Origin of the sequence: Klebsiella sp. HMSC25G12, from assembly GCF_001807705.1 — a bacterium.
In the GTDB taxonomy this organism is placed as follows: domain Bacteria; phylum Pseudomonadota; class Gammaproteobacteria; order Enterobacterales; family Enterobacteriaceae; genus Klebsiella; species Klebsiella variicola.
On record NZ_KV789897.1, the window covers coordinates 1 to 55,963 of the forward strand.

56 protein-coding genes (1 of these 56 cut by a window edge) are annotated in these 55,963 nt (G+C 57.7%); 39 read left to right on the top strand and 17 right to left on the bottom strand.

All coding sequences use genetic code 11. From position 1 onward, the window contains the following. Nucleotides 1-248, bottom strand: a 248-nt coding sequence (locus HMPREF3096_RS31210; protein ID WP_070544523.1) for a hypothetical protein, incomplete at its 3' end; no start/stop codon positions are given. A gap of 203 nt (nt 249-451) precedes the next feature. On the opposite strand from HMPREF3096_RS31210, the gene HMPREF3096_RS15750 reads away from it, so the two are divergent. Beyond that, nucleotides 452-1,750: an MFS transporter gene (locus HMPREF3096_RS15750; protein WP_012540846.1), complete on the top strand. Its 1,299-nt coding sequence runs from the start codon at nt 452-454 to the stop codon at nt 1,748-1,750. A gap of 3 nt (nt 1,751-1,753) precedes the next feature. Here the strand turns inward: HMPREF3096_RS15750 and HMPREF3096_RS15755 are convergent, their stop codons facing one another. From HMPREF3096_RS15755 to trxC, 5 genes are all read right to left on the bottom strand, one after another. Then, on the bottom strand, nt 1,754-2,077 hold the full coding sequence (locus tag HMPREF3096_RS15755; RefSeq protein ID WP_008803753.1) for a YfiM family lipoprotein: 324 nt from the start codon (nt 2,075-2,077) through the stop codon (nt 1,754-1,756). A 41-nt stretch (nt 2,078-2,118) separates the two neighbouring features. Then, complete coding sequence (pssA, locus tag HMPREF3096_RS15760; RefSeq protein ID WP_008803754.1) at nt 2,119-3,474, bottom strand: CDP-diacylglycerol--serine O-phosphatidyltransferase; 1,356 nt, start codon at nt 3,472-3,474, stop codon at nt 2,119-2,121. A 120-nt stretch (nt 3,475-3,594) separates the two neighbouring features. Further along, a complete protein-coding gene (locus HMPREF3096_RS15765; protein WP_070544524.1) occupies nt 3,595-6,246 on the bottom strand; it encodes a bifunctional acetate--CoA ligase family protein/GNAT family N-acetyltransferase in 2,652 nt (883 codons plus the stop codon). 34 nt (nt 6,247-6,280) lie between these two features. Beyond that, nucleotides 6,281-6,979, bottom strand: coding sequence for a tRNA-uridine aminocarboxypropyltransferase (gene tapT / locus HMPREF3096_RS15770; RefSeq protein WP_012540848.1), 699 nt, complete (start codon nt 6,977-6,979; stop codon nt 6,281-6,283). A 69-nt stretch (nt 6,980-7,048) separates the two neighbouring features. Beyond that, nucleotides 7,049-7,474 (bottom strand): thioredoxin TrxC, encoded by a 426-nt coding sequence (gene trxC, locus HMPREF3096_RS15775; RefSeq protein ID WP_002914091.1) that lies wholly within the window; start codon nt 7,472-7,474, stop codon nt 7,049-7,051. A gap of 203 nt (nt 7,475-7,677) precedes the next feature. Between trxC and HMPREF3096_RS15780 the strand changes: the two genes are divergently transcribed. Beyond that, nucleotides 7,678-8,763 (top strand): tRNA/rRNA methyltransferase, encoded by a 1,086-nt coding sequence (locus HMPREF3096_RS15780; RefSeq protein WP_023298082.1) that lies wholly within the window; start codon nt 7,678-7,680, stop codon nt 8,761-8,763. A gap of 56 nt (nt 8,764-8,819) precedes the next feature. On the opposite strand, the gene ung is transcribed toward HMPREF3096_RS15780, so the two are convergent. Beyond that, on the bottom strand, nt 8,820-9,509 hold the full coding sequence (gene ung / locus HMPREF3096_RS15785) for a uracil-DNA glycosylase (protein ID WP_012540850.1): 690 nt from the start codon (nt 9,507-9,509) through the stop codon (nt 8,820-8,822). A gap of 311 nt (nt 9,510-9,820) precedes the next feature. Here ung and grcA point away from each other — a divergent pair, with 311 nt between their 5' ends. Beyond that, nucleotides 9,821-10,204 carry an autonomous glycyl radical cofactor GrcA gene (gene grcA, locus HMPREF3096_RS15790; protein ID WP_002914084.1) on the top strand — a complete coding sequence of 128 codons (384 nt, stop codon included), beginning with the start codon at nt 9,821-9,823 and terminating at the stop codon, nt 10,202-10,204. A gap of 45 nt (nt 10,205-10,249) precedes the next feature. Here the strand turns inward: grcA and srmB are convergent, their stop codons facing one another. Then, a complete protein-coding gene (gene srmB / locus HMPREF3096_RS15795) occupies nt 10,250-11,581 on the bottom strand; it encodes an ATP-dependent RNA helicase SrmB (protein ID WP_012540851.1) in 1,332 nt (443 codons plus the stop codon). Between the two features lie 130 nt (nt 11,582-11,711). Between srmB and trmN the strand changes: the two genes are divergently transcribed. Next, nucleotides 11,712-12,449, top strand: coding sequence for a tRNA(1)(Val) (adenine(37)-N(6))-methyltransferase TrmN (trmN, locus tag HMPREF3096_RS15800; protein WP_012540852.1), 738 nt, complete (start codon nt 11,712-11,714; stop codon nt 12,447-12,449). On the opposite strand, the gene nadB is transcribed toward trmN, so the two are convergent. Further along, nucleotides 12,434-14,053 carry an L-aspartate oxidase gene (gene nadB / locus HMPREF3096_RS15805; protein ID WP_008803761.1) on the bottom strand — a complete coding sequence of 540 codons (1,620 nt, stop codon included), beginning with the start codon at nt 14,051-14,053 and terminating at the stop codon, nt 12,434-12,436. The two genes, trmN and nadB, sit on opposite strands and share 16 nt — an antisense overlap. A 327-nt stretch (nt 14,054-14,380) precedes the next feature. On the opposite strand from nadB, the gene rseD reads away from it, so the two are divergent. From rseD to acpS, 12 genes are all read left to right on the top strand, one after another. Continuing rightward, complete coding sequence (gene rseD, locus HMPREF3096_RS31900) at nt 14,381-14,476, top strand: rpoE leader peptide RseD (RefSeq protein WP_121980491.1); 96 nt, start codon at nt 14,381-14,383, stop codon at nt 14,474-14,476. After that, nucleotides 14,473-15,048: an RNA polymerase sigma factor RpoE gene (gene rpoE, locus HMPREF3096_RS15810; RefSeq protein WP_002914074.1), complete on the top strand. Its 576-nt coding sequence runs from the start codon at nt 14,473-14,475 to the stop codon at nt 15,046-15,048. Before rseD ends, rpoE begins: the two co-directional genes overlap by 4 nt. A gap of 32 nt (nt 15,049-15,080) precedes the next feature. After that, the gene (gene rseA / locus HMPREF3096_RS15815; RefSeq protein WP_008803762.1) at nt 15,081-15,731 is read left to right on the top strand and encodes an anti-sigma-E factor RseA; all 651 of its coding nucleotides are present in this window, start codon (nt 15,081-15,083) and stop codon (nt 15,729-15,731) included. Beyond that, the gene (gene rseB, locus HMPREF3096_RS15820; protein ID WP_012540854.1) at nt 15,731-16,687 is read left to right on the top strand and encodes a sigma-E factor regulatory protein RseB; all 957 of its coding nucleotides are present in this window, start codon (nt 15,731-15,733) and stop codon (nt 16,685-16,687) included. Before rseA ends, rseB begins: the two co-directional genes overlap by 1 nt. Continuing rightward, entirely contained in the window at nt 16,684-17,163 is a 480-nt protein-coding gene (gene rseC, locus HMPREF3096_RS15825; RefSeq protein WP_008803764.1) for a SoxR-reducing system protein RseC, read from the top strand. The genes rseB and rseC overlap by 4 nt, the downstream gene beginning before the upstream one ends. Nucleotides 17,164-17,348: 185 nt before the next feature. Then, nucleotides 17,349-19,148: a translation elongation factor 4 gene (gene lepA / locus HMPREF3096_RS15830; protein WP_032730955.1), complete on the top strand. Its 1,800-nt coding sequence runs from the start codon at nt 17,349-17,351 to the stop codon at nt 19,146-19,148. 13 nt (nt 19,149-19,161) lie between these two features. Next, on the top strand, nt 19,162-20,136 hold the full coding sequence (gene lepB / locus HMPREF3096_RS15835) for a signal peptidase I (RefSeq protein WP_008803766.1): 975 nt from the start codon (nt 19,162-19,164) through the stop codon (nt 20,134-20,136). A 249-nt stretch (nt 20,137-20,385) separates the two neighbouring features. After that, complete coding sequence (gene rnc, locus HMPREF3096_RS15840; protein ID WP_002914065.1) at nt 20,386-21,066, top strand: ribonuclease III; 681 nt, start codon at nt 20,386-20,388, stop codon at nt 21,064-21,066. Next, nucleotides 21,063-21,968, top strand: coding sequence for a GTPase Era (gene era / locus HMPREF3096_RS15845; protein WP_008803768.1), 906 nt, complete (start codon nt 21,063-21,065; stop codon nt 21,966-21,968). The genes rnc and era overlap by 4 nt, the downstream gene beginning before the upstream one ends. A gap of 11 nt (nt 21,969-21,979) precedes the next feature. Then, entirely contained in the window at nt 21,980-22,717 is a 738-nt protein-coding gene (gene recO, locus HMPREF3096_RS15850) for a DNA repair protein RecO (RefSeq protein WP_032730954.1), read from the top strand. 11 nt (nt 22,718-22,728) lie between these two features. Further along, the gene (gene pdxJ / locus HMPREF3096_RS15855) at nt 22,729-23,460 is read left to right on the top strand and encodes a pyridoxine 5'-phosphate synthase (protein WP_008803770.1); all 732 of its coding nucleotides are present in this window, start codon (nt 22,729-22,731) and stop codon (nt 23,458-23,460) included. After that, nucleotides 23,460-23,840: a holo-ACP synthase gene (gene acpS / locus HMPREF3096_RS15860; RefSeq protein ID WP_008803771.1), complete on the top strand. Its 381-nt coding sequence runs from the start codon at nt 23,460-23,462 to the stop codon at nt 23,838-23,840. The genes pdxJ and acpS overlap by 1 nt, the downstream gene beginning before the upstream one ends. A gap of 12 nt (nt 23,841-23,852) precedes the next feature. Here the strand turns inward: acpS and HMPREF3096_RS15865 are convergent, their stop codons facing one another. After that, on the bottom strand, nt 23,853-24,113 hold the full coding sequence (locus HMPREF3096_RS15865) for a YfhL family 4Fe-4S dicluster ferredoxin (protein WP_004144350.1): 261 nt from the start codon (nt 24,111-24,113) through the stop codon (nt 23,853-23,855). Between the two features lie 56 nt (nt 24,114-24,169). Beyond that, nucleotides 24,170-25,018, bottom strand: coding sequence for a MurR/RpiR family transcriptional regulator (locus HMPREF3096_RS15870; protein ID WP_004144349.1), 849 nt, complete (start codon nt 25,016-25,018; stop codon nt 24,170-24,172). 212 nt (nt 25,019-25,230) lie between these two features. Here HMPREF3096_RS15870 and yfhb point away from each other — a divergent pair, with 212 nt between their 5' ends. Both yfhb and tadA read left to right on the top strand, forming a co-directional pair. After that, nucleotides 25,231-25,866 carry a phosphatidylglycerophosphatase C gene (yfhb, locus tag HMPREF3096_RS15875; RefSeq protein WP_008803773.1) on the top strand — a complete coding sequence of 212 codons (636 nt, stop codon included), beginning with the start codon at nt 25,231-25,233 and terminating at the stop codon, nt 25,864-25,866. A gap of 62 nt (nt 25,867-25,928) precedes the next feature. After that, a complete protein-coding gene (gene tadA / locus HMPREF3096_RS15880; protein ID WP_032700879.1) occupies nt 25,929-26,438 on the top strand; it encodes a tRNA adenosine(34) deaminase TadA in 510 nt (169 codons plus the stop codon). On the opposite strand, the gene mltF is transcribed toward tadA, so the two are convergent. After that, nucleotides 26,435-28,051: a membrane-bound lytic murein transglycosylase MltF gene (gene mltF / locus HMPREF3096_RS15885; protein ID WP_032730953.1), complete on the bottom strand. Its 1,617-nt coding sequence runs from the start codon at nt 28,049-28,051 to the stop codon at nt 26,435-26,437. The genes tadA and mltF overlap by 4 nt on opposite strands. 175 nt (nt 28,052-28,226) lie before the next feature. Between mltF and purL the strand changes: the two genes are divergently transcribed. The 5 genes from purL (at nt 28,227) to glnB (ending at nt 36,571) form a co-directional block, all read left to right on the top strand. Beyond that, nucleotides 28,227-32,114, top strand: a complete 3,888-nt coding sequence (gene purL / locus HMPREF3096_RS15890) for a phosphoribosylformylglycinamidine synthase (protein ID WP_032730952.1) — start codon at nt 28,227-28,229, stop codon at nt 32,112-32,114. 591 nt (nt 32,115-32,705) lie between these two features. Then, a complete protein-coding gene (locus tag HMPREF3096_RS15895; RefSeq protein ID WP_072122902.1) occupies nt 32,706-34,127 on the top strand; it encodes a sensor histidine kinase in 1,422 nt (473 codons plus the stop codon). 29 nt (nt 34,128-34,156) lie between these two features. Then, a complete protein-coding gene (qseG, locus tag HMPREF3096_RS15900) occupies nt 34,157-34,843 on the top strand; it encodes a two-component system QseEF-associated lipoprotein QseG (protein WP_012540858.1) in 687 nt (228 codons plus the stop codon). Continuing rightward, entirely contained in the window at nt 34,830-36,167 is a 1,338-nt protein-coding gene (glrR, locus tag HMPREF3096_RS15905; protein ID WP_032730950.1) for a two-component system response regulator GlrR, read from the top strand. Before qseG ends, glrR begins: the two co-directional genes overlap by 14 nt. A 65-nt stretch (nt 36,168-36,232) precedes the next feature. Next, a complete protein-coding gene (gene glnB / locus HMPREF3096_RS15910; protein ID WP_002914032.1) occupies nt 36,233-36,571 on the top strand; it encodes a nitrogen regulatory protein P-II in 339 nt (112 codons plus the stop codon). 74 nt (nt 36,572-36,645) lie between these two features. On the opposite strand, the gene hmpA is transcribed toward glnB, so the two are convergent. Continuing rightward, nucleotides 36,646-37,836 (bottom strand): NO-inducible flavohemoprotein, encoded by a 1,191-nt coding sequence (gene hmpA, locus HMPREF3096_RS15915; protein WP_032730949.1) that lies wholly within the window; start codon nt 37,834-37,836, stop codon nt 36,646-36,648. 325 nt (nt 37,837-38,161) lie between these two features. On the opposite strand from hmpA, the gene glyA reads away from it, so the two are divergent. Further along, entirely contained in the window at nt 38,162-39,415 is a 1,254-nt protein-coding gene (gene glyA, locus HMPREF3096_RS15920; protein WP_008803781.1) for a serine hydroxymethyltransferase, read from the top strand. A gap of 55 nt (nt 39,416-39,470) precedes the next feature. On the opposite strand, the gene HMPREF3096_RS15925 is transcribed toward glyA, so the two are convergent. Continuing rightward, complete coding sequence (locus HMPREF3096_RS15925) at nt 39,471-39,893, bottom strand: DoxX family protein (RefSeq protein WP_012540860.1); 423 nt, start codon at nt 39,891-39,893, stop codon at nt 39,471-39,473. A gap of 300 nt (nt 39,894-40,193) precedes the next feature. On the opposite strand from HMPREF3096_RS15925, the gene HMPREF3096_RS15930 reads away from it, so the two are divergent. Then, nucleotides 40,194-41,330: a 3-phenylpropionate MFS transporter gene (locus HMPREF3096_RS15930; protein WP_008803783.1), complete on the top strand. Its 1,137-nt coding sequence runs from the start codon at nt 40,194-40,196 to the stop codon at nt 41,328-41,330. Here HMPREF3096_RS15930 and csiE read toward each other — a convergent pair. Continuing rightward, on the bottom strand, nt 41,327-42,604 hold the full coding sequence (csiE, locus tag HMPREF3096_RS15935) for a stationary phase inducible protein CsiE (protein ID WP_012967436.1): 1,278 nt from the start codon (nt 42,602-42,604) through the stop codon (nt 41,327-41,329). The two genes, HMPREF3096_RS15930 and csiE, sit on opposite strands and share 4 nt — an antisense overlap. A gap of 124 nt (nt 42,605-42,728) precedes the next feature. On the opposite strand from csiE, the gene HMPREF3096_RS15940 reads away from it, so the two are divergent. From HMPREF3096_RS15940 to HMPREF3096_RS15950, 3 genes are all read left to right on the top strand, one after another. After that, nucleotides 42,729-43,367 carry a DUF1007 family protein gene (locus tag HMPREF3096_RS15940; protein WP_012967437.1) on the top strand — a complete coding sequence of 213 codons (639 nt, stop codon included), beginning with the start codon at nt 42,729-42,731 and terminating at the stop codon, nt 43,365-43,367. Next, nucleotides 43,358-44,338: a nickel/cobalt transporter gene (locus HMPREF3096_RS15945; protein ID WP_023298076.1), complete on the top strand. Its 981-nt coding sequence runs from the start codon at nt 43,358-43,360 to the stop codon at nt 44,336-44,338. The genes HMPREF3096_RS15940 and HMPREF3096_RS15945 overlap by 10 nt, the downstream gene beginning before the upstream one ends. A 99-nt stretch (nt 44,339-44,437) precedes the next feature. Beyond that, nucleotides 44,438-45,274, top strand: coding sequence for a hypothetical protein (locus HMPREF3096_RS15950; protein ID WP_032730948.1), 837 nt, complete (start codon nt 44,438-44,440; stop codon nt 45,272-45,274). A 46-nt stretch (nt 45,275-45,320) separates the two neighbouring features. Here the strand turns inward: HMPREF3096_RS15950 and suhB are convergent, their stop codons facing one another. Next, entirely contained in the window at nt 45,321-46,124 is an 804-nt protein-coding gene (suhB, locus tag HMPREF3096_RS15955; RefSeq protein ID WP_008803788.1) for an inositol-1-monophosphatase, read from the bottom strand. A 120-nt stretch (nt 46,125-46,244) separates the two neighbouring features. Between suhB and trmJ the strand changes: the two genes are divergently transcribed. The 11 genes from trmJ (at nt 46,245) to sseB (ending at nt 55,134) form a co-directional block, all read left to right on the top strand. Continuing rightward, on the top strand, nt 46,245-46,979 hold the full coding sequence (gene trmJ, locus HMPREF3096_RS15960; RefSeq protein ID WP_008803789.1) for a tRNA (cytosine(32)/uridine(32)-2'-O)-methyltransferase TrmJ: 735 nt from the start codon (nt 46,245-46,247) through the stop codon (nt 46,977-46,979). Nucleotides 46,980-47,231: 252 nt separating this feature from the next. After that, a complete protein-coding gene (iscR, locus tag HMPREF3096_RS15965; RefSeq protein WP_008803790.1) occupies nt 47,232-47,723 on the top strand; it encodes a Fe-S cluster assembly transcriptional regulator IscR in 492 nt (163 codons plus the stop codon). Between the two features lie 179 nt (nt 47,724-47,902). Then, nucleotides 47,903-49,117, top strand: a complete 1,215-nt coding sequence (iscS, locus tag HMPREF3096_RS15970) for a cysteine desulfurase (protein WP_008803791.1) — start codon at nt 47,903-47,905, stop codon at nt 49,115-49,117. 26 nt (nt 49,118-49,143) lie between these two features. Beyond that, a complete protein-coding gene (iscU, locus tag HMPREF3096_RS15975; RefSeq protein WP_002913991.1) occupies nt 49,144-49,530 on the top strand; it encodes a Fe-S cluster assembly scaffold IscU in 387 nt (128 codons plus the stop codon). A gap of 17 nt (nt 49,531-49,547) precedes the next feature. Continuing rightward, nucleotides 49,548-49,871, top strand: coding sequence for an iron-sulfur cluster assembly protein IscA (gene iscA / locus HMPREF3096_RS15980; protein ID WP_002913979.1), 324 nt, complete (start codon nt 49,548-49,550; stop codon nt 49,869-49,871). Between the two features lie 74 nt (nt 49,872-49,945). Next, nucleotides 49,946-50,461, top strand: a complete 516-nt coding sequence (gene hscB / locus HMPREF3096_RS15985; RefSeq protein ID WP_008803792.1) for a co-chaperone HscB — start codon at nt 49,946-49,948, stop codon at nt 50,459-50,461. Nucleotides 50,462-50,476: 15 nt separating this feature from the next. Beyond that, complete coding sequence (gene hscA, locus HMPREF3096_RS15990; RefSeq protein ID WP_032730946.1) at nt 50,477-52,327, top strand: Fe-S protein assembly chaperone HscA; 1,851 nt, start codon at nt 50,477-50,479, stop codon at nt 52,325-52,327. A 1-nt stretch (nt 52,328) separates the two neighbouring features. Further along, nucleotides 52,329-52,664, top strand: a complete 336-nt coding sequence (gene fdx / locus HMPREF3096_RS15995) for an ISC system 2Fe-2S type ferredoxin (protein WP_004201872.1) — start codon at nt 52,329-52,331, stop codon at nt 52,662-52,664. A gap of 1 nt (nt 52,665) precedes the next feature. After that, nucleotides 52,666-52,866 carry a Fe-S cluster assembly protein IscX gene (gene iscX / locus HMPREF3096_RS16000; protein WP_032730945.1) on the top strand — a complete coding sequence of 67 codons (201 nt, stop codon included), beginning with the start codon at nt 52,666-52,668 and terminating at the stop codon, nt 52,864-52,866. 107 nt (nt 52,867-52,973) lie between these two features. Beyond that, nucleotides 52,974-54,260, top strand: a complete 1,287-nt coding sequence (gene pepB / locus HMPREF3096_RS16005; protein WP_012967441.1) for an aminopeptidase PepB — start codon at nt 52,974-52,976, stop codon at nt 54,258-54,260. A 97-nt stretch (nt 54,261-54,357) separates the two neighbouring features. Then, entirely contained in the window at nt 54,358-55,134 is a 777-nt protein-coding gene (sseB, locus tag HMPREF3096_RS16010; RefSeq protein ID WP_032730944.1) for an enhanced serine sensitivity protein SseB, read from the top strand. A gap of 70 nt (nt 55,135-55,204) precedes the next feature. Here the strand turns inward: sseB and HMPREF3096_RS16015 are convergent, their stop codons facing one another. Next, on the bottom strand, nt 55,205-55,963 hold the 3' portion of the coding sequence (locus HMPREF3096_RS16015) for a hypothetical protein (RefSeq protein WP_008803796.1). It continues 84 nt past the right edge of the window; only the last 759 of its 843 coding nucleotides appear in the window; its start codon lies off the right edge, out of view — the gene reads right to left on this strand; it ends in the stop codon at nt 55,205-55,207.

A 55,963-nucleotide genomic window follows, 5' to 3' on the forward strand; every position in this document is an offset into this window, starting at 1 on the left:
GAGAGTAGGGAACTGCCAGGCATCAAACAAGTAAAAAGCCCATCCTGCCGGATGGGCTTTTTGCGTTTCAGTGGTCCGGCAACCGTGCCGGTATGTCTCCCCGGTGGCGCTGCGCTTACCGGGGCTACGGATTCGCACCCGCCCTGCACGACCTGTAGCCCGGACAAGGTGCGCAGCACCGCCTCCGGGGAAAACCCTGCCATACCCGCCCCATTATCTTCATTCAAAGCAACATAAAACCCCGTCATGGTAATCCCTTCATCATAATCTACTTTTTCCTTGCCCCTGCGCTGGCGTTAATCGCGAAAACCACTCTTACGAAAAAAAATGTGAATACAGTCACATATAAAGATATAACAATTATATAACATTTAGTTCACTAACTAATTTGTCTACGTGACGTGGTACGCCCGACAAGACAGATTGCAGTCTTTGCTGGAGCAATATAACAATGACAGAAAGTAGCATTACCGAACGGGGCGCGCCGGATCAGGCCGATACCCGTCGTCGTATTTGGGCAATAGTTGGCGCTTCCTCGGGGAATCTGGTTGAGTGGTTTGATTTTTACGTTTATTCATTCTGCTCGCTCTATTTCGCCCATATCTTTTTTCCATCTGGCAATACCACCACCCAACTGCTGCAGACGGCAGGCGTATTTGCCGCCGGATTCCTGATGCGTCCCATCGGCGGATGGCTGTTTGGTCGAATCGCCGACCGCCGCGGACGTAAAGCCTCTATGCTTATCTCGGTGTGCATGATGTGCTTTGGCTCACTGGTGATTGCCTGTCTGCCGGGTTATGCGGTCATCGGCACCTGGGCCCCGGCGCTGCTGCTGCTGGCGCGTCTGTTCCAGGGGCTGTCTGTTGGCGGAGAATACGGCACCAGTGCGACCTATATGAGTGAAGTCGCGGTGGAAGGTAAGAAAGGCTTCTATGCCTCCTTCCAGTACGTTACGCTGATTGGCGGTCAACTGCTGGCGGTATTAGTGGTTGTCGCGCTCCAGCAGGTGCTCAGCGATGAAGATCTCCATGCCTGGGGATGGCGTATTCCTTTTGCTCTTGGGGCGGTACTGGCTATCGTCGCGCTGTGGCTGCGTCGCCAGCTGGACGAAACCTCAAAGCAGGAGACCCGGGCGCTGAAAGAGGCTGGATCATTTAAAGGGTTGTGGCGCAATCGCCGGGCCTTCGTGATGGTGTTGGGCTTTACCGCCGCCGGATCGCTGACCTTCTACACCTTTACTACCTATATGCAAAAGTATCTGGTCAACACGGCGGGCATGACGGCTAGCACCGCCAGCGTGATCATGACCGCGGCACTATTCGTTTATATGCTGGTTCAGCCGCTGTTCGGCGCCTTTTCGGATAAAGTTGGCCGTCGCACCTCCATGCTGTGCTTTGGCGTGCTGGCGACGTTATTTACCGTGCCTATTCTCAGTGCTCTGCAGAAGGTGAGCTCACCGTATGCCGCCTTCGGACTGGTGATCTGCGCCTTGCTGATCGTCAGTTTCTATACCTCTATCAGCGGCATCCTGAAAGCAGAGATGTTCCCGGCTCAGGTCCGCGCGCTTGGGGTAGGGCTTTCCTATGCCGTCGCGAACGCGCTGTTCGGCGGCTCTGCGGAGTATGTCGCGCTGTCGCTTAAGTCGGCGGGGATAGAGCACGCGTTCTACTGGTATGTGACGGTGATGGCGGCCATCGCCTTCCTGGTTTCCCTGATGCTGCATCGCAAGGGAAAAGGCCTGCGCCTGTGACGCTTACTGGTGCGCCAGTTGCCACACAGCATAGCCGGTGGTCGCACCGGCGACATCCCAGGCGAAATCTTTCCAGCTCCAGCCGCTCCCTGCCGGGCGGCTGTCCCAAAGCTCTTTTGATGCGCCAAGACTGATGGAAAACATCAGGCCAATGGCGGCGCTGCGGTCCCGGCTGTAACCCTGATGTTGCGCATACTCATTGCCGGCGGCAGACAGCATCGCCGAGGCCAGAAAATGCTGGGCTTTGTCCTGACCGGACCATGCATCATTTGCCATGTGGCTGCAGCCCGTTAACAGCAGCGATGTCATCACTATTATCGAACGCATAGCGCTTCCAGAAAAAAGCCCCGTCGACGCGGGGCTGATAGTCAGAGAATACGGCTGATCAACCGGTCAATGCGGATCCGTCGCAGGCGGCGGATCAGTTTTCGCACTTTCACCGGATAGTCGGCGATACTTTGCAGATCCCGATAATGTTTCACTACCGTGGTGTGGGTGCGGATGAGCTTCAGCTCTTTTTCCCGCATGGCCCCCAGCTGCCGCTTTGGATCGTGGATCAGAATGGCGTTTTCCAGATCGAGCCGCCAGGCGCGTGGGTTAAGGTTGTTGCCAGTGAGCAGCATCCACTCATCGTCAACCCACATGCCTTTCAGATGGTAGCTGTTATCGTCATCCTTCCACAGGCGAACGATCAGCTGATCGGTATTGACATAATATTGCAGTCGGCTGAGGAAACGCCGCAGGTTGATCTCATACAGATAGGGAAGCGCACCGATAATTTTAAACGGTTGATCTTCCGGAATGTAGAAATCGTTAGCGGTTTTATCGCCGACAATAATCTCCACCTGTTTACCGTCCCGCAGCAGCTGGATGATATTTCTCACCAGTACGGCAGGGAGGTTGAAGTAGGGGGTACAGATCGTCAGCTTGTGCTCGGCACAAGGCATCAGGTGAAAAATAGTTTTGTTCAGCAGGCTGGATTTCCCCAGTCCTACCAGCGGGGTGACGGAGAGTTCTTCGTCACCAGCGGTGCCGACAAAATGGTAGCTGCGGTCGCGGAGCTCCTGACGGTACTGGCGAATGTCGTTTTTGATTTCCGGGCTTTTTGGCCGATCCGGTCTGTCGAGACGATTAACGCCGCGCCCCTGAACCAGATTATTGTCGACCCAGTCGAACATGACGTCCGCCATTTTGCCGTTACGGATGCACTGATAGCGGTCATAACGGTACTTGTCGTGCTGATGCAGATAAACATCGTTCAGGCTGGCGCCACTGTAGAGGACGCTGTCATCGATAATAAAGCCTTTGAAATGGAGAACGCCGAGCGCCTCCCGGGTATTAATCGGCACGCCGTAAACGGGGATATCCACACCTGGGTTTTCATCGGCCATCCGGCAATACCAGTCGGCATTGGTGTTGGAGGCGGCGGCGCCGATACGACCACGTTGAGCACGGTGCCAGTCTACCAGAACGCGGACATCCAGTTCCGGACGCTGGCGTTTGGCGTCGTAGAGAGCCTGCAAAATTCCTTTTCCGCCATCATCTTGCTCCAGGTAGAGCGCAATAATGCATATACGCTGAGTGGCGTGGGCAATCCGGGTCAGTAACGCTTCCCTGAAATCCGCAGGGGCGTAAAAGAACTCTACATCATCAACTGACTGAGAAAGCTTAGGGAGTTGGGCAAGGTGTTGTTGATGTTTATTACGCTTAAATTTTGACAACATCACAGTGCGTTTCTTCTCTGTTTATTGAAGGGTCTTCTGTACCATGCAGACGACGTAAGCGGGCAATAATACCATTACTACCCGCTAATGTGGTCAACAATTGCGGTCAGCGTGGCGCGATTATCCCTGATTCAGGGGCAGCGATAGACTGACAATCCCATCTTCCAGCTGAATATCAACGGTGAATCCCAGCTTTCTGGCCAGGCCGATCATGCCTCTGTTATTCGGCATCGTAATGCCATTAAGGCGTTGCAAGCCATGGCTTTGCGTATAGGCGATCAGCTTTTCCAGCAGCCTTCGCCCCAGGCCTAACCCTTTTAAATCTGAACGGACCAGAACGGCAAACTCGGCGTCAATATTGTCGGGATCGGAGATCGCCCGCGTCACGCCGAGAATTTCGCTCTTCTCTGCGGTGGTCCTGACGGCAACAAACGCCATTTCACGATCGTAGTCGATCTGCGTCATATTGGCTAAATCGTCATGGGTAAATTCGTTGATCTCACTAAAATAGCGATAATAGAGATCTTCTTTGGTGACCTGAGCGATAAACGCGAGCAGCTGCGGCTCATCTTCCGGAAGGATCGGCCGAAACAGGCAGCGATCGCCATTTTTCATCACCACCCACTCCTCCTGCTGGTGCGGATAGGGACGAATCGCAAGGCGGCTTTCACTGTCGCCGTCAAAGGGGGCCAGGCCTAGCGTGACGTCCAGCGCCGTAAACTCGTTGCCGGAGGCGAGCAGGGGATGAATGTCCAGGCGCTGAATCTCCGGGCAGTCGACGATCAGATTCGATACCTGAACCAGCAGCTGGCTCAGGCCCGCGATATCCAGCGGGCGCAATGCGCTGCGACCGCGGATCTTTTTATTTTTGATCGCCTGGATCACCAGATAACGCGCCAGGTTCATATTCAACGGCGGCAGCGCCACCGCGGCCTGATCCTCGGCCCGCCACTCCACGCCGCCTTCGCCCAGCATAATCAACGGGCCGAAGACGGGATCGTGTTCAACCACCACTCTCAGCTCCTGGGCGCCGGCGCGATTAGCCATACTCTGCACCAGCAGACCATGGATGCGCGCCTGGGGCCAGGCCAGTCTGACGCGATCGATCATCGCATCTGCCGCCTGCTGCACCTCGGCGGCGGTACGCAGATAGAGCATGACCCCCTGTACTTCCGATTTGTGCGGGATATCCGGAGAACGCAGCTTCAGCGCGACCGGATAGCCTATCTGCTCAGCGATATGCACTGCTTCTGCGCTGCCAGCGGCAATCCATGTCGGCAGAGTATGGATGCCATAGGCCCGGAGCACCGGGCTGACCTCATGGGTATCCAGCGTGGTGGCGCCGTCATCTATCGCTTGCTGCAGCAGAGCATGTGCTTCGCTGGTATTGGCGGTTAACGAATCCGGTAGCACCGGCGTCTCGCGCAGTTGTTTCTGGTTGCGACGGTATTCCACCATATGCATAAAAGCGGTGATCGTGCCCTCTGGCGTACGGTAGGTTGGGAGGCCGGCATCGCTGAATAAACGTCGCGCTTCCTGCGAGGAAAATTCGCCGCACCAGTTGGTCAGCACGGTGACATATTTACCGCGCGGATGATGCTTCAGAGCGTCAATCAGGGCCAGCGCACTCTCCGTGCCCGGCGCGGCCGCGCTGGGCGAGTGGATCACCAGCAGCGCGTCATAGTCCTGACTGTTGAGCAAAATATTCACGGCCTGCTGATAATGTTCGCTGCTGGCATCATCCCGCAGATCTAATGGGTTGGCGATCTCGACGCCAACCGGCAACGCCTGGTGCAGGGCGTCGCGGGTCTCCTCGCTGAGGACCGCCAGTTTGCCATTCCGCAGCCAGAGTTCATCCAGCGCCAGCGCCGCCGGAGCCGCGCCATTGCTGACGATCATCAGCTTTTCACCGCGTAGCGGGCGCATATGGCTGAGCGTTTCCACGGCGGAGAACAGCTCATGGGTGTCCTGCACCCGCAGCAGGCCAGCACGCTGTATGGCTGCATCCCATGCCGGATCCATCCCGGAGTTGACGTGCAACAGCTTTTGCGCCGCGGGGCTACGGCCGCTTTTAATCACCAGGATAGGCTTGTTTCGCGAAGCGCTGCGCGCAGCGGAGACAAATCGGCGCGCATCGCTTAGATGCTCGAGGTAAAGCAAAATGGCGCTGGTCTTGCTGTCGCGGGCCAGAAAGTCCAGCAGGTCATCGACATCAATGTCCAGGCTATCGCCCAGCGCGATGAAGTAGGAAAACCCCATCTCGCGCTGCTGCGCCCAGTCAAGGATGGTATTAGAGACGGCGGCCGACTGCGAGATAAAGGCCAGTTTACCGCGATGGATCGCGACCGGCGAGAAGCTGGCGTTCAGGCCTTGCCACGGCGCCAGCAGTCCCAGGCTGTTCGGGCCGAGCAGGCGCATCTGATAGCGCGCGGCGCATTCGAGCAGCGCCGGATACTGTTCCGGCTGCGAAGAGAGAATGATGCAGGTTTTACACCCTTTCTGCCCTAAGGCTTCGAGCAATTCGATATTACGCCGGGCGTTAGTACAGAGCACCGCCAGATCCGGCGTAAACGGCAGGCTCTCAATCGTGGGCCATGCCAGCACCCCGAGCACCGCCTTCCAGGCGGGGGTCACCGGCAGTACCGGGCCATTGAAACCGCCGGCTAACAGGTTGCGCATCATGAGATAGCCAGCGCGCTGCGGCTTCATTGATGCGCCAATAACGGCGATGGACTTTGGTCGCAGCAGTGCTTCCAGGCCTCGTTGGCTCATACCGGTCTCCTTTCATCCCAGTGACCGAATGATTTTAAACGTTTTCCACCTGGTCCGCTGTGATACTGCCCTTATGCTGGGTTTTTCCCGCCAGATAGCGGGTCCGGAAGCGGGTGAAGTGCTCGCCAAGCGCAGCGGCGGCCGGGGCATCGCCCGCCAGATCCAGCAGGGCGATGGCTACTTCCGCGGTACAGTATTGTCCGTCGGCGTGCGCCTCGCGCAGATGATAGGCAGAGATGCGTGACAGATCGACGGAGATTATCGGTAGCGCGTCAAGATAAGGGCTCTTGCGGAACATTTTGCGCGCTTCGGTCCAGGTGCCGTCGAGCATAATAAATAGCGGCGGCTTGCCGGACGGCGGCGCGCTCAGGATCTGGCGCTCCGGCCCGGCATAGGAGGCAGGGAAAACCACCATCGGTTGATAATCAGGATGCGCGACCAGATCGAGCAGCGCCTGCGGCGGCTCGGTTCTCGACCATTGAAAAGCCTCGGTATCAGGCAGAATATCGGCGATGAGCCGGCCGGTGTTGCTGGGCTTCATCGGTTCTGTATCAAACATCACCAGGCAGAAGCGGCTGGTGGCCTGCGCTGGCACTAATGTTGCGCACAGGCACTGCTTGAGCGGCAGCAGGCAGCGCTGACAGCGGCGGATGCGGTTGCCGCGAGCAAGGAAAGGCCGGGTAGCACGCGCGAGGCGTTCAGCGCGCAGGCGAAGGACTGCGTTTTCAATCATGGGAGTCGCTAGAGAAAAACGCTATTGTCGCAGAGGTGAAAACGGGGCACAAGCGGTGCCCCGGAAGGATTACTGTTGGCCGGCTTCGTTCAGCCAGCTATCAAATGGCGCTTTTGGCACCGCGCCATTGAGCATGTCGATCACTTCGCCATTTTTGAACATCATAATGGTCGGGATGCTGCGGATACGAAACCGGGCGCTAAGCTCACGTTCCGCTTCGGTGTTGACTTTCACAAAACGCATCTTCCCGCTACGCTCTTCCGCGACATCTTCAAAGATCGGCGCGAAGCTACGGCAGGGGCCGCACCATGGCGCCCAGAAATCGACAACGACCGGCAGATCGTCCTTTAAGAGTTTATCCAGCGTTGCCCCGGTCGCGTTGATGACGTCGCCGTCAAAAAGATCGTGACCGCAGCGTCCGCACTTTGCGCCATCCGCGCTACGATCGTCCGGGAGGCGGTTCAGAGCCTGACAACTGGCACAAACGGTATTCATAACTAACCTCTGGTTATGGGTTGCAACGTGGCACGTGGCCGATATGTTTCTGTGATGTTACATATTATCGATTAAGTGTTATTTAAGGACAATGCGTTTTGTTCGATGAGTGCAATAGAGGCCGGCTTTTAAACGAAATCATGGCGAAGCGATGACACATCGGGTAATCTGCGCGCTTCGCGCAGCGCAGGTGGAGAAAATTGATGAGCGACGAACTGAAAAATAAAAGCGGCAAGGTCAAAGTGATGTATGTCCGCAGTGATGATGATTCTGACAAACGCACCCATAACCCACGTACCGGGAAAGGGGGAGGTCGTCCAGGAAAATCTCGTGTTGACGGCCGCAGCCGCCCTGCGCGTGACGAACGAAACAGCCGCGGCGACGATCGCAAACGTGACGACCGTAAGCGTGACGATCGCAAGCGCGATGATTTTCATCGTGACGATGCGTCTCCGTGGCGTACCGTTTCCCGTGCTCCTGGCGATGAGACGCCGGTAAAAGAAGATCACGGCGGGATCAGCGGGAAGAGCTTTATCGATCCGGAAGTGCTGCGTCGTCAGCGTGCGGAAGAGACCCGCGTGTATGGCGAAAACGCCTGCCAGGCGCTGTTCCAGAGCCGTCCGGAAGCTATCGTTCGCGCCTGGTTTATTCAGAGCGTCACGCCCCGCTTTAAAGAGGCGCTGCGCTGGATGGCGGCCAACCGTAAAGCCTATCATGTGGTGGACGAAGCCGAGCTGGCGAAAGCTTCCGGCACCGAGCACCACGGCGGGGTCTGCTTCCTGATCAAAAAACGCCACGGCACTTCTGTTGCCCAGTGGGTCGCGAAGGCGGCAGAAGACGATTGCGTTCTGGCGCTGGAAGACGTGGGTAACCCGCACAACCTCGGGGCGATCATGCGCAGCTGCGCGCACTTCGGCGTGAAGGGCGTGGTGGTTCAGGATGCTGGCGTGCTGGAGTCCGGGGCGGCGATCCGTACGGCGGAGGGCGGGGCGGAGCATGTTGAACCGATCACCGGCGACAGCTTTATCGATACCCTGGATCAGTTCCGCAAAGCGGGCTACGCGATTGTCTCAACGTCCAGCCATAATGGTACGCCGCTGTTTAAAGCCGAGCTGCCGAAGAAAATGGTGCTGGTGTTAGGCCAGGAGCGTGATGGTCTGTCCGATGCGGCGATTTCCAGCTCCGATCTCAGCGTTGCCATCGACGGTACCGGCAATGTCGAAAGCCTGAACGTCTCTGTGGCGACCGGCGTCCTGCTGGCAGAATGGTGGCGTCAGAACAAGGCGTAATTCGCCTGCCTGAATGCGAAAAAGCCAGCTGATGCTGGCTTTTTTATGGCTGTCGATCACTCGCTTTCGGCGGGGAGGACCGGCATCCAGTCGATCGGCGCTTCGCCGCGGTCAGCCAGCCACTGGTTGGTCTGTACGAAATGGTTGCTGCCAAAGAAGCCGCGATGCGCAGAGAGCGGCGATGGGTGCGGCGCCTTCAGCACGCAGTGGCGCTGACGATCGATAATCGCGCCTTTCTTCTGCGCATGAGAACCCCACAGCAGGAATACCACCCCCTCGCAATGCTCATTGATTAATGCGATAACCTTATCGGTAAAGGTCTCCCAGCCGAGGCTGGCGTGCGAGTGCGCCTGCCCGGCGCGGACGGTCAGGACCGTATTAAGCAGAAGTACGCCCTGACGCGCCCAGCTTTCGAGATAACCGTGAGTGGGGCGAGTAAAGCCGGGGATCGTGGCCTCCAGCTCTTTGTACATGTTCAAGAGCGAGGGCGGGATCGCGACGCCCGGGCGAACCGAGAATGCCAGACCGTGGGCCTGACCCGGGCCGTGATAGGGATCCTGGCCGAGAATGACGACTTTGACGTCGCCCAGCTCGGTAAAGCGAAACGCATTGAAGACGTCTTTTTGCGGTGGGTAGATGGTGATCCCGGACTGGCGCTCTTCGGCGACGGTCTTCAGTGTATTGAGAAAATAGGGTTGTTGCTTTTCATCCGCCAGCACGTCATGCCAGGTTAAAGAGGTGGTCATCTTGCTCTCCTGCAAAGGGTCATCGCTACAGCTTAACGGCTTCTTTCTACAGAACAAAATCGGCACGGCTTGATGTGGGCTTTTATGCAAAAAAAATTGAAAATTTACAAAATTATTTATGAGACCCCATGGCCTAACTTGATGTAAAACAATAAAATCCCCCTATACCCACTTTGTGTGAGTGGTTTTTATTGATTTATATCAAGGAATGCCGAGGGTGCGGCTGATATATATACACTCATACAACAATGGTTTTACCAATTGGCCGCGAAGAGGCCAAAATCGAATAAACACTGCCTGGGAGGCATCAAATGATTACTGGTATCCAAATTACTAAAGCGGCAAACGACGACCTGCTGAACTCTTTCTGGCTGCTGGACAGCGAAAAAGGCGAAGCGCGCTGCCTGTGTGCCAAAGGTGGTTTTGCGGAAGACGACGTGGTGGCGGTGAGCAAACTGGGTGAAATCGAATACCGTGAAATTCCGGTAGACGTGAAACCAGAAGTTCGCGTGGAAGGCGGTCAGCACCTGAACGTGAACGTGCTGCGTCGCGAAACTCTGCTGGACGCGGTTGAGCACCCGGAAAAATACCCGCAGCTGACCATTCGTGTTTCCGGCTATGCGGTACGCTTCAACTCCCTGACTCCGGAACAGCAGCGCGACGTTATCGCCCGTACCTTTACCGAAAGCCTGTAAGGCTGAAGCCAGATGTGAAAACGCCGGGATGTCCCGGCGTTTTTTTTACTCTTCAGTGGACGTTGATGGCGTCCCGGCCGCGCTTGGCTTACGGCGCTTACCGATATTTTTGGTGTCGCGGTGGCGTTTCTTCACCCGCGGTTTCTCTTTTTCTTTCTCTTTTTTCTCGGCGCGCTTCGCCAATACTTTCTTCGACGGTTTACCGGTTAACTTCTCGCTCGGCGCGCGGGTTTTCGGTCGCAATTCATCAATCACGCGGGCTTTCAGCGGTTCTTCAACGTAGCGGCCGATCTTGCCCAGCAGCAGGTGGTCATGCGCTTCAACCAGCGAAATGGCGATGCCTTTTTTACCGGCGCGGCCGGTACGACCGATACGGTGCAAATAGATATCGGCGGTGCGCGGCATGTCGAAGTTAAACACGTGGCTGACATCCGGGATATCAATACCGCGTGCGGCGACGTCGGTGGCGATCAGCACGTTCACGCGACCATCGGTCAGGCGTTTAATCGCTTCGTTGCGCTTAATCTGCACCATCTCGCCCTCCAGCCAGCAGGTGTTAATCCCTGCTTCGTGCAGCTTAGCGGCGAGTTCGTGAACGCGCTCGCGCTTACGCACGAAGACGATGGAGCGGGTTGCTTCCGGCTGCTTCAGCAAATGAATCAGCAGCGCGGTTTTATGCTCGATATCGTCGGCGCGATAGTACCACTGATGAATTTTTTTACGTTCGCGGGTCGATGGGGTAGCGGAGACTTCAACCGGCTCTTCCAGCAGGCGTTCGGCAAAATCTTTGATCGCATCGCCTTCCAGCGTGGCGGAGAACAGCATGGTCTGCTTGCGCCAGCGGGTTTCACCGGCGATGGTTTCGATATCCTGAGCAAAGCCCATGTCCAGCATGCGGTCGGCTTCATCGAGGATCAGGGTCTCGACGGCGCGGCAGTCAAAGTTCTCTTCTTTAATATACTGCAGCAGGCGACCGGTGGTAGCGACCACGATATCCTGGTTTTCGCTGAACACTTCCGCGTGGTTCATGTACGCTACGCCGCCGGTAATGGTGGCGATATCCAGATGGGTATGCTTCGCCAGCTCGCGGGCGTGGTCAGCCACCTGCATCGCCAGCTCGCGGGTCGGCGTCAGGATAAGAATGCGCGGCGGCCCGGATTTCTTACGCGGGAAATCGAGCAGGTGCTGCAACGCTGGCAGCAGATACGCCGCCGTTTTACCGGTGCCGGTCGGCGCTGAACCGAGAATGTCACGGCCATCGAGCGCAGGCGGAATAGCGGCGGCCTGAATGGCTGTCGGGCGAGTGAAACCTTTATCCTGGAGGGCTTCCAGCAGGTTTTCGTCGAGTTCAAGTTCGGAAAAAGTCGTTACAGTCATGTTCTACCTCTGAGTGGGCCGCCGATTATAGACGTTACTGACGTAATGTTCATCTGTTTGTAAGGCTATCTGTTCTCCGGTATTGTGCATAGCCTTACGTTCAGGAGTTTTGTCGGCAAGGTTATTGAGGATGTCTCAGTCGAAGTTTGCGCTGCCGCGCAATGGTTTTACCTTCAAACAGTTCTTTGTCGCCCACGATCGTTGCGCGATGAAGGTGGGCACTGATGGCATTTTGCTTGGCGCCTGGGCGCCGATTGCCGGGGTGAAGCATGTGCTGGATATTGGCGCGGGCAGCGGCCTGCTGGCGCTAATGCTCGCCCAGCGTACCGATCACGATGTGCAAGTCGATGCGGTCGAACTGGACGAGGAGGCAGCCGCTCAGGCGCGGGAAAATGCCCTCGCGTCACCGTGGTCTTCGCGCATAGAAGTCTGCCAGGCCGATATCCATCAGTGGCAGCCGTCGCAAACCCGACGCTATGAACTGATAATCAGTAACCCGCCTTTTTTTGCCGAAGGCGTGCCATGCGCTACCTCGCAGCGGGAGCAGGCGCGGTATACCACGACGCTCGATCACGCCTCCCTGCTGACCTGTGCCGCAGAGCATATCACCGAAGAAGGTTTTTTTTGCGTGGTGCTGCCGGTGGATATCGGTAATGCGTTTATCGAGCGGGCAACGGCGATGGGGTGGCATTTGCGACTGCGCACTGACGTGGCGGAGACCGAACTGCGGCCGCCGCACCGGGTGCTGCTGGCGTTCTCCCCGACGGCAGGAGAGTGTTTCTGCGACAGACTGGCGATCCGCGGGCCAGAGCAGCAGTACTCTGAAGGGTTTACTGCTCTGACCGGGGATTTTTATCTCTTTATGTGAGCCAGGGGCGACAGTATCGACGGGCCGCTGTTCGGCAGCGGCTGCGGATAGTCGAGGGTATAGTGCAGCCCGCGGCTCTCCTTACGTAACATCGCGCAGCGTACGATAAGCTCCGCCACCTGCACCAGATTGCGCAGCTCCAGCAGATTATTCGAGACGCGGAAGCGGGCGTAATACTCATCCAGCTCCTGCTGGAGCATGGTAATGCGCCGCAGGGCGCGCTCCAGTCTGCGCGTCGTGCGCACAATGCCGACATAATCCCACATCAGCAGGCGCAGTTCGTGCCAGTTATGCTGGATAACCACCAGTTCATCCGGGATCTCCACCTGACTTTCATCCCACGCCGGCAGGGTGGTGACCTTCTGGGCCAGCGGCAGGCGCCGGGCGATATCCTCCGCGGCGGACCAGCCGTAGACCAGACACTCCAGCAGCGAGTTCGAGGCCATGCGGTTGGCGCCGTGCAGCCCGGTATAGCTGACTTCGCCGATGGCGTATAAGCCATCGACGTCAGTACGGCCATTATCATCCACCATCACGCCGCCGCAGGTGTAATGCGCGGCGGGGACGACCGGCACCGGATCTTTGGTTAAATCAATTCCCAGACCGAGCAGCTTTTCGTAAATCATCGGGAAGTGCTGGCGAACAAACGCCTCGGGTTTATGGCTGATATCAAGGAACATACAGTCAACGCCCAGGCGCTTCATTTCATGGTCGATGGCGCGGGCGACGATATCGCGCGGGGCCAGCTCGCCGCGCTCGTCAAAGTCCGGCATAAAGCGGGTGCCGTCCGGGCGTTTAAGGTGGGCGCCTTCGCCGCGCAGCGCTTCAGTAAGCAGGAAATTGCGCGCCTGTGGATGATACAGCGCGGTGGGGTGGAACTGGTTGAATTCGAGATTCGCTACCCGGCAGCCCGCCCGCCAGGCCATCGCAATGCCGTCTCCGGAAGAGACGTCAGGGTTAGTGGTATATTGATAAACCTTGGCGGCCCCGCCAGTCGCAAGCACCACCGCCTTCGCGCTGCAGGTTTCTACCCGCTCTTTATTGCGGTTCCAGATCCAGGCCCCGACCACCCGGCGCGTGCCCGGCAGGCCAATCTTGTCCGAGACAATCAAATCAACGGCATTGCTGCGCTCAATGATGCGGATATTCGGATGAGCAAGGGCTTTATCGACCAGCGTCGTCTCTACCGCTTTGCCGGTAGCGTCGGCGGCGTGAAGAATGCGTCGATGGCTGTGCCCCCCTTCGCGAGTGAGATGGTAGCTCTCTTCGCCATTGGCCTGGACCTGGGTGTCAAACAGCACGCCCTGATCGATAAGCCATTGTACGCACGGTCTGGCGTTGCTGGCGACGAAGGTGACCGCATGGCGATCGCAGAGTCCCGCGCCGGCGATCAGCGTATCTTCAACATGGGATTCGATACTGTCCGTCTCATCGAAGACGGCGGCAATCCCGCCCTGCGCATAGAACGTCGAACCTTCGCTGATCGGCCCTTTACTCAGCACCGTCACCGAACTGTGCTCCGCCAGGCGCAGCGCGAGGGAGAGACCGGCAGCACCGCTGCCGATAATCAACACATCACAAGAGAAGTCAGGAGTGGTATTCATCGTCTTTGTTTAATTTACTAAACACATTTAGCTCACAATAGCACCAGCGCGTGAGGAATCGTACATATTTTTTGCCTGGTGTTGTGACGGCTAAACAGAAGGGGCCGGGAAAAGGGGCGTTGTGCGGTAAAAAAGAGAAGTGGAGCAGGTTGTTAGCATTGGATTTTATAGTGAAATAAACACTGTGTTACGATACCCTTCAGTCGGGCCTGCGCTTTTTCTTATTGACTAACCTGTTGTTTAGCAACCTGGGCATATAATGATTGATAACGATCTGCCGCCGTTGCCAGACAAAAAACAAAAGCGTAACGGAACTTTATTGTTTTCATGCACTCCAACAGTCAGCTTGCTCATAATGCAGATTTTGGGTGGTGTTTTGAAGACGCATGGGAATTGGGTTTGGGGAGACATTACCTCGGATGAGCGAGCAGTTAACGGATCAGGTCCTTGTTGAACGGGTCCAGAAAGGAGATCAGAAAGCGTTTAATTTGCTGGTGGTGCGCTATCAGCATAAGGTCGCGAGTCTGGTTTCCCGCTATGTACCGCCGGGCGATATCGCTGACGTTGTTCAGGAATCGTTCGTTAAGGCATGGCGTGCGCTGGACTCTTTCCGGGGAGATAGCGCTTTTTACACCTGGTTATACCGTATCGCCGTCAACACGGCGAAGAATTATCTGGTTGCTCAGGGACGCCGTCCGCCGTCCAGCGATGTTGACGCCAACGAGGCGGAAAACTTCGAAAGCGGCGGGGCGTTGAAAGAAATTTCGAACCCTGAGAACTTAATGTTGTCAGAAGAACTGAGACAAATAGTTTTTCGTACCATTGAATCGCTCCCGGAAGATTTACGCATGGCAATTACGTTACGGGAGCTGGATGGCCTGAGCTATGAAGAGATAGCCGCTATCATGGATTGTCCGGTTGGGACGGTGCGTTCGCGTATCTTCCGGGCGCGAGAAGCTATTGATAATAAAGTTCAACCGCTTATCAGGCGTTGACGATAGCGGAATACTGGAAAAGGGTATCAGGCATGCAGAAAGAACAACTTTCGGCTTTAATGGATGGTGAAACGCTGGATAAAGAACTGCTCAACGAGCTGAGCCGTTCCTCTGAGATGCAAAAAACCTGGGAGAGCTATCACCTCATTCGCGATACGCTGCGTGGCGATACCGCAGAGGTGCTGCAATTCGATATCTCCGCCCGGGTGATGGCCGCCATTGAAAATGAGCCCGTTCGTCAGACGGCGCCGCTTATTCCTGAATCTCAGCCCGCACCCCACCAGTGGCGGCAGATGCCGTTCTGGAACAAAGTGCGTCCATGGGCCAGCTCACTCACCCAAATGGGCGTTGCCGCCTGCGTATCGCTTGCGGTTATCGTCGGCGTCCAGCACTATAATGGGCAGTCTGATGCGACTCAGCAGCCAGAGGCGCCAGTGTTCAATACCCTGCCGATGATGGGTAAAGCGAGCCCGGTAAGCCTTGGCGTGCCGGCTGACGCATCAGCGGGTAGCGGCCAGCAGGCGCAAGTCCAGGAACAGCGCCGCCGGATTAACGCCATGTTGCAGGACTATGAACTGCAGCGCCGCCTGCACGCTGAGCAGCTGCAGTTTGGCCAGGCCCAGACTCAGCAGGCAGCAGTCCAGGTGCCGGGTTATCAAACTTTAGGAACGCAATCGCAGTAATGAAGCAACTTTGGTGTGCCATGTCGCTCATGGCAGGCAGCCTGTTGTTCTCTGTCAACGCCTCGGCTGATACATCGTCCGGGGCGTTGTTGCAGCAGATGAACCTGGCCAGCCAGTCCCTCAATTATGAGCTGTCTTTCGTCAGCATCAATAAACAAGGCGTTGAGTCGCTGCGCTATCGTCATGCGCGACTGAACAATCAACCGCTGGCGCAACTGCTGCAGCTGGACGGCCCGCGCCGGGAAGTGGTCCTGCGCGGCACGGAAATCAGCTATTTTGAACCCGGTCTCGATCCTTTCACCCTCAACGGCGACTACATCGTCGATTCGCTGCCATCGTTGGTTTATAGCGATTTCAAACGCCTCTCCGCTGCGTATGATTTTATCTCCGTTGGCCGTACTCGTATCGCTGATCGCCTCTGCGACGTGATCCGCGTCGTAGCTCGCGACGGTACGCGCTATAGCTTTATCGCCTGGCTGGACGCCGAGACCAAACTGCCTCTGCGCGTCGATTTGCTCGACCGCGACGGTGAAACGCTGGAGCAGTTCCGGGTTGTCTCCTTCAACGTTGGCGATAACGTCAGCGCCAGCATGGAGACGCTGGCAAAAGCGAATCTACCGCCGCAGCTGTCCGTCCCTGAAGGGGGCGACAAAGCCAACTTCAACTGGGCGCCAACATGGCTTCCCCAGGGGATGGCTGAAGTTTCCAGCAGTCAGCGCCGTCTGCCCACTTTTGACGGTCCAGTCGAATCACGTCTCTATTCCGACGGCTTGTTCAGCTTCTCGATCAATATCAACCGCGCCACGGCGGCCAGCAGTGACCAGCTGTTGCGCACCGGCCGACGTACCGTCAGCACGACGGTACGCGATAACGCGGAGATCACCGTGGTGGGCGAACTGCCGCCGCAGACGGCGAAGCGTATCTCTGACAGTATTAAATTCAAGGCAGTACAATGATTAAAGAGTGGGCCACCGTGGTTTCCTGGCATAACGGCGTGGCGCAGGTGCACTGCGACGTTAAAGCCTCCTGCAGCAGCTGCGCTTCCCGTGCCGGCTGCGGTAGCCGGGTGTTAAACAAGCTGGGGCCGCAGACCAGCCATACCATTAGCGTGCCCTGCGAGCAGCCATTGGCCGCGGGGCAAAAAGTGGAGCTGGGGATCGCTGAAAGTAGCCTGCTGGGCTCAGCGCTGCTCGTCTATATGGCGCCGCTGGTGGGGCTGTTTGTGATGGCGTCCATTTTCCAGGTGCTGTTTGCCAGCGATATCGCGTCACTTTGCGGCGCGCTGCTGGGCGGCGTCGGCGGCTTCCTGGTGGCGCGCGGTCTGTCGCCGCAGCTGGCTGCTCGCCAGTCATGGCAGCCGGTGATTTTAAGCGTCGGTTTGCCGCCGGATCTGCTGCGTGTTGATACGCCCTCCTCTGAAATGGGGCAGTGATTTCACTGCCCCTCATCTTTATTTACTCTTCCTGTAACAACGCCACAATTTCTGCCGTTATGCTGGATCTAACAGCATTTCCTGGTTTCACGGATGTAGTGTAGAATGCGGCGTTTTCGGATTAAAAAACGTCAGGCACAGTACAGCGGCCTCATGATACTCGTAAGGCATAATTAACTCTAAATATGAAGAATATACGTAACTTTTCGATCATCGCTCACATCGACCACGGTAAGTCGACGCTGTCTGACCGTATCATCCAGATTTGCGGTGGCCTTTCTGATCGCGAAATGGCGGCCCAGGTTCTGGACTCCATGGACCTTGAACGTGAGCGCGGGATTACCATCAAGGCGCAGAGCGTCACCCTGGACTATAAAGCCAGCGATGGTGAAACTTATCAGCTCAACTTTATCGACACCCCGGGCCACGTTGACTTCTCCTATGAAGTATCGCGCTCCCTGGCGGCGTGCGAAGGCGCGCTGCTGGTGGTTGACGCCGGGCAGGGCGTAGAAGCCCAGACCCTGGCGAACTGCTATACCGCCATGGAAATGGACCTCGAAGTCGTTCCGGTGCTCAACAAGATCGACCTGCCTGCGGCCGATCCGGAGCGCGTAGCGGACGAGATTGAAGATATCGTCGGTATCGATGCTCACGACGCGGTTCGCTGCTCGGCGAAAACCGGCGTTGGCGTGCCGGACGTGCTGGAACGTCTGGTGCGCGATATTCCGCCGCCGGAAGGCGATCCGGACGCGCCGCTGCAGGCGCTGATCATCGACTCCTGGTTCGATAACTACTTAGGCGTCGTGTCGCTGGTGCGTATTAAAAACGGCACCATGCGCAAGGGCGATAAAATTAAAGTGATGAGCACCGGCCTGGTCTATAACGCCGACCGTCTGGGCATCTTCACCCCGAAACAGGTCGACCGTACCGAGCTGAAATGCGGCGAGGTAGGCTGGCTGGTCTGCGCGATCAAAGACATCCTCGGCGCGCCGGTGGGCGATACCCTGACCGCGGCGCGTAATCCAGCGGATAAAGCGCTGCCGGGCTTCAAAAAAGTGAAGCCGCAGGTCTATGCCGGTCTGTTCCCGGTGAGCTCTGATGACTATGAAAACTTCCGTGATGCGCTGGGTAAACTGAGTCTGAACGATGCTTCCTTGTTCTATGAGCCGGAAAGCTCAACGGCGCTGGGCTTCGGCTTCCGCTGCGGCTTCCTCGGCCTGTTGCACATGGAAATCATTCAGGAGCGTCTGGAGCGTGAGTACGATCTTGACCTGATTACCACGGCGCCGACGGTAGTCTATGAAGTGGAAACGACCTCCAAAGAAGTTATCTACGTCGATAGCCCGTCCAAGCTGCCGCCGCTGAATAATATTCAGGAGCTGCGTGAGCCTATCGCCGAGTGTCACATGCTGCTGCCGCAGGAGTTCCTCGGCAACGTGATCACCCTGTGTATCGAGAAGCGTGGCGTGCAGACCAACATGGTTTACCACGGTAAACAGGTGGCGCTGACCTACGAAATCCCGATGGCGGAAGTGGTTCTCGACTTCTTCGACCGTCTGAAGTCTACCTCCCGTGGCTATGCGTCGCTGGATTATAACTTCAAACGCTTCCAGGCCTCGAACATGGTGCGCGTTGACGTGCTGATCAACGGCGAGCGTGTCGATGCGCTGGCGCTGATCACCCACAACGACAACGCCCCTTATCGTGGTCGCGAACTGGTCGAGAAGATGAAAGAGCTGATCCCGCGTCAGCAGTTCGATATCGCCATTCAGGCGGCTATCGGCAACCACATCATCGCGCGCTCTACTGTGAAACAGCTGCGTAAAAACGTCCTGGCGAAATGCTACGGCGGCGACGTCAGCCGTAAGAAAAAGCTGCTGCAGAAGCAGAAAGAAGGTAAGAAGCGTATGAAGCAGGTCGGTAACGTTGAACTGCCGCAGGAAGCGTTCCTCGCCATTCTGCACGTTGGTAAAGACGGCAAATAATTAAGGAGTTGGCATGGCGAACATGTTTGCCCTGATTTTGGTCATTGCGACCCTTGTGACAGGGCTGTTGTGGTGTCTGGATAAGTTCATCTTCGCACCAAAACGTCGTGAGCGTCAGGCCGCTGCTCAGGCAGCGACCGGCGAGCAACTGGATAAGAAAACGCTGAAGAAAGTGGGCCCGAAACCGGGCTGGCTGGAAACTGGCGCCTCGGTCTTCCCGGTGCTGGCGATTGTGCTGATTGTGCGTTCGTTTATCTATGAACCTTTCCAGATCCCGTCAGGTTCGATGATGCCGACCCTGCTGATTGGCGATTTCATCCTGGTGGAGAAATTCGCTTACGGCATTAAAGATCCGATCTACCAGAAAACGCTGATCGAAACGGGTCATCCAAAGCGCGGCGACATCGTGGTGTTTAAATATCCGGAAGATCCGCGTCTCGACTACATTAAGCGCGCGGTGGGATTACCGGGCGATAAAGTCACCTACGATCCGGTTGCCAAGCAGGTCACTATTCAGCCGGGCTGCAGCTCCGGACAGGCCTGCGGCAACGCGCTGCCGGTGACCTATTCCAATGTTGAGCCGAGCGATTTCGTTCAGACCTTCTCCCGCAGCAACGGCGGCGAAGCGTCCAGCGGTTTCTGGCAGTTGCCGAAGGGCGAAACCAAAGCGGACGGCATTCGTCTGACCGAGCGTCAGGAGACGCTGGGCGACGTCACGCACCGTATTCTGATGGTGCCGATTGCCCAGGATCAGGTTGGGATGTACTACCATCAGTCCGGCCTGCCGCTGGCCACCTGGATTGTACCGCCCGGTCAGTATTTTATGATGGGTGACAACCGGGATAACAGCGCCGACAGCCGCTACTGGGGCTTTGTGCCGGAAGCGAACCTGGTCGGAAAAGCGACCGCTATCTGGATGAGTTTTGAAAAACAGGAAGGTGAATGGCCGACCGGCGTGCGGTTATCGCGCATTGGTGGAATTCATTAATTTCCCCTGTTGAATTCACGTCGCTGCGATAACCGCAGCGACGTGAATTATTTAATATTTAAATCCATTCAAACTAACGACATCACGTGTCGTTGCGTATAGAATATCCCCCCGAAGTTTTTGGTTGTCGCTCTGCCGGGTGACACTGCACACGAAAGCGTATTGGACTGTTTCAACTTGCTGTATGAAGCGTATGCTCAGGTCGGTTTCGTGTGCTGCATCTTTGACGCATTCATTTATTGGTAACGCATGAACCCCATCGTAATTAATCGGCTTCAACGAAAGCTGGGCTACACTTTTCATCATCAGGAGCTGTTGCAACAGGCATTAACTCACCGCAGTGCCAGCAGCAAACATAATGAGCGCCTGGAGTTTTTAGGTGACTCCATTTTAAGTTTTGTGATCGCGAATGCGCTCTATCATCGTTTTCCTCGCGTAGACGAAGGCGATATGAGCCGCATGCGCGCGACGCTGGTGCGTGGCAACACGCTGGCGGAGATCGCTCGCGAGTTTGAACTGGGTGAGTGTCTGCGCCTCGGGCCGGGCGAACTGAAAAGCGGCGGTTTCCGTCGCGAATCCATTCTCGCGGACACCGTTGAAGCGTTAATTGGCGGGGTTTTCCTCGACAGCGATATTCAGAACGTTGAACGCTTAATCCTCTCCTGGTACCAGACCCGTCTGGACGAAATCAGTCCGGGCGATAAGCAAAAGGATCCGAAGACGCGTCTGCAGGAGTATCTGCAGGGACGTCATCTGCCGCTGCCGTCCTACCTGGTGGTCCAGGTGCGTGGCGAAGCGCACGATCAGGAATTTACTATCCACTGCCAGGTCAGTGGCCTGAGTGAACCGGTGGTTGGCACAGGTTCCAGCCGTCGCAAGGCGGAGCAGGCTGCCGCCGAACAGGCGCTGAAAAAACTGGAGCTGGAATGAGCGAAGAAAAAAGTTATTGCGGATTTGTCGCCATCGTTGGTCGTCCAAACGTTGGCAAATCCACGCTGTTGAATAAGCTGCTTGGGCAGAAGATTTCGATCACTTCCCGAAAAGCGCAAACGACGCGTCACCGCATCGTCGGTATCCATACCGAAGGGCCGTATCAGGCGATTTACGTCGATACCCCGGGCCTGCATATGGAAGAGAAGCGTGCTATTAACCGCTTAATGAACAAAGCGGCCAGCAGCTCAATTGGCGATGTTGAACTGGTCATTTTCGTGGTGGAAGGCACTCGCTGGACGCAAGACGACGAGATGGTGCTCAACAAGCTGCGTGACGCGAAAGCGCCAGTGATCCTCGCGGTCAATAAGGTGGATAACGTGCAGGACAAAGCGGAGCTATTGCCGCACCTGCAGTTCCTCGCCAGCCAGATGAACTTCCTCGACATTGTGCCGATCTCTGCGGAAACCGGCACCAACGTCGATACTATCGCGGCGATCGTGCGTAAGCATCTGCCGGAAGCGATCCATCACTTCCCGGAAGATTATATTACCGATCGTTCCCAGCGCTTTATGGCCTCCGAGATCATCCGTGAAAAACTGATGCGTTTTCTCGGTGCTGAGCTGCCGTACTCCGTCACTGTGGAAATCGAACGTTTCGTAACCAATGAGCGCGGCGGCTACGATATCAACGGCCTGATCCTCGTCGAGCGCGAAGGGCAGAAGAAGATGGTGATTGGCAATAAAGGCGCCAAAATTAAAACCATCGGTATCGAAGCGCGTAAGGACATGCAGGACATGTTTGAAGCGCCGGTACACCTCGAGCTGTGGGTCAAAGTGAAATCCGGCTGGGCCGATGACGAGCGCGCCCTGCGCAGTCTCGGTTACGTTGACGACCTCTGAGTTAACGCAACGTGGATGGATGGCAGCGCGCCTTTGTCCTGCATAGCCGACCGTGGAGCGAAACCAGCCTGATGCTGGACGTCTTCACGGAAGAATCGGGTCGTGTGCGCCTGGTGGCCAAAGGCGCACGCTCCAAACGCTCTAATCTCAAAGGCGCTTTACAGCCCTTTACCCCATTACTGGTTCGCTTCGGCGGCCGCGGCGAAGTCAAAACCCTGCGCAGCGCGGAAGCCGTCTCGCTGGCGCTGCCGCTCAGTGGTATCACGCTCTACAGCGGTCTCTATGTGAACGAGCTTATCTCCCGCGTGCTGGAGCACGAAACACGCTTCTCCGAACTCTTTTTTGACTATCTGCACTGCATTCAGGCGCTTGCCGGAACCAGCGGCTCGCCGGAGCCCGCGTTGCGGCGTTTTGAGCTGGCGCTGCTCGGGCACCTGGGCTATGGCGTGGATTTTCTTCACTGCGCGGGCAGCGGTGAGCCGGTGGATGACACCATGACCTATCGCTATCGCGAAGAAAAGGGCTTTATTGCCAGCCTGGTGATTGATAACAACACGTTTACCGGGCACCATTTGAAAGCGTTGGCGAGTCGCGAATTTCCTGATGTTGATACGCTGCGCGCCGCGAAGCGCTTTACCCGTATCGCCCTGAAACCCTATCTTGGGGGCAAACCGCTTAAGAGTCGGGAATTGTTTCGCCAGTTTATGCCCGCGCGAAAGGCGCGGGCGGCTAATACGAATAATGATTAACGAGGATTGTCATGGCTGAATTACTGTTAGGGGTCAATATTGACCATATCGCGACCTTGCGTAACGCGCGCGGCACCGCCTATCCGGATCCGGTTCAGGCAGCGTTCATTGCCGAGCAGGCCGGCGCCGACGGCATCACCGTGCATCTGCGCGAAGACCGTCGCCATATTACCGATCGCGATGTGCGTATCCTGCGCGAGACGCTGCACACCCGGATGAATCTTGAAATGGCGGTCACCGAAGAGATGCTGACGATCGCCTGCGAAACCAAACCACACTTCTGCTGCCTGGTGCCGGAGAAACGTCAGGAAGTCACTACCGAAGGCGGACTGGACGTGGCCGGGCAGCGCGACAAGATGCGCGATGCCTGCCAACGCCTGGCGGATGCCGGTATCCTGGTGTCCCTGTTTATCGATGCGGATAACGAGCAGATCAAAGCGGCGGCAGACGTTGGCGCGCCCTATATCGAAATTCACACCGGCTGCTATGCCGATGCCAAAACCGACGCCGGGCAGGCGAAGGAGCTGGAACGTATTGCCAAAGCGGCCACCTATGCCGCCAGCCTTGGCCTGAAGGTGAATGCCGGCCACGGTCTGACCTATCACAACGTGAAAGCGATTGCCGCGCTGCCGGAAATGCATGAGCTGAATATCGGCCATGCGATTATCGGTCGCGCAGTGATGAGTGGCCTGAAAGAGGCTGTCGCGGAAATGAAGCGTCTGATGCTGGAAGCGCGCGGCTAATGGCCATTCTCGGGCTGGGTACCGACATCGTCGAGATCGCCCGCATCGAAGCGGTGATCGCCCGCAGCGGCGATCGCCTTGCCCGCCGGGTGCTGAGCGACCATGAATGGAGCATCTGGGAGCAGCACCAGCAGCCGGTGCGTTTCCTGGCGAAACGCTTTGCGGTCAAGGAAGCGGCGGCGAAAGCGCTGGGAACCGGGATCCGTAACGGACTGGCGTTTAATCAGTTCGAGGTATACAACGACGAGCTGGGCAAGCCGAAGCTGAGGCTATGGGGCGAAGCAAAGCTTTTGGCGGAACGAATGGGGGTAAGGGCTATTCATGTCACCCTCGCCGATGAACGCCACTACGCCTGCGCCACGGTGATTGTCGAAAGCTAGCCAGGATGGCGGTTAAATTTTATCCGCGTGGTGCATCAGCACGAATTTGTCCCACAGCTGTTCTTCACTCTCGACGTGTGCCGGATCTTTCAGGATCGTATTCGGGATCGGGCACACTTTCTGGCAGGTTGGCGTGTCGTAATGACCCACGCACTCGGTGCAGCGGTCGCTGTTAATTTCATAAATGCTATCACCCATCGAAATGGCCTCATTCGGGCACTCCGGTTCGCACATATCGCAGTTGATGCATTTTTTGGTAATTAACAGCGCCATCAGGAAAGTCTCAGAAACAACACAAACAGGGCGGGCATTATACGCCCATTTTCTGCTCAGACCAGCTTTTTCACCAGCGCTTCGCTATGGCGAATGCGCTCCGGCGCCCGCTCCAGATCCTGCTGCACCAGCCCCATAAACAGCAGGTCGGTGAGCATCATTTGCGCGCTGGTGGAGGAGATGGCCGCGCTGCGCGTCGCCTGCTCTTCGGCAATGGTATACAGGCAGTGGGTTGCCTGCTGCTGCAGGGCGTTAGGGCTAAAGCCGGTGATCGCCAGGATCTTGCAGCCCACGCGCAGCGCTTCACCTGCCGCCATATTGATCTCCCGGCGCTCACCGGAGTAAGAGATCGCCAGCAGCAGATCGTCGCTGGACATGGCCTGCACTGTCGCCAGCAGGGCGTGCATATCCTGCTCAGAAACCGCGTTGATGCCGATCTTCATCAGCTTCCAGCTAAAGTTACGCGCCACCAGACCGGACGCGCCGATGCCGGTGACGATCACCCGCCGGGCGTTGCGCAGCAGCGTGACGGCTTCCCGCAGCGTCTCTTCAGTATTGACGTCCAGCGAGGCATGCATGGCGGCGACATTGTCTTTAATGAGTTTCTCGCCGACCAGACGCAGCGGGTCGTCACCGCGAATGTGGTTATGTACCGGAACCGAGTGCGGATCCGGGCTGCTGGCCAGCGCTTCACTCAGCGCCAGCTTCAGCGCCGGAAAGCCTTTGAACCCCAGTTTCTGGGCAAATTTAACCACGCTGGACTGACTCACGCCGGCTTCCGCCGCCAGCTGCTGCGAGCTGAGGTGCCGGGTCTCATCGGGCTGGCTCAGAATATAATCGGCCAACTTTTTGTCGCTCGCCGCCAGGGTGGGATAGCGCTGACGAATACGCGTTAAACAGTTCATTGGAGCTCCGCTGGAGCCGTCCGGCTCGTGACTGACAGAATTTTTATTCGATTATAAGGGGTATACCACGAATTAAAAATTCTTGAGCCACAATTTTTCCTTCGCCTGCTAATTTAATTGTTCCTTAACGGCAGGGGATGTTTTCCCTCTTCGCGGCGTAAGGCTGTTAAGCTTAACCTAACGAGAAGCGAGTCCTGACATAAGGAGGCAGTTTGCAGCACAATGAACGGAAAGTGGTGTTTTTCGATCTGGACGGAACCTTGCATCAGCAGGATATGTTCGGCAGTTTCCTGCGCTACCTGCTGCGTAATCTGCCGCTAAACCTGCTGCTGGTGGTGGCGATGGGGCCGGCGATCCTTGCCGGGCTGGCGGTGTGTGGGCGGGCGGCGCGCTGGCCAATGAGCCTCCTGCTGTGGGCGTCAACCTTTGGCCGTCGCGAGGCGGTACTGAAGCGGCTGGAAGCGGAGTTTGTCGGCTGGTTTCGCCATCATGTGACGGCGTTTCCGGTGGTTCATGCGCGGCTCACGGCCTACCTGACCAGTACCGATGCCGACGTCTGGTTGATCACCGGCTCGCCGCAGTCGCTGGTGGAGCAGGTCTATCGCGATACTCTCTGGCTGCCGCGGGTGAATCTGATAGCCAGCCGCACCGCGCGCCGCTGGGGCGGCTGGGTATTGACCCTGCGCTGCCTGGGGCATGAAAAAGTGGTGCAGCTGGAGAAAAAGATCGGCGCGCCGCTGCGGCTGTACAGCGGCTATAGCGACAGCGAGCAGGACAACCCGTTGCTCGGCTTTTGCCAGCATCGCTGGCGGGTAACGCCTCAGGGAGAGCTCCAGCAGCTGGAGTAATAGTGTGTAATTGATAGCGCCCATGTATAATGCGCCCCGCTTTTTCTGCTGGAGTGGCCGCTGTGTCTGACCTCGAACTCAATGATGAATACTGGATGCGTCATGCCCTGACGCTGGCAAAGCGCGCCTGGGAAGAGGGCGAGGTGCCGGTGGGCGCGGTGCTGGTGTATAACAACCAGGTCATCGGCGAGGGCTGGAACCGGCCGATCGGCCGTCACGACCCCACCGCTCACGCGGAAATTATGGCTTTACGCCAGGGCGGGCTGGTGCTGCAAAACTATCGCCTGATCGACGCCACGCTGTACGTGACCCTGGAGCCTTGCGTCATGTGTGCTGGCGCCATGGTGCACAGCCGTATCGCCCGCCTGGTCTTTGGCGCCAGGGATGCCAAGACCGGTGCCGCTGGCTCGCTAATAGATGTCCTGCACCATCCGGGAATGAATCATCGGGTTGAAATAAGCGAAGGCGTGCTGGCGGAGTCCTGCTCTACCATGCTGAGCGACTTCTTTCGCTGGCGGCGGGAAGAGAAAAAAGCGCTGAAGAAAGCCCGGGAGCAGACCGGAGAAGGTTAATACAGGTGGCCGGGGAGTTTTAACCGGGCATTATCCATCTGCTTATCGGCGCGAAACTTGAAAAAGGGCAGGGTGGTCTCCTGCGGCTGTTCGAGTTCATTCGGGAGCACGGCCGGGTAATCCTCCGCCAGGGCCAGCGTTTGCTGTTGCTGGCGCTCCTTCTCTGACAAATAGCCGACAAGGCTTATCTGATATTTGCGGATGTTTTCCACATAGGCGTAGGCCTCATGGCCGCGCGCGTAGCCGTATTTAAGTTTGCTGTAATAGGGCTTCTGGCTCAACAGGGGTAAACGCAGCTTAACGTCTGCCCAGCTGTTGGGATTGCCTTTTTGTTTGCGGGTGAGCGCCATGGCGTCCAGCATATGGGCATAGCCCATATTGTAAGCAGCCAGCGCAAACCAGATGCGTTCGTCTTTCGGAATCGAATCCGGCACTTTATCCATCATATCCTGCAGATAGCGCATGCCGCCGTCGATACTCTGCGCCGCATCGGTCCGGTCAGTCAGTCCCAGACTTTGCGCGGTGTTGCGCGTCAGCATCATCATGCCGCGCACGCCGGTGGGGGAAGTGGCCTGCGGATCCCAGTGGGATTCCTGCCAGGCGATCGCGGCCAGCAGGCGCCAGTCAATCTCGCGGGCGTACTTTTCAAATAGTGGCTGCACGTCCGGGAGAATATTTTCCACTGCACGGAGGAAGGTGCGGGTGTCGACATAATCGAAGTCGTTGCCGTGGCCGAGGTATTTCTCCTCCAGGCGCGCCAGCGTCCCGTCTTCATTAATGTTATTGAAGAAATCAAGCATTGCGGCCGACAGCGAATTATCTTCGCCCCGGGCGCTAAACCAGGTGACCGGCTGTTCGTCGGTGATATCCAGGGCCACCGCCAGCTCCGGATGGACGCGCTGAAACAGGCTGACGGCCACCGAATCGGCGACGGTGTAATCGAGTTTGCCGTCAATCACCGCCTGCATCAGCGCCGTGGTACCGCGCTTCTCGTCCACGCGCCAGGCAAGATCCGGATATTTCTCCGCTTTTAAGGCCTGCAAATCGTTGATCACCACGTGGCCCGGAGCGATAGTGAGCTGCTCGGCGGTTAGCGACGCGAGAGTGCGCGGCCGGATATTACCGACGCGGTAGACCAGCTGTTGGGAAACAGAATAGTAGGTGGGGCCAGCCTGGTAGTTTTTCACCCGCTCCTGGTTATAAACCAGACCGGCAGCCAGCATATCGGCCTGACCGTCGTCGAGGTCGTCAAACAGCTGGCTGATATTCTGCCGGACGGTTATCTTAAGCGTCACGCCCAGATAGTCAGCAAACTGCTTCGCCAGTTCATAATCCAGACCGAACGTTTTATCGTTCATGGTGGCGAAGGTCATCGGCGAGTTGATGGTGCTGATGCGCAGCTCGCCGCGAGCGATAATACCCGCCACCCGGTTCTCGGGTTTACTGGACCAGGGGATTGACGGCCACAGGGCCGCCGCCAGCAAAAGGGTGACAATGCCGATCAGCAGATAATTAATCTTTAATTTTTTCAGAGCGTTAATCTTCTGCAGCTTCAGGTTCCTCAGCAGGCGATGTCCGGAAAAAACGCAAGGTTGTCGTCGAATGTGCGGCATTCTGCTTAAGAATGCGCCAGTTGGCAACTTATTCGCGATGGTCGTCACATTTATTGATAAACAGCATCAATGATTTTATTTCTACGCAAACGGTTTCGTCGGGGCGCAGGATTCACTATAATGACGCCCGTTTCCCCCCCTGGCTCACCCTGAAAGCTTCGAAGACGAGAGACTTATGATGGAAATTTTGCGTGGTTCACCTGCACTGTCGGCATTCCGTATCAATAAACTGCTGGCACGATTTCAGGCGGCCAACCTTCCGGTAAGCGCCATATATGCCGAGTATATTCATTTTGCCGATCTGAACGCTCCGCTGAGCGCTGACGATCGCGAGCGCCTGGCGCGACTGCTTCAGTATGGCCCGAGCTTAAGCAGCCATACCCCGACCGGTAAATTACTGCTCGTGACCCCTCGCCCTGGCACCATCTCTCCCTGGTCTTCTAAAGCTACCGATATCGCTCACAACTGCGGTCTGACTCAGGTCGTGCGCCTGGAGCGCGGCGTGGCGTATTACGTTGAAGCCTCAACCCTGACCGAAGCGCAGTGGACCGCGGTGGCGGCGGAACTGCACGACCGCATGATGGAGAGCGTCTTCGACGCCCTGGAAGCGGGCGAGACGCTGTTTGCCCATCATCAGCCGACGCCGGTCACCAGCGTTGACCTGCTGGGCGAAGGCCGTCAGGCGCTGATTGACGCCAACCTCCGTCTGGGGCTGGCGCTGGCAGATGACGAAATTGACTACCTGCAGGATGCGTTTACCCGTCTGGGCCGCAACCCGAACGATATTGAGCTGTATATGTTCGCCCAGGCGAACTCTGAGCATTGCCGCCACAAGATTTTCAACGCCGACTGGATCATCGACGGCGAACAGCAGCCGAAGTCGCTGTTCAAAATGATCAAAAACACCTTCGAAAAAACGCCGGACTACGTCCTGTCGGCCTATAAAGACAATGCCGCGGTGATGGAAGGGTCTGAAGTGGGGCGCTATTTTGCCGACCACCAGACCGGGCGCTACGACTTCCATCAGGAGCCGGCGCACATTCTGATGAAGGTGGAAACTCATAACCACCCGACGGCCATCTCTCCATGGCCGGGCGCGGCAACCGGCTCCGGCGGCGAAATCCGTGATGAAGGCGCCACCGGCCGCGGCGCGAAGCCGAAAGCGGGCCTGGTGGGCTTCTCGGTTTCCAACCTGCGTATTCCGGGCTTCGAGCAGCCGTGGGAAGAAGATTTCGGTAAACCGGACCGCATTGTCACGGCCCTGGACATCATGACCGAAGGCCCGCTGGGCGGCGCGGCGTTTAACAACGAGTTTGGTCGTCCGGCGCTGAACGGCTACTTCCGCACCTATGAAGAGAAAGTCACCAGTCACAATGGCGAAGAGCTGCGCGGCTACCACAAACCGATCATGCTGGCCGGCGGTATCGGCAACATCCGCGGCGAGCATGTGCAGAAGGGCGAGATTACCGTCGGGGCGAAGCTGATCGTGCTGGGCGGCCCGGCGATGAACATCGGCCTCGGCGGCGGCGCGGCGTCTTCTATGGCCTCCGGCCAGTCCGATGCCGACCTCGATTTCGCCTCCGTACAGCGTGACAACCCGGAAATGGAACGCCGCTGTCAGGAAGTGATCGACCGCTGCTGGCAGCTGGGCGACGCCAACCCGATCCTCTTTATCCACGACGTTGGCGCGGGCGGTCTCTCCAACGCCATGCCGGAGCTGGTGAGCGACGGCGGCCGCGGCGGTAAATTCCAGCTGCGCGATATTCTCAGCGATGAGCCAGGGATGAGCCCGCTGGAGATCTGGTGTAACGAATCGCAGGAGCGTTATGTTCTGGCGGTCGCCCCGGAGCACCTGCCGCTGTTCGACGAACTGTGTCGCCGCGAACGCGCGCCTTATGCCGTTATCGGCGAAGCTACCGCGGAGCAGCACCTGAGCCTGAGCGACAGCCACTTTAACGATCAGCCGATCGACCTGCCGCTGGACGTTCTGCTCGGCAAAACACCGAAAATGACCCGCGATGTGCAGACCCTGAAAGCCCAGGGCAGCGCGCTGGATCGTCAACCGATTACCCTTGCCGATGCGGTAAATCGTGTTCTGCACCTGCCGACGGTGGCCGAGAAAACCTTCCTCGTGACCATCGGCGACCGCACCGTGACCGGTATGGTCGCCCGCGACCAGATGGTCGGCCCGTGGCAGATCCCGGTGGCCAACTGCGCGGTGACCACCGCCAGCCTCGACAGCTACTACGGCGAAGCGATGGCGATGGGCGAGCGCGCCCCGGTTGCCCTGCTGGACTTCGCGGCCTCTGGCCGTCTGGCCGTCGGCGAAGCGCTGACCAACATCGCCGCCACGCAGATTGGCGAGCTGAATCGCGTGAAACTGTCAGCTAACTGGATGGCCGCCGCAGGTCACCCGGGCGAAGACGCTGGCCTGTATGAGGCGGTAAAAGCGGTAGGCGAAGAGCTGTGTCCGGCGCTGGGCCTGACCATTCCGGTCGGTAAAGACTCGATGTCGATGAAAACCCGCTGGCAGGAAGGCAGCGAGCAGCGCGAGATGACCTCCCCGCTGTCGCTGGTGATCTCCGCTTTCGCCCGTGTCGAAGATGTTCGTCATACCGTCACGCCGCAGCTTTCTACAGAAGATAACGCTCTGCTGCTGATCGACCTCGGTAAAGGGCACAACGCGCTGGGCGCGACGGCCCTGGCGCAGGTCTATCGCCAGCTCGGCGACAAGCCGGCTGACGTGCGCGATGTTGCCCAGCTGAAAGGCTTCTGGGACGCGATGCAGGCCCTGGTGGCGCAGCGTAAACTGCTGGCCTACCACGACCGCTCCGACGGCGGCCTGCTGGTGACTCTGGCGGAAATGGCCTTTACCGGCCACTGTGGCCTGGAAGCAGATATCGCCGCGCTGGGCGATGATCGTCTGGCCGCGCTGTTCAACGAAGAGCTGGGGGCGGTGATCCAGGTGCGCGCTGCAGACCGTGAGGCGGTGGAAGCCATTCTGGCGGTTAACGGCCTGGCAGACTGCGTGCATTACCTTGGTAAAGCGGTCGAGGGCGATCGCTTCGTGCTGACCGCCAACGGTCAGACGGTGTTTAGCGAGAGCCGCACTACGCTGCGCATGTGGTGGGCGGAAACCACCTGGCAGATGCAGCGTCTGCGCGACAACCCGGCCTGCGCCGATCAGGAGCACGAGGCGAAAGCCAATGACGCCGATCCGGGCCTCAATGTGAAGCTTTCGTTTGAGATTAATGACGACATTGCGGCGCCGTACATTGCCACCGGCGCGCGTCCGAAAGTGGCCGTCCTGCGCGAGCAGGGGGTGAACTCCCACGTTGAAATGGCGGCAGCCTTCCATCGCGCCGGCTTTGACGCCATCGACGTGCATATGAGCGACCTGCTGGCGGGCCGCACCGGTCTGGGGGATTTCCATGCCCTGGTGGCCTGCGGCGGCTTCTCCTATGGTGACGTGCTGGGCGCGGGTGAAGGCTGGGCGAAGTCGATTCTGTTCAACGAGCGCGTGCGCGATGAGTTCGCGACGTTCTTCCATCGTCCGCAGACGCTGGCGCTCGGCGTGTGCAACGGCTGTCAGATGATGTCCAACCTGCGCGAGCTGATCCCGGGCAGCGACCTGTGGCCGCGCTTTGTGCGTAACCAGTCTGACCGCTTCGAAGCGCGCTTTAGCCTGGTGGAAGTGACGCAAAGCCCATCCCTGCTGCTGGAAGGCATGGTTGGCTCACGGATGCCGATTGCGGTCTCCCACGGCGAAGGTCAGGTGGAAGTGCGCGACAGCGCGCATCTGGCCCAGCTGGAGAGCAAAGGTCTGGTGGCGCTGCGCTTCGTGGATAACTTTGGCAAAGTGACCGAAACCTATCCGGCGAACCCGAACGGTTCCCCGAACGGTATCACCGCGGTGACCAGCGAAAGCGGGCGCGCGACCATCATGATGCCGCACCCGGAACGCGTCTTCCGCACCGTAAGCAACTCCTGGCACCCGGAGAACTGGGGCGAGGACAGCCCGTGGATGCGTATCTTCCGTAACGCGCGTAAACAGCTGGGTTAACCTTCCGGCAGCGCCTCATGTGAATGTATCAGCCCCCTGCTCAGGCAGGGGGCTTTTTTTATCTGTGATGGCCGGCACGCCAGGGTGTCGGGAATTGCCGACAACCCTTATGTTATGGTGTCGTCAATAGGAGACACTTAACATATTGATTTTATTGAGCAGTGGTGCGGCGCCTGTTTAGTGTCGTCAATTAGCGACAATATGAATAAAAAATGTACGGTTCCGGTATGGCAATGATCGTGAGCTAATATCATATATATCAGCGTGTTAATAAAATGTTTTGAAAGGTGGCATAGTTCATGCATAATATTAACCAGTGGCTCATTCACCTTCTTATGTCAGCCCCTTCGGGACGCGCTACATAAACTTCGAATGACGCACAAACAGGTGCCTGCCGTCCAACTCCTGATAACAGCCTGGCTTTATCAGACATCGGGCGAAACGTCGAGTAAGGCACCGCCTCATTCCTGAACAAAGCCAGGCCTTGCGCCTGGCTTTGTTGTTTCTGCGGCGCAGTAACCAGCGGTAGCGCTTTTCTCCGGCGCGCTCCTCAGTTAGCATCGACCAGAGCTAATGATTGAGACAACATCCTTGAAGCGACTCTCTCTTTTTCCCCGTTCGCTGCGTCAACTGGTGACGCTCTCCTTTGTGCTGATCCTGCTGCCGCTGTTGGTGCTGGCGTGGCAGGCCTGGCAGAGCCTGAATGCCCTTAGCGCCCAGGCGGCGCATATTAACCGCACTACGCTGGTCGATGCCCGACGCAGCGAGGCGATGATCAATGCCGCGCTGGAAATGGAGCGCAGCTATCGCCAGTACTGCGTGCTGGACGATCCGACGCTGGCGCGGGTGTATCAGAATCAGCGACAGCGCTACAGCCAGATGCTGGATGCCCATGCCGGCGTGCTACCGGACGAGAAACTCTGGCAGGCGCTGCGTCAGGACGTCAGCGATCTGGCGCAGTTGCAGTGTAAAAATAGCGGCCCCGATGCCCAGGCGGCCGCCAGACTGGAAGTTTTCGCCGGCAATAACAGCGATATGGTGCAGGCGACCCGGGCGGTCGTCTATTCTCGTGGCCAACAGCTGCAGCAGGAGATTGCCGAACGCGGCCAGTTTTTCGGCTGGCAGGCGCTGGTGCTGTTTCTGCTGAGCCTGGCGCTGGTGCTGCTCTTCACCCGCATGATTATCGGCCCGGTGAAAGGCATCGAAAGAATGATCAATCAGCTGGGGGCAGGGAAGTCGCTGGACGACGCCGCATTGTTTACCGGCCCGCGCGAGCTGCGATCGGTGGGCAAGCGCATCATCTGGCTCAGTGAGCGCCTGGCGTGGCTGGAGTCGCAGCGGCATCAATTTCTTCGTCATCTGTCGCATGAGCTGAAAACCCCGCTGGCCAGTATGCGTGAAGGTACCGAGCTGTTGGCCGACCGGGTCGCCGGGCCACTGACCCCTGAGCAGCAGGAGATCGTCGAGATCCTCGACAGCAGTAGTCGTAACCTGCAAAAGCTGATTGAACAGTTGCTGGATTACAACCGAAAACAGGCCGACAGCCCGGTGGCTCGCGAAGCGGTGGATCTGGTGGACCTGGTGGAAAACGTCGTGGCGGCGCACAGCCTGCCCGCGCGGGCTAAACTGATGCATACTGAACTGACGCTGCAGGCGCGGCGTTGCCTGGCAGAGCCTGCACTATTGATAAGCGTAATGGATAATCTCTACTCCAATGCGGTGCACTATGGCGCTGAATCCGGTAACATCCGTATCCACAGCTACCGGCACGGAGAGCAGGTGCGTATTGATGTCGCCAACAGCGGCGAACCGATCCCGGCCGCGGAAAAGAATATGATTTTCGAGCCTTTTTACCAGGGGAGTCACCAGCGTAAAGGGGCCGTTAAGGGCAGTGGGCTGGGGTTGAGTATCGCCCGCGACTGCGTCCGGCAGATGCAAGGGGAGCTCAGCTTAGTTGACGCGCCCGCCGGGCAGGTCTGTTTTCGCATTACGCTTCCCTCAGCGCCGGAATAATCCAACTTATGAATCGATATCGGGGAACTATGTCCCAATTCCTGGCCTGGCGCCGTTCCCTTCGTGGATGGCTGCTTTCTGGCATTGCTTGTCTGACGCTGGCGGGGTGTTCCGCCGGCTTTTCACCGCATACTGCGGAAGGTACCGCCGCCTCCGGGCAGGCGCAGCATCAGGTGGCCGATTTTGTCGCGGTAGACTGCGCGGACATCTGGGCGCACAGCAGCGATGCCAGCGACAAAAATCCCCTCTACTGGCTGCGGGGCATTGACTGTGCCGATCGCCTCGCACCGGCGCAGGCGCGGGCGGAGGCGAAACGCCATACCGACGACAGCTGGCAGGACGCGTTCCGTCGCGGCATCCTGCTTGCTGATGCCAAAATTACTCCCGACGAGCGTCGCGACCTGGTGGCGCGTCTCGATACCTTCAGCCCGCAAATCGCCGTTCAGGTCCGCCCGCTGTATCAGCTCTGGCGCGACGGCCAGACCCGTCAGCTGCAGCTGGTGGAAGAGCGTGCCCGTTACGCGAAGCTTCAGCAGTCCAGCGATAGTGAACTGGAGACGCTGCGACAGCAGGAGCAGGCTTTGCGCGAACAGCTGGAGCTGACCACCCGTAAGCTGGAGAACCTGACGGATATCGAACGCCAGCTCTCCAGCCGCAAGCCGGGCGGCAACTTCGGCAGCGAAAAAGTGCCGGAGGTGATCCATGACGATCCGTAAACCGGCGCGTTTGCTGCTGGTGGATGACGATCCGGGACTGTTGAAGCTGCTGGGCATGCGCCTGGTCAGCGAAGGCTACAGCGTGGTCACCGCCGAGAGCGGGCCGGAAGCGCTGCGCGTGCTGGGGCGTGAGAAAGTGGATCTGGTGATTAGCGATCTGCGGATGGATGAAATGGATGGCCTGCAGTTGTTCAGCGAGATCCAGAAGGGGCTGCCCGGCATACCGGTGATTATTCTCACCGCCCATGGTTCGATTCCCGACGCCGTGGCCGCGACCCAGCAGGGGGTGTTCAGCTTCCTGACCAAGCCGGTCGATAAAGATGCCTTGTATAAAGCCATTGATGAGGCGCTGGAGCAGCGCTCGCCGGCCACCGACGAAGCCTGGCGCCAGGCGATTGTGACCCGCAGCCCGCTGATGCTGCGTCTGCTTGAGCAGGCCGGGATGGTGGCGCAATCGGATGTCAGCGTGCTGATTAACGGCCAGAGTGGGACCGGGAAGGAGATCGTCGCCCAGGCGATCCATAACGCCAGCCCGCGTCATGATAAACCGTTCGTGGCGATCAACTGCGGCGCGCTGCCGGAACAGCTGCTCGAATCCGAACTGTTTGGCCATGCGCGGGGCGCCTTTACCGGCGCGGTCAGTAACCGTGAAGGATTATTCCAGGCCGCTGAGGGCGGTACGCTGTTTCTCGACGAGATCGGTGATATGCCGGTTGCGCTGCAGGTGAAGCTGCTGCGCGTCCTGCAGGAGCGTAAGGTGCGTCCGCTGGGCAGCAACCGCGATATCGAGATCAACGTGCGGATCATCTCCGCCACCCATCGCGACCTGCCGAAGGCGATGGCCCGCGGCGAGTTCCGCGAAGATCTGTTTTACCGACTCAACGTGGTGAATCTGAAGATCCCACCGCTTTCCGAACGGGCTGAGGATATCCCGCTGCTGGCTAATCATTTGCTGCGCCAGTCCGCCGATCGCCATAAGCCGTTTGTCCGGGCGTTTTCCAGCGATGCGATGAAGCGGCTGATGGCCGCCAAGTGGCCGGGTAACGTGCGCCAGCTGGTGAACGTGATTGAGCAGTGTGTGGCCCTGACCTCGTCGCCGGTGATTGGCGACGCGCTGGTGGAGCAGGCGCTGGAAGGAGAGAATACCGCGCTGCCGACCTTCGTGGAGGCGCGCAATCAGTTTGAGCTGAACTACCTGCGCAAGCTGCTGCAAATTACTAAAGGCAATGTCACCCACGCCGCGCGGATGGCAGGGCGCAACCGCACCGAATTCTATAAACTGCTGTCGCGCCATGAGCTCGACGCCAACGACTTTAAAGAGTAGCTCCGCAGCATAGCGCAAGTTATGATACGGTAAGCAACCGGTTACGCGACTAAGACAGGAACACCATGAAAAAGATTGATGCGATTATTAAACCTTTCAAACTGGATGACGTGCGTGAAGCGCTGGCCGAAGTCGGCATCACCGGGATGACGGTGACGGAAGTGAAGGGCTTTGGCCGCCAGAAAGGTCATACCGAGCTGTACCGCGGCGCGGAGTACATGGTGGATTTTCTGCCAAAAGTAAAAATTGAAATCGTGGTGACCGACGATATCGTCGATACCTGTGTGGATACCATCATCCGTACGGCGCAGACCGGCAAGATTGGCGACGGCAAGATCTTTGTCTTCGACGTCGCGCGGGTCATTCGTATCCGTACTGGTGAAGAAGACGACGCGGCGATTTAATCCTCGCCGCTCGCTGCAGTATTGCCGGGTGAGGCTGCGCTTACCCGGCCTCCAAATCCCCGCGTCGTCGGGGCTTACAGGACCTTATGCGGGCCGAAACATTCGTAATGAATGTTGTCTTTATTAACCCCTAATTCTACCAGCTGCTTCGCTGCAAACTGCATAAACGCTACCGGGCCGCAGAGATAGAACTGCATCTGCGGGGCGCGAATATTGTCCGCCACTGCCGCTAAATCCATCAAACCTTCGCTATCAAAACGTCCAGTCTGACGGTCGGCTTCGCTCGGGTTGCGATACCACACGTGCGAGGTAAACGCCGGCAGCGCCGCGCCAAGCGCACTCACTTCATCGGCAAAGGCGTGAACGTCGCCATTTTCCGCCGCATGGAACCAGTTCACCTGACCCTGATGACCGCTCTTCGCCAGCGCATCCAGCATCGCCAGCATCGGCGTTTGCCCGACGCCCCCGGAGAGCAGGGTGACCGGCGTCTGTGGTTCAACGTTAAGGAAGAAGTCTCCCGCCGGGGCGGCTAAATAGACCACATCGCCTTCGCTGGCATGGTTATGCAGCCAGCTGGAAACCTGACCGCCGTCCTCACGTTTTACCGCGATGCGGTAGCCTTTGCCGTCTGCTTTGCGGGTTAAAGAGTATTGACGAATTTCCTGATAGTCGAAGCCTTCCGGTTTCAGCCAGATGGCCAGGTACTGCCCCGGCTGGTAATCGGCGACCGGCTGACCGTCGACTGGAGCCAACTCAAAGCTGGTGATGAGCTGGCTGCGCGGGGTTTTCTTCACGATGCGGAACGCGCGGGTCCCTTCCCAGCCGCCGGTTTTACTGGCGTTTTGCTGATAAATTTCTGCTTCGCGGCCGATAAAGACGTTCGCCAGCACGCCGTAAGCTTTTCCCCAGGCATCAAGCACGTCCTGACCCGGGCTGAACATTTCATCGAGGGTCGCCAGCAGATGGCTGCCAACGATGTTGTACTGCTCCGGTTTGATCTGGAAGCTGGTGTGTTTCTGGGCGATTTTTTCCACCGCCGGCAGCAGGGCGGGCAGGTTATCGATATTGCTGGCGTAGGCGGCAATGGCGTTGAATAACGCTTCGCGCTGATCGCCGTTGCGCTGGTTGCTCATGTTGAAAATCTCTTTGAGCTCCGGATTATGCGCGAACATACGATCGTAGAAATGGGCGGTGAGCTTTGGGCCGGTCTCTACCAGCAGGGGGATGGTGGCTTTGACCGTGGCGATGGTTTGAGCGTCGAGCATAGCGTGCTTCCTTGTGTGTTATCTTATTGATGTATTTTAAATGCATCTTATAGAAATAACCCTGCTATGTAAATGGTTCTTTAACACTTAACCCCGATGCCGTTACAACATGAAGAATTTGCATCACAAACCTGAAAAGAAATCCGTTGATAATGAGAGAGACGTTATTGCTCAAAGCCTTGTGTCATGCGGAGCCAATCGTTTGCGTAAAATCCTTTGTCAAGACCTGTTATCACAGAATGATTAGGTTATACTGTGGGCCGTTGTCCAATTGGACCGCCTTTTTAGGCCGAAATTTTATTGTTAGCTGAGTCAGGAGATGCGGATGTTAAAGCGTGAAATGAACATTGCCGATTATGATGCCGAACTGTGGCAGGCTATGGAGCAGGAAAAAGTACGTCAGGAAGAGCACATCGAACTGATCGCCTCCGAAAACTACACCAGTCCGCGCGTCATGCAGGCGCAGGGCTCTCAGCTGACCAACAAATATGCTGAAGGGTATCCGGGCAAGCGTTACTACGGCGGCTGTGAATATGTCGACGTGGTTGAGCAACTGGCTATCGACCGCGCGAAAGAACTGTTCGGCGCTGACTATGCTAACGTCCAGCCGCACTCCGGCTCTCAGGCTAACTTTGCGGTCTACACCGCGCTGCTGCAGCCGGGCGATACCGTGCTCGGTATGAACCTGGCGCAGGGCGGCCACCTGACTCACGGCTCTCCGGTGAACTTCTCCGGCAAACTGTACAACATCATCCCTTACGGTATTGATGAGTCCGGTAAAATTGACTATGACGACATGGCGAAGCAGGCTCAGGAACACAAACCGAAGATGATCATCGGTGGTTTCTCCGCTTACTCCGGTATCGTTGACTGGGCGAAAATGCGTGAAATCGCCGACAGCATCGGCGCTTACCTGTTCGTCGATATGGCGCACGTGGCTGGCCTGATTGCCGCGGGTGTGTATCCGAACCCGGTTCCGCATGCTCACGTTGTGACCACCACCACCCACAAAACCCTGGCGGGTCCGCGCGGCGGCCTGATCCTGGCGAAAGGCGGTAGCGAAGAGCTGTACAAAAAACTGAACTCTGCCGTGTTCCCAAGCGCGCAGGGCGGCCCGCTGATGCACGTTATCGCGGCGAAAGCGGTGGCGCTGAAAGAAGCGATGGAGCCAGAGTTTAAAGTTTACCAGCAGCAGGTTGCGAAAAACGCCAAAGCGATGGTGGAAGTGTTCCTGAACCGCGGCTACAAAGTGGTTTCTGGCGGTACTGAGAACCACCTGTTCCTGCTGGATCTGGTGGATAAAAACCTGACCGGTAAAGAAGCTGACGCCGCCCTGGGCCGCGCCAACATCACCGTGAACAAAAACAGCGTGCCGAACGATCCGAAGAGCCCGTTCGTGACTTCCGGTATCCGTATCGGTTCTCCGGCTGTGACTCGCCGCGGCTTCAAAGAAGCGGAAGTTAAAGAGCTGGCTGGCTGGATGTGTGACGTGCTGGACAATATCAATGACGAAGCGGTCATTGAACGTGTGAAAGGCAAAGTGCTGGATATCTGCGCCCGTTTCCCGGTTTATGCGTAAGCGTTAACGTTGCAATAAAAAAGGCCGCGATTGCGGCCTTTTTTGTGTCTGCCGATTAGCGGCGGTCGAGCGAAATCGCGCCGGGGCCGGTAATCGCCAGCAGCAGAAAAGCGCCGGCAATACTGACGTTTTTCCAGAAATTAATCATGTTCGGCAATACCGCATCGCCGGTCATATCCCAGTAATGATGGCCAATCACCGCCGTACCCAGCGTATAAAAAATAAAGATGACCGCCAGCGGGCGGGTGAAAAAGCCCAACACAATTAAGATCGCCGCAGGGACCTCCATTATCACAGCGATAATCGCCGCCAGCGTCGGCATCGGCGCGCCGGAGGCGGCCATGTACTGCACCGTACCGCCAAAGCCTAACAGTTTCGGATAACCAAAAAGGATAAACAGGACCACCACGGCGATGCGGGCGATGAGCAGCAGCAAGGAGCGGGAAGCGCCAAAATCAAAATAGCGGAGTGTGTTCATAATCAGCTCGTTATGAGAGAAGTGTGATCTAAACGTAATACACAAATTTGCCCGCCGCCATGGAGAGAAAATAATAATGTTGCGCTTCGTTTCATCAGGATTTGGCTGCGGGGTTGCTCGCACTTTGATGCCCGGTTATCGGATTTTATTTAATACAACCGGCGATAGGATGGTGCTCGCTCTGTGATGTGTGTCACGATTTAAAGACAAATGTACTCAACTTCCATATAGAGAGTGAGACACCGGTTTACTCAAGATGGGGTTTGTCGCCAGACTGTCGCCACCATTCGGGAGGAAATCATGGTCTTGCACTCCACGCGCTGGCTGGCGCTCAGTTATTTCACCTACTTTTTTAGCTACGGTATTTTTCTGCCCTTCTGGAGCGTCTGGCTGGCCGGAAACGGGCTGACTCCGGAAACCATCGGCCTGTTGCTTGGCGCCGGCCTGGTGGCCCGTTTTCTTGGGAGCCTGCTGATTGCCCCGCGGGTCAGCGATCCCTCCCGGCTCATTGCCGCGTTGCGCGTGCTGGCCCTGTTAACGTTGCTTTTCGCGCTGGCCTTCTGGGTCGGCAGTCACGTGGCATGGCTGCTGGCGGTCATCATCGGCTTCAACCTGTTCTTTTCGCCGCTGGTGCCGCTGACGGATGCCCTGGCCAATACCTGGCAAAAGCAGATCACCATGGACTATGGCCGGGTACGGCTATGGGGCTCCATTGCCTTTGTCATCGGTTCGGCGCTGACCGGCAAGCTGGTCAGTCTGTTTGACTACCGGGCGATCCTGCTGATGTTAAGCCTGGGTGTCGCCTCGATGCTGCTGGGTATGCTGCTTAAGCCGTCGGTGATGCCCCACGGGGAGTCGCGCCAGCAGCAGGGAGCAGGACTGACGGCCTGGCTGACGCTGGTACGCCAGAGCTGGCGCTTTCTCGCCTGCGTCTGTTTGCTACAGGGGGCGCACGCCGCCTACTACGGCTTTAGCGCCATCTACTGGCAGCAGGCCGGCTATTCTGCCTCGGCGGTCGGTTATCTGTGGTCGTTAGGCGTGGTGGCGGAAGTGGTGATCTTCGCGTTGAGTAAAAAGGTGTTCCGCCGCTTCAGCGCACGCGACCTGCTGCTGCTCTCCGCCGTCTGCGGGCTGATTCGCTGGGGACTGATGGGCTGGACCACGGCGCTGCCGGGACTCCTCCTTGCGCAGATCCTTCACTGTGGCACCTTCACGGTGTGTCACTTGGCGGCGATGCGCTATATCGCCGCCCGTCAGGGCAGCGAAGTGATCCGCCTGCAGGCCGTCTACTCCGCGGTGGCGATGGGCGGGAGTATTGCCATCATGACCGTCTTCGCCGGTTTCCTCTATCAGCACCTGCACCAGGGCGTGTTCTGGGTAATGGCCCTGCTGACGATCCCGGCGCTGATTATCCGGCCAAAAGCGGTGGCGGCCTAGTCCTCAAGCATCGCGCAGATATGCTGCTGTTGGCGTTCAGTGAAGCAGTTCTCCGCGTGGATCAGCGGCGGCGAAAACAGCGGTAGCGCCGTCGCATAAGGGGTGACGATAAGCGTCACCCCTTTGGGCGCACCTTCCTTCTGAAAGCGCTCTACGGTCTGGTATTTGATATTCAGCGGCAGCAGCGTGAGTTCGCGCAGCTGCTGTTCCAGAGCCTCTTCTATAGCCGGGTTGTCATCGGTTAGCAACAGCACCTGTTTTTCGTGCAGGTCGCTTTTCTGCATCAGCCAGGCGCCAAAGATCACCGCGATTAAGCCAGTCTCTTCCTCATTAAAACGGATGTGCCAGGCTTCCTCGAATTCGCTCAATGCCGCCTGGGTGGTACGCAGTAAGCGAGGATAGAGCCGGCTCACTTCCTCCGTGAGCGTGCTGTCGATGCCGATGGCAAACACGCTGCGGATCAACGCCTGCGATAAATGAATATAGAGTTGATCGCTGAGCCCCTGCTCATCACTGAAAGCCCTGCCGGCGAGGACCTGGAAGCGATGGATCAGGCCGGAGATAGCCAGTCGCAGGCGGCGATCGTGCGGGTGACCGTCGCGGACCGGGTCGGGGGTTTTGAGCAACATAAACAGTAGCGAGAGGAAGAAGGGCTCTCCAACATGCGGCGGAGCGCCGACCCGGCGCTGCCAGTGGCGGACAATCTCCTGCGCCAGGGTAAACTCGGCGGCGGTCTGGGCCCAACGCTGCTGTTCATCATTGAAGTCCGGAGAGTATCCCCGGTGATGCTCAAGCAGACAGTACTGCAGATATAAGCGCAGAAACTGCACGTCGCGGCAGTCAAACTGGCGATTGAGCGCCCGCGCGCAGCGGTTCACCAGCGCCTGCAGATTGGTATCATCGTATAAGGTACGGGCAATGCCTTCCTGTTTAAGCTGCGTTTTCAGGGCCGGGGTAAAATGATGATTGACGAACTGCGGGCAGAGGCGTAGCCCCCGCCGCAGCGCATGCAGCAGACATAAACGTTGGTCGAGCGCGGCGCCTTCAATCCGATAGCTGCCGTCCACCTCTGACCGGAGGGTCAAACGGTGGTAACGCTGAATTTCGCGTCCGGTCTCCTCAATATCCTGCCGGGCCGTGGTCTCATCAACGAGGTTGATCCTGCCAAGCCGTTCAGTCGTCACCGACTGTCCGGGCAGATAAAACATCAGGAGCACCTGGCTACGGCGCTGTGGACTGGAAAGCGCAGATGGTGGTTCAATGACGGTCATCATCTGGTAAGTTCCAGTTAGGGTTTTCGCTAAGAATAGACAATGGCAGAGGCGGGGGCAGGGCGAAACGCCCGCTTTAGCTCAGGATTGCTGGTGAAGTTCACAGAATTTTTCACGTGAGGAACAGATGAACAGAGTGAAACAATGCACCAGCGCGGCGTTTTTCATGGTTTTATCATTTTCAGCCGCCGCGCATCCGCATAGCTTCATTAGTTTGCAGAGCGAGCCGGTGGTTAAAGACGGTCTGCTGAGCGGGTTTAAAATGCGCTGGACCATGGATGAAATTACCTCATCGGATCTGCTCTATGACGCCGGTAACGCCAAACCGGGCAGCGAAGTATGGAAAAAGCTGGCGGCAGAGGTGATGGCCAACGTACTCGGCCAGCACTATTTCAGCGAGCTGTGGCACAACGGCCAGCGGGTGAAATTTGAAAATCGTCCCGACGGCTATGGCCTCGAGCGTGACGGACTGCAGGCGGTACTGACCTTTACGCTGCCGCTGGCGACGCCGCAACCCGTTGCCGGGCAGACGTTTACCTTTTCCACCTTCGACCCGACCTACTACGTCGACATGTTTTATGACAAGGATAGCGATTTTTCCCTGCCCGCCGCGCTGCGGGCCGCCTGTAAGGCAACGGTGATGACGCCAAAACCGAACGACAAAATGCTCTCGTACGCTCAGTCGCTGGATAAAGCGGATGCGCCGCCGGAGGATATGGCGCTGGGCAGCTATTTTGCCCAGAAGGTGACCCTGACATGTCAGTAATTTTCACCCCCCGCGCGCGATCCTCGCGCTGGAAAGCGCTGTGGCCGCTGGCGCTGTTGCTGGCTGTGAGCATCATCGGCGGCATTTGGCTATGGCGGGTGTGGCCGCAGGTGCTGATGCAGAGCGCGGTCTGGCAGCGCTCGTTGAATCTGGAACTCAGCCGCCTGCTGCAGGCGGTGGCGGAGAACCCGGCAGCGGCGGGCCTGTCGCTGCTCGGGTTCAGTTTCGTTTATGGTGTAGTGCATGCCTTAGGGCCTGGCCATGGCAAAATTGTCATTACTACCTGGCTCGCCACCCATCCCTCGAAGCTGAAATCAAGCATTAACCTGACGCTGGCCGCCTCTTTATTACAGGGGCTGGTGGCCATCGCGCTGGTGGTCGTGGTGCTGGCGCTGCTGCAGCTGCCGGCGCGCCAGCTGCATCTCAGCAGTTTCTGGCTGGAGAAGGGCAGCTATCTGCTGGTGGGCGCATTAGGCTTGCTGCTGTGCTGGCGGGCGTTAAAAAAGCTGCGTCTGCTGCTGAGCCGGCCAACGTTTACCGCTTTTACCCCACATCATGTTCATCACGAGCATTGCGGCTGCGGGCATCAGCATCTCCCGGCGCCGGATCAGCTTCAGAGCGGCGACGACTGGCGGGCACGCGCCGCGATCGTCCTGTCGATGGGCATGCGCCCCTGCTCGGGAGCGATCATGGTGCTGCTGTTCAGCAAGGTGATCGGGGTGTTCAGTTGGGGAATGGCGGCGGCGCTGGCGATGGCGGCGGGAACCTCGTTGACCATCACGGCGCTGGCGCTGCTGGTGCACAGTTTTCGCCAGCTGGCGGTGAAGTTGGGTCAGCATCAGGCGCCGCCGCTGTGGCGTCAGGTGGGCTGGCTGACGCTGGCGCTGGCCGGCGGCGTGATTTTGCTGGCGGCGGCAGGAGTGATGTGGTTCACCGCGGTCCCGGCCGGCGGTGGGATCCGCCCGTTTTAGTCAGACGCCGGGCGCAAATCCGAAAGTGGGCGCCTGTGCTTGCCGCTGGCGAAGCGATGCTCTAGTTTTCCGCTTTTCGGCGGATGACAAGGAGTCGCTATGGCCGCAAATATCGTTTCTTCCGCACCGAGCGGGCGGTTTTATTATGGCTGCGCCGGTGCCGCCGGGCTGCTGGCGGGCCTGGCGATCGTCTACTGGTTTCCGGCGCTGGCCAGCTGGTGGCCGTCAGATCTGGTGCGCGTCTACCACGCCATGTCGTATGTCATGGGATTCGGGGTGTCGCGTATCGGGGATATCCCGCTGGTGGCCTACGCCACCTTAACGCTGTCGGGTTTCGTCATGGCTTTTTGCCACCCCGGGCACAGTAAACTGCCCATTGTTGCCTGGGCTGTGCATAATCAGCCTTCGCTACGGGAGATGGTCGATTGGATCCTGCGCAGCTGGGTATTGCAGTTCGGTTTCCTGGTGATCATTTTCTGGCGTTTTGCTTTCATGGGGAAGCTGACCAGCTATCGGCTGATGCAGTTCGTGGGCATCTTTAACGACGTCTGCTATCTGGCCACGCTGGTGCTGGCTCGGATACTGCTGCGCGATAGCTGGCGAGACTTTCAAGGCGTTTCCGCTCCGGCAAGCAATATTCGCATTCCGCTGATCTTTGCCCTGAGCTTTTATCTGCCGTTTCAGCTGGTATGGATTTTACTCAGTGCGCAGCAGTTCGAGTTGCCGCTGTGGGGATGGCTGCTGCTGGTTCCGGCGATGGTCGGCGTGCTGTTAGCCCGCCTGGCGACAGTAGGAATAGCGTTGTGTTTCCGGCGCTGGCTGGGACCGCAGGGCTGCCTGCGCTGGCGCGGGCCGCTGGCCTTGTTTAGCGGCCTGACGGTACTGTGCATCGGCGGCAATGCGGTGATTCGCCAGATCCTCAACATGATAAAATGACATAAAAAAAGGAAGCCGCGGCTTCCTTTTTGACATCTGTAAGAGATTAACGCTTCAGCGCATCGCTCAGCTGCTCACGCATATTCGCCAGCATCGCTTTCACCACGCGCGGGTTACCGGCAACGATGTTGCCCGTCAGCAGGTAGTTATGGCCACCGGTGAAGTCGCAGACAATCGCGCCAGCTTCACGGGCGATCAGCTCGCCTGCGGCGAAATCCCAAGGCTTCAGGGCGATCTCAAAGTAACCGTCAACGCGGCCGGCGGCTACATAGGCCAGATCCAGCGCGGCAGAGCCGGTGCGACGGAAGTCGGCACATTCGGTAAACATGTTGCCGAGAATATTCATGTAAGTGGTGGCGTGCTGCTTCGCTTTGAACGGGAAGCCGGTCGCGATGATGGTGCCGTCGAGGTCGCGAGCGTTGCTGCCGCGCAGACGGTAGCCGTTCAGCTGCGCGCCCTGGCCGCGGGTCGCGGTAAACAGTTCGTTACGCATCGGATCGTAAACCACCGCGACTTCAGTACGACCTTTGATGCGTACGGCGATGGAAACAGAGAAGTGGGGCAGACGTTTAACGAAGTTGGTGGTGCCATCCAGTGGATCGATAACCCATTGAACATCCTGCTCTTCACCAGCGTGTTCACCGCTTTCTTCGGTGATAATGGTGTGCTGCGGGTAAGATTTGCGAATGGTTTCGATAATAATCGCTTCAGCGGCTTTATCGACGTTGGTCACAAAATCATTGCTGCCTTTCTGGCTGGTTTCTACGGTGTCTGGCGTTTCGTAGTGCTTGGCAATTAAATTACCCGCCTTGCGCGCGGCGCGCACGGCGATGTTCAGCATCGGATGCATCGGTCTCTCTCACTGGATGTTAAAGAACGGGAAAAAACGGCGCATATAATAACAGCGAAATCTGCTTATGTCTCCGTTTTATGGTAGCATGCCCGAATAATCTTTAGCCGAAGAACCATAATGCTGCAAAATATTCGAATCGTACTGGTAGAAACCTCCCACACCGGCAATATGGGCTCTGTAGCCCGCGCGATGAAAACCATGGGCTTAACTAACCTGTGGCTGGTCAACCCACTGGTCAAACCCGATTCACAGGCGATAGCCCTCGCCGCGGGCGCCAGCGATGTGATCGGCAACGCGCAGATCGTCGATACCCTTGATGAAGCCCTGGCGGGCTGCAGCCTGGTGGTGGGTACCAGCGCGCGCTCCCGCACACTGCCGTGGCCAATGCTCGATCCGCGCGAATGCGGCCTGAAAAGCGTCGCCGAGGGGCAGCATGCGCCGGTGGCGCTGGTCTTTGGCCGCGAACGCGTTGGCCTGACCAACGAAGAGCTGCAGAAGTGCCACTACCACGTGGCGATCGCCGCGAACCCGGAGTACAGCTCGTTGAACCTGGCGATGGCGGTGCAGGTTATCGCTTATGAAGTGCGGATGGCCTGGCTGGCGACGCAGGAGCAGGCGCAGCCTGCGGTTGACCATGAAGAGGCGCCGTACCCGCTGGTGGACGATCTGGAGCGTTTCTACGGCCATCTTGAGCAGACGCTGCTGGCGACGGGCTTCATCCGCCCGAATCATCCGGGGCAGGTGATGAACAAGCTGCGTCGTCTGTTCACCCGCGCGCGTCCGGAAAGCCAGGAGCTGAACATTCTGCGCGGCATGCTGGCGTCTATTGAGCAGCAGAATAAAGGTAAGTAAGCGCGTTAACGCCGGATGGCGCTTCGCTTATCCGGCCTACGAATCTACATCTCTGTTGTAGCCCGGGCGAGGCCTTTGGCCGACCCCGGGAGCGGCTCGAAATTAATAACGGCACGGAAAGCCAAATACCTGACTAAAACAGTCAAGTAAATAGTTGACCAAATTACTCGGGAATGTCAGACTTGGCCCTGCTATGCAATACCCATATTAATAAAAAGCCCGGCCAGGGGCGAGTTTGAGGTTAAGTAAGACATGAGACTGACATCTAAAGGGCGTTATGCCGTGACCGCGATGCTTGACGTTGCGCTCAACTCTGAAACGGGCCCGGTGCCGTTGGCAGATATTTCAGAGCGTCAGGGAATTTCGCTTTCCTATCTGGAACAGCTGTTCTCTCGCCTGCGTAAAAATGGCCTGGTTTCCAGCGTTCGTGGTCCAGGCGGTGGTTATCTGTTAGGTAAAGATGCCAGCAGCATCGCCGTCGGCGAAGTGATCAGCGCGGTAGACGAATCCGTTGACGCGACCCGTTGCCAGGGCAAAGGCGGCTGTCAGGGCGGCGATAAGTGCCTGACTCACGCGCTGTGGCGCGATTTGAGCGAACGCCTGACCGGCTTCCTGAACAATATCACCCTGGGTGAACTGGTGAATAACCAGGAGATCCTTGATGTGTCCGGCCGTCAGCATCAGCACGAAACCCAGCGCAATGCGCGCACCCAGGACGCGATCAACGTTAAGCTGCGCGCCTGAGTGACCCGTCCCGTTTCGGACTGCGGCTGACAGGGCGAGGCAGCACGAAACGGTCGGGACAACGATTATAAAGAGCTTTCAGAATCAGGCCGGGATGCGCCAGCATTCCGTGTACTCGGTCGTACATCAAGCCGGTTGCCTGATTCCTTGCATTGAGTGATGTACGGAGTTTAAGAGCAATGAAATTACCGATTTATCTCGATTACTCCGCAACCACGCCGGTGGACCCGCGTGTTGCCGAGAAAATGATGCAGTTCCTGACCATGGACGGGACCTTTGGTAACCCGGCCTCCCGTTCCCACCGTTTTGGCTGGCAGGCTGAAGAGGCGGTTGATATCGCCCGCAATCAGATTGCCGAGCTGGTCGGTGCCGACCCGCGCGAAATCGTCTTTACCTCTGGTGCGACTGAATCCGACAACCTGGCGATCAAGGGTGCAGCCAACTTTTATCAGAAAAAAGGCAAGCACATCATCACCAGCAAAACCGAGCATAAAGCGGTTCTGGATACCTGCCGTCAGCTGGAGCGTGAAGGCTTCGAGGTGACCTACCTGGCGCCGCAGCGCAACGGGATTATCGATCTCAAAGAGCTGGAAGCGGCGATGCGTGACGACACCATCCTGGTTTCCATCATGCATGTGAATAACGAAATCGGCGTGGTGCAGGATATCGCTACCATCGGCGAGATGTGTCGCGCCCGCGGTATCATTTACCACGTAGACGCCACCCAGAGCGTGGGCAAGCTGCCTATCGATCTGAGCCAGCTGAAGGTGGACCTGATGTCCTTCTCCGGCCATAAAATCTATGGTCCGAAAGGCATTGGCGCGCTGTACGTTCGCCGTAAACCGCGTATCCGTATCGAAGCGCAGATGCACGGCGGTGGCCACGAGCGCGGTATGCGTTCTGGTACTTTGCCTGTTCACCAGATCGTCGGCATGGGTGAAGCTTACCGTATCGCCAAAGAAGAGATGGAAAGCGAAATGGCGCGTCTGCGCACGCTGCGCAACCGTCTGTGGAACGGCGTGAAGGATATGGAAGAAGTTTATCTCAACGGCGACCTCGAGCAGGGCGCGCCGAACATTCTTAACGTCAGCTTCAACTACGTTGAAGGTGAGTCGCTGATTATGGCGCTGAAAGACCTGGCGGTTTCCTCCGGTTCAGCCTGTACTTCCGCGAGCCTTGAGCCATCCTACGTGCTGCGCGCGTTAGGCATGACTGATGAACTGGCGCACAGCTCTATTCGTTTCTCTTTAGGTCGTTTCACTACCGAAGAAGAGATTGACTACACCATCAAACTGGTTCGTAACTCCATCGGCCGTCTGCGCGATCTTTCTCCGCTGTGGGAAATGTTTAAGCAGGGCGTGGATTTGAACAGTATTGAATGGTCACATCACTAATTCGGCACCGATAAGGAGAATTCAACATGGCATACAGCGAAAAAGTTATCGATCATTACGAGAATCCGCGCAACGTCGGCTCTTTTGACAACAGCGACGAGAACGTCGGCAGCGGTATGGTCGGCGCGCCGGCCTGCGGCGACGTGATGAAGTTGCAGATTAAAGTCAACAATGAAGGTATCATTGAAGACGCGCGCTTCAAAACCTACGGCTGCGGTTCCGCCATCGCTTCCAGCTCCCTGGTCACCGAGTGGGTGAAGGGCAAATCCCTGGACGAAGCGCAGGCGATCAAGAACACCGATATCGCCGATGAACTGGAACTGCCGCCGGTGAAAATTCACTGCTCTATTCTGGCGGAAGACGCGATTAAAGCCGCGATTGCGGATTACAAAAGCAAACGTGAAGCAAAATAATTAGTTGAGGTTTTGTTATGTCGATTACTCTTAGCGACAGTGCTGCAGCGCGAGTCAATGCCTTTCTGGCGAACCGCGGTAAAGGGTTTGGCCTGCGCCTGGGCGTGAGAACCTCCGGCTGCTCGGGTATGGCCTATGTACTGGAGTTTGTTGACGAGCCGGCGGCAGAAGACACCGTGTTTGAAGACAAAGGCGTGAAGGTCGTGATCGACGGCAAAAGTCTGCAATTCCTCGACGGCACTCAGCTGGACTTCGTCAAAGAAGGTCTCAACGAAGGGTTCAAGTTCACCAACCCTAACGTCAAAGACGAGTGCGGCTGCGGCGAAAGCTTTAACGTATAATCGGTCATCCCCAACCCCACCGCGGTTACGCCGCGCGTGGGGTTTTCATTTAGATGCATGACCCTGAGGTTACTATGGACTATTTCACCCTCTTCGGGTTACCAGCCAGCTATACCCTCTCGCTTGAACAACTGGCTGTCCGGTATCAGGATCTGCAGCGCCAGTACCATCCGGATAAATTTGCCAGCGCGCCTGCTGCGGAACAGCTTGCGGCGGTTCAGCATTCCGCGACCATAAACCAGGCCTGGCAGACGCTGCGCCATCCGTTGACCCGGGCGGAATACCTCCTCTCGCTTCATGGCTTCGATCTGGCCAGCGAGCAGCATACCGTTCGCGATACCGCATTCCTGATGGAACAGCTGGAGCTACGCGAAGAGCTCGACGAGATCGGTAAGGCGAAAGACGATGCGCGGCTGGAAGCCTTTATCAAACGAGTGAAAGCGCTGTTTGATACCCGCCATCAACTGATGGTTGACCAATTGCATAATGAGAGCTGGGAGGCGGCGGCGGATACGGTACGTAAGCTCCGTTTTCTTGATAAACTGCGCAGCAGTGCTGAAGAACTCGAAGAAAAACTGCTCGATTTTTAATTTTCGGAAGCAATTATGGCCTTATTACAAATTAGTGAGCCCGGCCTGAGCGCCGCGCCGCACCAGCGTCGTCTGGCGGCCGGTATCGACCTGGGCACCACCAATTCTCTGGTGGCTACCGTGCGTAGCGGCCAGGCCGAAACCTTGCCCGACCATCAAGGCCGCTATCTGCTGCCGTCGGTGGTGAACTACCACGCTTCGGGGCTGACCGTCGGCTATGATGCCCGGCTTAACGCCGCCCAGGATCCTGCCAATACCATCAGCTCGGTGAAGCGAATGATGGGGCGCTCCCTCGCCGATATTCAAAACCGCTACCCGCATCTGCCGTATCAGCTGCAGGCCAGTGAAAACGGCCTGCCGATGATCCAGACCGCCGGCGGCCTGCTGAACCCGATTCGCGTCTCCGCCGACATCCTGAAAGCGCTGGCTGCCCGGGCAACCGAAGCGCTGGCTGGTGAACTCGACGGCGTGGTGATCACCGTTCCCGCTTATTTCGACGACGCTCAGCGTCAGGGGACCAAAGACGCGGCGCGTCTGGCGGGGCTGCACGTGCTGCGCCTGCTCAATGAGCCGACCGCGGCGGCTATCGCCTACGGCCTCGATTCCGGTCAGGAAGGGGTAATTGCGGTCTACGATCTCGGCGGCGGCACCTTTGATATTTCCATTCTGCGCTTAAGCCGCGGGGTGTTTGAAGTGCTGGCGACCGGCGGTGACTCGGCGCTCGGCGGCGATGATTTCGACCATCTGCTGGCCGACTATCTGCGCGAGCAGGCGGGCTTCAGCGACCGCAGCGATAACCGCCTGCAGCGTGAGCTGCTGGATGCCGCCATCGCGGCGAAAATCGCCCTCAGCGATGCCGAGGCAGCGCACGTCGAGGTCGGCGGCTGGCAGGGCGATATCACCCGCAGCCAGTTTAACGATCTGATTGCCCCGCTGGTAAAACGCACTTTACTGGCCTGCCGTCGCGCGCTGAAAGACGCCGGCGTTGAGGCGCAAGAGGTGCTGGAAGTGGTGATGGTCGGCGGTTCCACTCGCGTGCCGCTGGTGCGCGAACGCGTTGGCGAATTCTTTGGCCGCACCCCGCTGACCTCCATCGACCCGGACAAAGTCGTCGCCATCGGCGCGGCGATTCAGGCGGATATTCTGGTCGGCAACAAGCCGGACAGCGAACTGCTGCTGCTCGACGTTATCCCGCTGTCGTTAGGGCTGGAGACCATGGGTGGCCTGGTGGAGAAAGTGATCCCGCGTAATACCACCATTCCGGTGGCCCGCGCGCAGGAGTTTACTACCTTCAAAGATGGTCAGACGGCGATGTCCATTCATGTGATGCAGGGCGAGCGTGAGCTGGTGCAGGATTGCCGCTCGCTGGCGCGTTTTGCGCTGCGCGGGATCCCGGCGCTGCCAGCGGGCGGGGCGCATATTCGCGTCACCTTCCAGGTCGATGCCGACGGTCTGCTGAGCGTCACGGCGATGGAAAAATCGACCGGCGTGGAAGCCTCTATCCAGGTGAAACCGTCTTACGGTCTGACCGATGGCGAAATCGCCACCATGATTAAAGATTCGATGAGCTATGCCGAACAGGATGTCCAGGCGCGCATGCTGGCTGAACAGAAAGTGGAAGCCGCCCGCATCCTGGAGAGCCTGACAAGCGCGCTGGCCGCCGACGCCGCGCTGTTAAGCGCCGCGGAGCGTCAGGCTATCGATGCTGCTGCGGAGCAGGTACGCGCCGCGGCGGCAGGCGACGACGCCGACGCCATTAAAGAAGCGATTAAAAATATCGACACACAAACCCAGGAATTCGCCGCCCGCCGTATGGATCAGTCGGTCCGTATCGCGCTGAAAGGCCAATCCGTGGACGAGGTTTAAAATGCCAAAAATTGTATTTCTGCCCCACCAGGACCTGTGTCCGGATGGCATCGTTGTGGAAGCTGAGACTGGTGAAACTATTCTGGATGCGGCGCTGCGTAGCGGCATCGAGATTGAACACGCCTGCGAAAAATCCTGTGCCTGCACCACCTGCCACTGCATCGTGCGTGAAGGCTTTGACTCGCTGGCGGAAAGTACCGAAGATGAAGACGATATGCTGGATAAAGCCTGGGGACTGGAACCGGACAGCCGCCTGAGCTGTCAGGCGCGCGTCACCGACGAAGATCTGGTCGTTGAGATCCCGCGTTACACCATCAACCACGCACGCGAGCATTAATATGGCACTGAAATGGACCGACAGCCGTGAAATCGGCGAAGCGCTGTACGACACTTATCCGGATCTCGATCCGAAAACCGTTCGCTTTACCGACATGCATCAGTGGATTTGCGATCTGGAAGAGTTCGATGACGACCCAAACGCATCCAATGAAAAAATTCTCGAGGCGATTCTGTTAGTCTGGTTAGACGAAGCCGAATAATTTTCGCGTTATGATTTATGCGACGGTATTAAGTCGGATGAATCATCGAGCGAGAGAACATTACGGGCTGCCATACGGTGGCCCGTTTGCTAAGAAGGATAATGATAATGACCGAAGCCATGAAGATTACGCTTTCTACTCAGCCAGCCGATGCGCGCTGGGGAGAAAAGGCGTCTTACAGCATTAATAACGACGGCATCGCCCTGCATCTCAACGGCAAAGACGACCTGGGCCTGATTCAACGCGCGGCGCGTAAAATTGACGGTATGGGCATCAAACATGTCGCGTTAAGCGGCGAAGGCTGGGACACCGACCGCGCGTGGGCGTTCTGGGCGGGTTATAAAGGTCCGAAAGGCACCCGTAAAGTTGAATGGCCGACCCTGGACGATGCGCAGCGTAGCGAGCTGGACAACCGTCTGACCATTATTGACTGGGTGCGCGACACCATCAACGCGCCGGCGGAAGAGCTGGGCCCGGAGCAGCTGGCACAGCGCGCCGTGGACCTGCTGTGCAGCGTGGCGGGCGAGCAGATGAGCTATCGCATCACCAAAGGCGAAGATCTGCGTGAGCAGGGCTATCTCGGTCTGCACACCGTAGGCCGCGGCTCCGAGCGTCCGCCGGTCCTGCTGGCGCTGGATTATAACCCGACCGGCGATAAAGAAGCCCCGGTATACGCCTGCCTGGTGGGCAAAGGCATCACTTTTGATTCCGGCGGCTACAGCATCAAACAGAGCGCCTTTATGGATTCAATGAAATCCGATATGGGCGGCGCGGCGACCATCACCGGCGCGCTGGCTTTTGCCATTACCCGCGGGCTGAACAAGCGCGTGAAGCTCTACCTGTGCTGCGCCGACAACCTGATCAGCGGTAACGCCTTTAAACTCGGCGATATTATTCATTATCGTAACGGCAAAACCGTTGAAGTGATGAACACTGACGCCGAAGGCCGCCTGGTGCTGGCGGATGGCCTGATTGACGCTTCGGCGCAGAAGCCGGCGCTGATCATCGATGCCGCCACCCTGACCGGCGCGGCGAAAACCGCGTTGGGTAATGACTACCACGCGCTGTTCAGCTTTGACGATGCGCTGGCGAATCGCCTGCTGGCGAGCGCCCAGGCGGAAAACGAAGCCTTCTGGCGTCTGCCGCTGGCCGAGTTCCACCGCAACCAGCTGCCGTCGAACTTCGCTGAACTGAACAACACCGGCAGTGCCGCCTATCCGGCTGGCGCCAGTACCGCGGCGGGTTTCCTGTCCCACTTCGTGGAAAACTATCATCAGGGCTGGCTGCATATCGACTGTTCGGCAACCTACCGTAAATCTGCCGTTGAGCAGTGGTCGGCGGGCGCGACGGGTCTTGGCGTGCGTACCATTGCTAACCTGCTGACGGCTGAGTAACGGCCTTGCCGGGGGCGCTACGCTTACCCGGCCAGGAAAACCGTATGCCCGCGTGGACGAATGGCCGCCGGGCAATTCATTGTGAAGTAGCCAAACTATGTCTGATACGAAAAATGAATTAGAAACCCTGCTGGAAAAAGCGGCGACTGAGCCCGCCCACCGTCCGGCATTTTTCAGCGCGCTGCTGGAGGCGACCGTCTGGGTACCCGGCAGTGCAGCCGATGGTGAGCAGATTGTCGAAGACAGCGCGCTGGATCTGCAGCACTGGGAAAAAGATGGCGGCAGCTCGGTGATCCCGTTCTTTACCTCGCTGGAGGCGCTACAGCAGGCGGTGGAAGACGAACAGGCTTTCGTGATGATGCCGGCCCGTACGCTGATGGCGATGACGCTGGGCGAATCGCTGTTCCTCAACCCGAAGCTGCCGAGCGGCAAAGAGTTCACCCCGCGTGAAATCAGCCATCTGCTCGGGGAAGAGGGCAGCCCGCTCAGCACCCAGACGGTGCTGGAAGGGGGCGAAGCGCTGTTATTGTCTGAAGTCGCTGACCCGCCGGCGCAGATGGTCGATTCGCTGACCACGCTGTTCAAAACGCTGAAAACCGTCAAGCGGGCGTTCCTGTGCTCGATCAAAGAGCACGCCGACGCGCCCGCTAATCTGCTGATAGGTATTGAAGCGGAAGGGGATATCGAGTCCATTATTCAGACCACCGGCAGCGTGGCGACCGATACCCTGCCCGGCGATGAGCCGATCGATATTTGTCAGGTGGTGGAAGGCGAGAAGGGCATCAGCCACTTTATGATTGCCCATATCACACCGTTCTATGAAAAGCGCTGGGGCAGCTTCCTGCGCGATTTCAAACAAAACCGCATTATCTGACCGCGGGGGCGGCTGCCCCCGCTGTTTCTTTATGCTTCCAGTGTGAGGCCGAAAATCGGCTTTGCCAGGGTTAATGCAGCGCAGCAAAGATCCGCGGATAGGCTGACGCCATGTTATAGATAAGAAATCCCGTCACACACAGCGTGACAATGCCGTTGAAGAGCGCCATATCCCCACGCCATGCCCGACATCTCTCCTCGCCCAGCAAAGAACGTAGCGCTGCCACCAGCCCGCCGACCAGCATAAACGCCAGTAACACCCCTGCCATTTGCGCGATAACAATGTACCAGCCCAGCGGCGTATTCACGCCCCGGGCGCTCATCAGCGCGATCTGCGCCGGCAAAATCGTCTGAAACCCCAGAGTGAGTATCACGAGGAGGCGCAGGTCCGCCAGCTGAGCGTCGAACGTGCGGGCCAGACGTCGGGCGTCACGCAGGAGCAGCACCCCTGACGCCACCGCCGCGGCAACGCTGACGTGCTGGAGAATAAAAATATATAACGCCAGGGTCCCGGATCCGACCCGGGATAAAAAGAACAGATTGCAAAAGACGATAATCAGCAGGCCAAATTTTATGCCCCAGGCGCGGAGAACCTCGCCGGGCCAGCGCCGGCTTGACGCAGGGTTATGCATCATCCACGCGGCAAGGGTCGACTTACCGTAACCGGGCGCGAGCAGCACCATCAGAAAACCCAGCAGCGCTTGGTGACCATAGGTTATTAACGGGACCTCTTCCAGCGTGACCCCGAGAAAGCGGGTATAAACAGAAACCGGCACAGGCACCAGGCTTAACCATGTCCGGTTCCATTGCGGCCAAAAATAAAGAATGAC

Bases quoted from the DNA above. Each gene is read 5' to 3' on its own strand.
- HMPREF3096_RS15750 (WP_012540846.1), top strand. From the start codon at position 452: ATGACAGAAAGTAGCATTACCGAACGGGGCGCGCCGGATCAGGCCGAT.
- HMPREF3096_RS15755 (WP_008803753.1), bottom strand. From the start codon at position 2,077: ATGCGTTCGATAATAGTGATGACATCGCTGCTGTTAACGGGCTGCAGC.
- pssA (WP_008803754.1), bottom strand. From the start codon at position 3,474: ATGTTGTCAAAATTTAAGCGTAATAAACATCAACAACACCTTGCCCAA.
- HMPREF3096_RS15765 (WP_070544524.1), bottom strand. From the start codon at position 6,246: ATGAGCCAACGAGGCCTGGAAGCACTGCTGCGACCAAAGTCCATCGCC.
- tapT (WP_012540848.1), bottom strand. From the start codon at position 6,979: ATGATTGAAAACGCAGTCCTTCGCCTGCGCGCTGAACGCCTCGCGCGT.
- trxC (WP_002914091.1), bottom strand. From the start codon at position 7,474: ATGAATACCGTTTGTGCCAGTTGTCAGGCTCTGAACCGCCTCCCGGAC.
- HMPREF3096_RS15780 (WP_023298082.1), top strand. From the start codon at position 7,678: ATGAGCGACGAACTGAAAAATAAAAGCGGCAAGGTCAAAGTGATGTAT.
- ung (WP_012540850.1), bottom strand. From the start codon at position 9,509: ATGACCACCTCTTTAACCTGGCATGACGTGCTGGCGGATGAAAAGCAA.
- grcA (WP_002914084.1), top strand. From the start codon at position 9,821: ATGATTACTGGTATCCAAATTACTAAAGCGGCAAACGACGACCTGCTG.
- srmB (WP_012540851.1), bottom strand. From the start codon at position 11,581: ATGACTGTAACGACTTTTTCCGAACTTGAACTCGACGAAAACCTGCTG.
- trmN (WP_012540852.1), top strand. From the start codon at position 11,712: ATGTCTCAGTCGAAGTTTGCGCTGCCGCGCAATGGTTTTACCTTCAAA.
- nadB (WP_008803761.1), bottom strand. From the start codon at position 14,053: ATGAATACCACTCCTGACTTCTCTTGTGATGTGTTGATTATCGGCAGC.
- rseD (WP_121980491.1), top strand. From the start codon at position 14,381: ATGCACTCCAACAGTCAGCTTGCTCATAATGCAGATTTTGGGTGGTGT.
- rpoE (WP_002914074.1), top strand. From the start codon at position 14,473: ATGAGCGAGCAGTTAACGGATCAGGTCCTTGTTGAACGGGTCCAGAAA.
- rseA (WP_008803762.1), top strand. From the start codon at position 15,081: ATGCAGAAAGAACAACTTTCGGCTTTAATGGATGGTGAAACGCTGGAT.
- rseB (WP_012540854.1), top strand. From the start codon at position 15,731: ATGAAGCAACTTTGGTGTGCCATGTCGCTCATGGCAGGCAGCCTGTTG.
- rseC (WP_008803764.1), top strand. From the start codon at position 16,684: ATGATTAAAGAGTGGGCCACCGTGGTTTCCTGGCATAACGGCGTGGCG.
- lepA (WP_032730955.1), top strand. From the start codon at position 17,349: ATGAAGAATATACGTAACTTTTCGATCATCGCTCACATCGACCACGGT.
- lepB (WP_008803766.1), top strand. From the start codon at position 19,162: ATGGCGAACATGTTTGCCCTGATTTTGGTCATTGCGACCCTTGTGACA.
- rnc (WP_002914065.1), top strand. From the start codon at position 20,386: ATGAACCCCATCGTAATTAATCGGCTTCAACGAAAGCTGGGCTACACT.
- era (WP_008803768.1), top strand. From the start codon at position 21,063: ATGAGCGAAGAAAAAAGTTATTGCGGATTTGTCGCCATCGTTGGTCGT.
- pdxJ (WP_008803770.1), top strand. From the start codon at position 22,729: ATGGCTGAATTACTGTTAGGGGTCAATATTGACCATATCGCGACCTTG.
- acpS (WP_008803771.1), top strand. From the start codon at position 23,460: ATGGCCATTCTCGGGCTGGGTACCGACATCGTCGAGATCGCCCGCATC.
- HMPREF3096_RS15865 (WP_004144350.1), bottom strand. From the start codon at position 24,113: ATGGCGCTGTTAATTACCAAAAAATGCATCAACTGCGATATGTGCGAA.
- HMPREF3096_RS15870 (WP_004144349.1), bottom strand. From the start codon at position 25,018: ATGAACTGTTTAACGCGTATTCGTCAGCGCTATCCCACCCTGGCGGCG.
- mltF (WP_032730953.1), bottom strand. From the start codon at position 28,051: ATGCCGCACATTCGACGACAACCTTGCGTTTTTTCCGGACATCGCCTG.
- purL (WP_032730952.1), top strand. From the start codon at position 28,227: ATGATGGAAATTTTGCGTGGTTCACCTGCACTGTCGGCATTCCGTATC.
- qseG (WP_012540858.1), top strand. From the start codon at position 34,157: ATGTCCCAATTCCTGGCCTGGCGCCGTTCCCTTCGTGGATGGCTGCTT.
- glrR (WP_032730950.1), top strand. From the start codon at position 34,830: ATGACGATCCGTAAACCGGCGCGTTTGCTGCTGGTGGATGACGATCCG.
- glnB (WP_002914032.1), top strand. From the start codon at position 36,233: ATGAAAAAGATTGATGCGATTATTAAACCTTTCAAACTGGATGACGTG.
- hmpA (WP_032730949.1), bottom strand. From the start codon at position 37,836: ATGCTCGACGCTCAAACCATCGCCACGGTCAAAGCCACCATCCCCCTG.
- glyA (WP_008803781.1), top strand. From the start codon at position 38,162: ATGTTAAAGCGTGAAATGAACATTGCCGATTATGATGCCGAACTGTGG.
- HMPREF3096_RS15925 (WP_012540860.1), bottom strand. From the start codon at position 39,893: ATGAACACACTCCGCTATTTTGATTTTGGCGCTTCCCGCTCCTTGCTG.
- HMPREF3096_RS15930 (WP_008803783.1), top strand. From the start codon at position 40,194: ATGGTCTTGCACTCCACGCGCTGGCTGGCGCTCAGTTATTTCACCTAC.
- csiE (WP_012967436.1), bottom strand. From the start codon at position 42,604: ATGATGACCGTCATTGAACCACCATCTGCGCTTTCCAGTCCACAGCGC.
- HMPREF3096_RS15940 (WP_012967437.1), top strand. From the start codon at position 42,729: ATGAACAGAGTGAAACAATGCACCAGCGCGGCGTTTTTCATGGTTTTA.
- HMPREF3096_RS15945 (WP_023298076.1), top strand. From the start codon at position 43,358: ATGTCAGTAATTTTCACCCCCCGCGCGCGATCCTCGCGCTGGAAAGCG.
- HMPREF3096_RS15950 (WP_032730948.1), top strand. From the start codon at position 44,438: ATGGCCGCAAATATCGTTTCTTCCGCACCGAGCGGGCGGTTTTATTAT.
- suhB (WP_008803788.1), bottom strand. From the start codon at position 46,124: ATGCATCCGATGCTGAACATCGCCGTGCGCGCCGCGCGCAAGGCGGGT.
- trmJ (WP_008803789.1), top strand. From the start codon at position 46,245: ATGCTGCAAAATATTCGAATCGTACTGGTAGAAACCTCCCACACCGGC.
- iscR (WP_008803790.1), top strand. From the start codon at position 47,232: ATGAGACTGACATCTAAAGGGCGTTATGCCGTGACCGCGATGCTTGAC.
- iscS (WP_008803791.1), top strand. From the start codon at position 47,903: ATGAAATTACCGATTTATCTCGATTACTCCGCAACCACGCCGGTGGAC.
- iscU (WP_002913991.1), top strand. From the start codon at position 49,144: ATGGCATACAGCGAAAAAGTTATCGATCATTACGAGAATCCGCGCAAC.
- iscA (WP_002913979.1), top strand. From the start codon at position 49,548: ATGTCGATTACTCTTAGCGACAGTGCTGCAGCGCGAGTCAATGCCTTT.
- hscB (WP_008803792.1), top strand. From the start codon at position 49,946: ATGGACTATTTCACCCTCTTCGGGTTACCAGCCAGCTATACCCTCTCG.
- hscA (WP_032730946.1), top strand. From the start codon at position 50,477: ATGGCCTTATTACAAATTAGTGAGCCCGGCCTGAGCGCCGCGCCGCAC.
- fdx (WP_004201872.1), top strand. From the start codon at position 52,329: ATGCCAAAAATTGTATTTCTGCCCCACCAGGACCTGTGTCCGGATGGC.
- iscX (WP_032730945.1), top strand. From the start codon at position 52,666: ATGGCACTGAAATGGACCGACAGCCGTGAAATCGGCGAAGCGCTGTAC.
- pepB (WP_012967441.1), top strand. From the start codon at position 52,974: ATGACCGAAGCCATGAAGATTACGCTTTCTACTCAGCCAGCCGATGCG.
- sseB (WP_032730944.1), top strand. From the start codon at position 54,358: ATGTCTGATACGAAAAATGAATTAGAAACCCTGCTGGAAAAAGCGGCG.